Source organism: Skermanella stibiiresistens SB22 (assembly GCF_000576635.1).
Taxonomy (GTDB): Bacteria; Pseudomonadota; Alphaproteobacteria; order Azospirillales; family Azospirillaceae; genus Skermanella; species Skermanella stibiiresistens.
The window spans coordinates 111,215-168,885 of the sequence record NZ_AVFL01000013.1 but is presented as its reverse complement, the minus strand read 5'-3'; the positions used below and the strand labels follow the sequence as shown (position 1 = coordinate 168,885).

The following is a 57,671-nucleotide window of genomic DNA, read 5'->3' as shown; positions in this document are numbered from 1 at the left end:
GTTGGCGCCGGTGATCGTCAGGGTCAGTGTCGCCGTCGCCGTGCCGCCCATACCGTCGGAGACGGTGTAGCTGACGCTGTCGGTCGTCGTTTGGCCAGCGGCGAGACCCGGGAAGGCGCCGTTGGTGTCATAGACGTAACCGCCGTCGGCGGCCATCGTCAGCCGGGCGCCGGACGCCAAGGCGATGGTCCGCCCGACGCTGCTGCTCTGACCGTCGATGGCGGACACCTTGAGGCTGGCGCCGGTGTCGACGTCCGTGTCGTTGGCCAGCACGCCGGCCGAGGCCGCCACCGTCACCGTGCCGCCCTGGACGACGGCTCCGGTGTCCGCCTTGGCGACCGGCGCGTCGTTGGCGCCGATGATGGTCAGGGTGACCGTCGCGGTCGCCGTGGCGCCGGTGCCATCCCGGACGGTGGCGGTGAAGCTGTCGGTCGTGGTGGTGCCAGCCGCAAGCGCCTCGAACTTGCCGTTGGGATCGTAGCGGTAGGAACCGTTGGCGTTGACGGTCAGCAGCGCGCCGGAGGTCAGGGTGATGGTCTGCCCGACCGCTGTGGGGTCGCCGCCGACCGCCGAGACGGTCGCGGTGTCGCCCAGATCGCCGTCGGTCAGGTTGGACAGCACGCCGTCGGCGGCGCCGACGGTGACGGCGGAGTCCTCGAACACCGTGCCGGTGCCGGGTTGCGGCACGGGACCGTCGTTGAGGCCGGTGATGGTGATGACGACCGTGGCTGTGCTGGAGGCGCCGTTCAGGTCGGTCGCCGTGTAGGTGAAGCTATCGGTCGCCGACTGACCCTGGCCCAAGGCGTTGAACCGCGAGTTCGGGTCGTAGATGTAGGAGCCATCGGCTTTGAGCGTCAGCACGGCGCCGGAGCTCAGCGCGATCGGCTGCCCCACGGAGGCGGACGCCCCGTTGACCGCGGTGACGGTCAGGCTGTCGTTCTGGTCGATGTCGGTGTCGTTGGCCAGCACGCCCAGCGTCGGCACCAGCAGGACACCCTTCTCGGACACGGTGGCGCTGTCGGTCGCCGCGGTGGGCGCGTCGTTGACGCCCGTGATCGTGATGGTGGCTCGTCCCTCGGCGGTCCCGCCAAAGCCATCGGCGACCGTGTAGCCGAAGCTGTCGGTCGCGGTCTGGCCGACGGCCAGCGTGCCGAAGGCGCCGTTCGGATCGTAGACGTAGGTGCCATCCACCGCGACGGTGAGCCGCGCGCCCGACGTCAGGGTGATGGTGGCGCCGACACTGGCCGACTTGCCGTCGACGGCGGTGATCCGCCCGGCGCTGTCGCCGCTGTCGACATCGGTGTCGTTGGTCAGCAGGCCCGCGGCCCCGGTCGCGGTGATCACCTGGGTCGCCGTGGTGGCCGCCGTGTCGGATACCGCGACCGGGGCGTTGTTGACGCCGGTGATGGTCAGGGTGACCGTCGCGGTGGAGGTCGCCCCGGCGCCATCCTTGACCGTGTAGCTGAAGCTGTCGGTCGTGGATTGACCCTGGGCCAAGCCGCGGAACGCGCCGTTGGTGTCGTAGCGGTAGGATCCGTCGGCGTTCAAGAGCAGCTTGGCGCCGGACCCCAGCGTGATCGTCTGGCCGACGCTGGCCGTCTGGCCGTCGACCGCCATCACGGTCAGGGTGTCGCCGGTGTCGATGTCCGTGTCGTTCGCCAGGACGCCGATGCCCGCGACGCTGAAGACGCTGTTCTCGGCCAGCGTGACCTTGTCGGCCACCGCGACCGGCGCGTCGTTGACGCCGGTGATCGTGATGGTGACGGTCGAGGTCGCCGTGACGCCGGCACCGTCGCGGATGGTGTAGGAGAAGCTGTCGGTGGCGGTCACCCCGGCCGGCAGCTTGTCGTTCCGCCCATTGGGATCATAGCTGTACGACCCATCGGCGTTGAGCCTGAGCAGGGCGCCCGACGGCAGGGTGATCTGGCGTCCGACCGCGTCGGTGGCACCGTTGACGGCGGCGACCCGCAGGGTGTCGCCGGTGTCCGGATCGCGGTCGTTGGCCAGCACGCCGGCGGCATCGCCGGTCAGCTTGGCGTTGGCGGCGACGCCAAACGAGTCGGCGTTGGCCACCGGCGCGTCGTTGACGCCGGTTATCGTCAGCGTGACCGTCGTGGTGGCGCTGACGCCCGCTTGGTCGGTCACGGTGTAGGTGAAGCTGTCGGTCCCCGTCGTTCCCGCCGCCAACGCCACGAAGGCGCCGTTGGCGTCGTAGGAGTAGGAACCATCGGCGTTGACCCTGATCAGGGCGCCCGACGGCAGGGTGATGGTCTGGCCGACGGCGGCGGTGCTGCCGTTGACGGCGGACACGACAAGCGTGTCACCGGTATCCCGGTCGCTGTCATTGGCCAGCAGTCCGGAGCCCGCCGCCACGGTCAGGGTTCCGCCGGTGCCGACCGCGCCGGTGTCGGCCGTGCCGGTCGGCGTGTCGTTGACCGGCGTGATCGAGATCGAGGCGGTCGAGGCGGCCGAGTTCGGCGTGCCGTGGACGGTGTCGACCATGACGTAGCTGAAGGTCGCCGCCGTGTCCCGGTTGGCGTCGGGGGTGAAGCGCAGATCGAGGATGCTCCCGGTCAGCGTCAGGACGCTGCCGGCCGGTCCGAGATCGATGACGGTCCCGTCGGCCCGGGTCAGGGTGCCGCCCGATACCGACAGGATGCGGATGGCGTTGGGCGAGTTGCCATCGGTGTTGGGCAGGATGGCTGGCGCCAACCGGATGTTGGCGCCGCTCGGGGCAGAACCGTCCTCCGGCAGCGACAGCGCGGTGTTGTCGGTCGCGGTGACCGTCCTGTCGCCGCCCGCCAGCGGCGGCAGGACCGTGGACACGCCGAGCGCGATGGTCGATGACGGGTCCACCGTCCGGCTGTCGCCGTCGGAGACCGAGACCGCGAGCGACGGCGCCGTGGCCCCCACGGTCATGGTGAACTGGAGGCTCTCCAGCGTCGCGGTCACGTCGGCCGGGTTGCCGGTGACCGTCACTTCGCCGCCGGTGCCGACCACGATGGTCGCGGCACCCTTGGCCGTCATGGCGATCGTGCCGCCGGTGGGGGTGACGGTCGCGGCGACGGTCGAGCCGCTGGCTCCCGTGACCGAGAAGCCATGCAGTTCCGTCGGCACGCCGGCGATGGCGGTGCCGGTGGTCGGCATGGTTAGCTGAACCGGGGTCACGACGGTGACTGGCAGGGTCGCCGTCACATCGGGCGACACCGGATCGCTGTCACTGGCGGTCACGGTCACGCTGCCCGTGGTGGCGCCCGTGGCGGAGGTGAAGGTCAGGGCGGCCAAGGTCGCGTTGACGTCGTCCTTGGTGCCGGACACGATCAGCCGCCCATCGGCGCCGGTGGTGATGGTGGCGCTTCCGGAAGCCACGGTCGCGATGGTGCCGCCCGACGGCGTCAGCGTCACGGTGACGCTGGCGTCGTCATAGTCGGTGACGGAGATGCCGGGAATGGCGCCGCTCTGGCCCGCCGTGACGACGACCGCCGCGGCTTCGGGCAGCGTGAGGGCGGGCGGATTGACCAGGGAGATCGACAGGGTCTTGTCGATCGGGGACAGGGCCGGATCGGTGAAGTCGGCCTGGAGCCGGAGCGTCGCGGTCGCGGCGCCCTGGGTGCCGTTGAAGGTCATCGCGGCGATCGTCGCGTTGATGTCGCTGGCGTTGCCGATCAGGGTGAAGACGCCGTTGCCCAGGTCGGCGACCGAGGCGCCGCCCACCGGCGTGATGACCGCCGTGCCGTTCGTGGCGGTCAGGCGGAACGTGACCAAGTCGCCGCCGACATCGCTGAGGCTGATGCCGGGGATGGTGGTCGGTGTCCCGGCCGCGGCCACCGCCGTCGTCGGCAGGGTCAGTTCCGCCGCGGCGGAAATGGCGATCGACAGGGCCGCTGTGGCGTCGTCCGTCCTGGCGTCGCCATCGTTGACGGTGATCGCGATGGTGGCGGATCCGGCGCTTCCCGCCGTGAAGGTCAGGTTGGCTAGGGTCGCGTTGACGGTCGCGACGGCGCCGGTGATCGTCAGCGTGCCATCCGACGCCGTCGCGACGGTGGCTCCGGCGGCGGCCTGGGCCGCCACGGTGCCGCCGGCCGGCGTCAGTGTCACGGTGATGTCGCCGGGATCGGCGTCGGCCACGGTGATGCCCGAGATCGCGACGGTGGTGCCGGCCACGACCGAGGGTTGGCGCGGCAGGTCGAGGCTCGGCGGGTTGACGATGGTGAGATCGACCGTCACCGTCGGGTCCGGGGTCCGGGCGTCGAGGTCGGTGGTGAGGACCTCGATGCCACCGCTGGTGGCACCCGGCGTGCCGCTGAAGGTCAGGCCGGCCAGCGAGGCGTTGATGTCGGCGGCGGTGCCGGTCAGGCGCAGCGTGGTGGCGTTGGGATGGGTGATGACGACGGAGCCAACGGCTTCGATGCCGATCTGGCCATTGGTCGGGACCAGGGTCACCTGAAGCTCGGCCGTGTCGAAGTCGCCGACCGACAGGCCGGTGATCGCCTGGGGCTGGCCTGCCACCACCGTCTGGGCGGTAGGGCTGGCGGCTTCCGGGCTCGACAGGACATCGATGCTCAGCAGGTCGCTGTCGTCGTCGGTGGGGGCGTCGGCGTCGGCGGTGACGATCAGCAGGCTGGCGCCCAGCACGTTGCGCTCCGCCGTGAATTCCAGCGACGCCAGCACCTTGTTGACATCAGCGACGGAACCGGAGATCTGGACACGGTCACCGGAGAGCGCGGTGGACGTGGCGGTGCCGAAATCGGTCACCGCCACGGTGCCGTGGGTCGGGGTCAGCGTGACGGTCACGGTGCCGCTGTCGGTGTCGGCGACGCTGATGCCGAAAATTTCGCTGGAGACGCCGGCGACGACCGCCGGGCGGCTCGGCAGCGTGTTCTCCGGCGCGGACAGGATCGAGATCGCCAGACTGCCGGCGGCGTCGGTGGTGGTCGGATCTCCATCCGAGACGGCCACGTCGATGGCGCCTGTCGTGCTACCCGCGTTGCCGGTGTAGCGCAGCGTCGCCAGCGTCGCGTTGACGTCGGCCACGCTGCCGGAGATGGTCAAGACGCCGCCCGATGCCACGATGGTGGCGGGGCCGGTCACGGCCGCCGTGCCATTGACGGGCGTCAGCGTCACGGTGACGGTGGCGCTGTTGCCATCCGCGACCGACAGGCCGGCGATCGAGGTCGCCGTGCCGACCACGACCGCGGTGGCGCCGGGCAAGGTGATCTGGGGTGCGGCCGGATCGTCGTTCAGGATGACCCCAAACGCGGTGTCGGTGACCAGCGCCGCGGCGACGCTCGGGTTGGACAGGGTGACGCCGAATGTCTCGTCGGCTTCGATCCCTTGGTCGCCGGAGATGCTGACCGTGATGGTCTTGGTGGTCTCGCCGTCAGCGAAAGTCACCGTGCCGCTCGGCAGGGTGCCGCCGAAGTCGTCGCCATCGAGGGTGTCGGAACCGGAGACTTGCCAGTCGACCGTCAGCGCCCCGGACAACCCGCCGGACCGGGTGACCGTGAAGGTGTGGGTGGTCGAGCCGGTGTCGCCTTCCGCCTTGGCGGCGTCGGTCGCGACGATCTCCAGGCGCGACGGCACGACGATGCCGACGCTGGCCTGATCGACCTGGGTCGCGAGGTTGGTCCCCGTGAAGTTGGAGACCGCGTCGCTCAGGCCACCGCCCGCCGTGCCCGTCTGGAGGGCGGTCGCGGCGGTTCCCTGGGCGACGACTTGGGCCTGGGTCATGCGGGTCAGGTTGTCCAGCGCGTCGCTCGAACCACCTTGGTTGGCCGTGTCGACGGCGCTGTTGCTGGCGCCGATCACCTGGGCGGCGTCGGCGGCGACCGTGGCGACGCGGCTGGCGTCGATGCCGGACAGGCGGCCGGCGGCATTCCGGAGCACCGCCTCGATCGTGGTGGCGGACGCCAGATCGATCCGGCCGCCGGTCGGCAGGGCCTTGACGATGTCGGCCAACGCCGCGAGCACGGCGCGTCCGGCGTCACCCTGGCTGACCGGAGTGGTGGCGGCCCCCGCCAGGACGGAACTGCCCTGGACCAGCAGGTTGGCGATCTTCGCCGCTTCGGCCTGGGCGTTGACCGCCGCCGTGATCTCGCCGGCGCTTCGGCCCGCCGTGGTCGCCTCGACGATCGGATCGTAGCTCAGCAGGTCGATGCCGCCATCGAGCCCGAGCGCCGACTTGACGACGGTCTGGGCTTCGGCGATCTGGCCGTCGGTGGCGCTCAGCCCGGCGATGCCGGTGAGCAGGGTGGTCAGGGGGTTGATCACCTTGGCGCGCGGCGGCGCCTCGAAGATGCCGTTGAAGGCGAGGCCGGTCGAGATGTCGTGCCCGCCGATCAGGATATAGGGCCCGCTGCCGCCGAGGATCTCGAAATTGCCCGAACCGTCGGTGATCGAGGACGACTCGCCGGCGTCCAGCACGCTGTTGCGGTTGGCGTCGGCGAACACGGTGCCGCCGGTGATGTAGCCATCGACCACGACGCCCCGGAAGGTGTTGACGATGACGTTGCCGGTGCCGAGCGCCCCCAAGGTGGTCGCGGCCTTGTTGCCGGCGGCGTCCTGGATCTTGCCGCCGTTGAGATTGATCTTCTGCCCGACCGAGATGCCGTCCTTGTCGGCGTCGGCCGAGGTGACGGTATAGGAGAAGGTCAGCGTGTCGGCGGACTGGCCGGGCACCGTGATCAGTTCCGCGTAGCGGACGGTTTTGCCCAGGGTCAGCGCGAGCCTGGGCGTGCCCAACTCGGTGGTGTCGATCGCCTCGCTGAACTTGACCGTGAAGGTCAATTGATCGCCGTCGACATAGTTGCCGGCGGCCGGCGGGGTGACCGAGACGATGGTCGGCGGGGTGACGTCGCGGTCGTCGTCCAGGATGGCGCCCTGCGCCGCCTCGCGCTGGAAGACGACCTTGCCACCGGTGATGCTGGTCGCGACGCCGGTGACCGAGAAGACGAAGCTCTCGTCGGTCTCGACCACGGTGTCGCCGGCGACCTGGATGGTGACGTCGACGAAGTTGGCGCCCGCCGCCAGCGTCGCCTTGCCGAACGGCAGGCCGCCGGTGAAGTCGGCGCTGTCGGCGACATGGTTGCGGGTCGGTTCGTTGACCTGCCAATCCACCACCGTGACGGCGCTGGTGTCGCCGGTGCGCGTGATGCGGAAGGTCAGCGTGGTGGAGCCGGCGTTGCCCTCGCTCCGGACGGTGTCGGCGGCCACCACGTCGAGCCGCTGGACCGACGACACGACGATCTTGACCGCCTGCTCCGCCGAGACGCCGCCATCCGACACGCTGTAGATCAGGATGCCGGCGTCGCCATTGTAGCCGGCTGGCGGGGTGAAGGTCAGGTTGGCGAGCTGGTCGGAAGTCAGGGTGGTGCCGACCGTGACGGCGGTTCCTTCCGCCGTGGTGACCATGCCGGCGGTCGGCAGCGCCGAGATCCGGATGGTCAGCGCATCGTTCTCCGCGTCGACCGGCCGCGTGATGCTGAGACCGATGGCGCCACTGTCCTGATCGACGGTGACGGTCTTGTCGGGCTGGAGGACCGGACCGTTGTTGCGGCCCTGGACCGTGATGAACAGGGTCGCGGTCGAGGTGGCTCCCTTGCTGTCGACGATGGTGTAGCGAACCTGCTCGACCACGCTGTCGCCGGAGTTGAGCGCGCCGTAGGCGCCGTTGGGATCGAACACGACGGTGCCGTTCTGGCGGATCGTCACCTTGCCGCCACCACTGAGGGTGATCGCCCGGCCGACGCTGGACGTCAGGCCATTGACCTCGCTGACCACGCGGGTGTCGCCGGTGTCGGGGTCGGTGTCGTTGGACAGGACGCCGCGGGCGGCGGCGAGCGTGAAGGAGGTGTTCTCGTCGGTCGTGGCCCTGTCGTCGACTGCGGCCGGGGCGTCGTTGATGTTCTCGACCGTCAGGATGAAGATGTCGGAGACGCTGGCGCCCGACTTGTCGGTCGCGGTCAGGCGGACCTTGACGGTGCCGACATCGCCATTGCCCGGCGTGCCGCTGAAGGTCTTGGTCGTCGGGTCGAAGCTCAGCCAAACCGGCAGCGGGTCGCCGTTGGAGCTGGCCGCGGCGATCGTCAGCGGATCGTTGGCGTCGTCGTCGCCGAAGGCGCCCGACCCGACGGTCAGGCTGAACGGCGTGCCTTGGGTGGCGGTCGCCTTGCTGATCGTGCGGTTGGCGTAGGGCGCGTCGTTGACCGACGACACCTTGACCACGGCGTTGGCGTTGGTGACCGTCGCGGTGCCATCGTTGACGGTCAGCGTCAGCCCGACGGTGTCGGTCGTGCCGGGCGCCACGCGGTTCTCGGTCGGGGTGAACACCACTCCTCGCAGCGCGGCGGTGGCTTGGGCGGCGGTGCCGGTGAAGCTCCAGACGCCGGTGCCGGCGTCGAAGCTCCCGGTTCCACTGGAGGTGCCGCCAGCCAGCGCGCCGCTGCCCGGCAGGATGGCTACCTGGACCGTCAGATTTTGTCCCGGAAGGTCACTATCGGTCACTGTCGCGTCGGAGAACGGTTTGGCGGTGCGCCGGTCGGTGATGTCGATGGCGGTGGTCGGAACGCCCGAGATCACCGGCGGATCATTGACCGGGGTCACGGTGATGGCGAAGGTCTTGCCGGTCAGCGTGGTGGTGCCGTCGCCGACCGAGAAGCCGAAGCTGTCGGACGTCGTGTCGGATCCATCGTGGCCGTAGGTCACCAGCCCACCATCCAGGTCGCCCTGGGTGAAGGTGCCGCCGGCCGCCAGCGCGGTGCCGTTCAGCCGCAGGGTGCCGTGTCCGGCCAAGCTGGTGACGGTATAGACCAGGCCGGTCCGGGTCTGCTCGCCGTCGGTGGCCGAGAGCATGGCCGCCGTGATCGTCTGGGCGGAGGCGCCTTCGGCCACCGTCATGCCGGTGTTGGTCGGCAGGGTCGGCGTGGTGTTGAAGGCGATGGAGCGGCTGACAGCCGTCGCGTCGCGCGTGGCGCCGTCGCCACTGGTGTCGCGGACGGTGAAGGTAACCGATCGCGCGGTGGCGTCGGGGATCGCCAGGGCGTTGTCATAGGTGACGGCCCGCAGCGCCGCCTGATAGGCCGCCTTGGTCGCGGTGCCGGACAGGGTCAGGACGCCGGTCGAGCTGTCATAGCTGGTGACGGTGATGCCGGCGGTCTGGGCCGCCGTCAGGGCGGAACCGGTCAGGGCCAGCGTCTCGGACGCGCCGTTCGGACGGTTGGTCAGGGTGACGGTGGCGCCGTCCAGGTTGGCGTTGTCGATGTCGGTCAGGGTCAGCCCGCCATCGACCACGACGGCGCCCAAGCCCGGCGCGTGGGTGGGGGTGGCGCCGCCGCCCGCGGTCACCACCGGCCGGTCGTTGACCGCCGTGATGGTGATCGTCGCGGTGTCGGTCACCGTGGAATAGGCCGAGGTGCCGCCGTTGGTCGACGTGTCCGCCACGGTGCCGGCGGTGCCTGTGGACTTGTCCCAGGCGCGGAAGGTGATGGTCGCCGATCCGTTGTGGTCGGCCGTCGGGACGAAGCGGATCCTGTCCGTCGCGTCGAGCAGGCGGGCCGCCGACGCGGTCACGGTGCCCCCAAAGGCGGTCCAGTTCGCGCCGCCGTCGGTCGAGTACTGCCAGGCGCCGTTGGTGTTGTCCACCGCGGTGACCGCGATGGCGCTGGCGGCGGTGCCGTCCTGGTCCGTGATGGCGCCGGTCACCAAGCTCGACACGAGGGTGCCGGTGTTGGCGGCGTCGGCGATGTCCTCTGCGACCGTGGTCAGGGTCGGCGATGGGGTGGCGTCCAGCACGGGCGCGAAGTTCATCACGGTCAGCGTCAGGTCGTTGCCGGTCCCGCCGACATAGCTGACCCTGAAGGTGTAGATGCCGGAGGTGATGGTTTCGCCCTCCTCCACCCTGAAGCCATCCGATGTCTTGAGGGTGCCGGTGATCGCGTCGGTCCCGTCGTTGGCGATCAGGATGAAGCTGTCGCCGGACGCGGGCGCGTAGCCCAGGCTGAGGGTGAGTTTGGAGCCGGTGATGTCGACGGTGCCGGTCACGTCGATCTGGTCGTAGCCGGTGCCCGCGACGGTGCCGTTGAGCTCGGCCACCAAGGTGCCGCCCGCGGCGATGGTGAGCCCGTTGGTCAGGGTGAGCTTGCCGGGGCTGTTGCCGGCGGCGATGAAGCCGCCGTTCGCGATCGAGACGGCGCCCGCGATGGTGCCCGAGCCGGCCAGGGTGGCGCCGGTGGAAACCGTCACGGCACCGCCGCCGGTCAGCGTGCCGTTGACCGACAGGGTACCGGCGCCGACCGTCGTGGTGCCGGTGTAGGTGTTGGCGCCGGTCAGCGTCACGGTGCCGGCGCCCGACTTGGTCAGGTTGCCGGTGCCCGTGATGGCACCCGACAGGGTCAGGGCGCCCGATGTGCTCACCGTTCCGCTGGAGGCGCCCAGCGTGATCGCGTTGGTGAGGGCGACCGTGGCGCCGGTGACGTCGAGCGTGCCGCCGCTGAGCGAGAGGGTGCCGGTCAGGGCCGATGCGGTGGCGACCGCCAGCGTGCCGGTGGTGACCGACATGCCGCCGGTGGCGCCCGTCACGGTCAGGGTGCCGGCGCCGATCTTGGTCAGGGCGAAGCCGCTGGCGGCCACCGCGCCATCCAGGGTGACGGCGCTGTCGGTCTGGACCGAGGCGTCGCCGGTCAGCGTCACGGCGTTGTGGATGGTCGTCGCCGTCGTCACCCGCAGGGCGGTTCCAGCCGCCAGCGTGACGGTGCCGGAGCCCAGGTTGACGTCGGCGGTCATCGACAGGGTGCCGCCCGCTACCGTGGTGGACCAGGTGTTGCCGTTGTTGGTGGCGTTGGTCAGCTTGACCGCGCCAGCACCCGCCTTGGTCAGCGAGGTGGTGCCGGTGATGGCGCCGGACAGCGTCAGTTCGTCCGAGCCGCCGGTCAGGCCGTAGCTGATCGTGCCGCCGCCGGTGCCCAGCGTGATCGCCTTGGTCAGGCTCTGCGCGCCGGTCCCGGTGAAGGCCAGCGTGCCACCGGCCAGGGTCAGCCCGCCGGATCCCAGGTTGGCCTCGGACGAGATCCCGAGCGTGCCCGCAGACACGGTGGTGAGGCCGGTGTGGGTGTTGGCGCCGCCGAGCGTGACGGCGCCGGTTCCCAGCTTGGTCAGGGTGCCGGTGCCGCTCAGCACGCCCGAGTAGGTGCCGTCGGTGGACTGGTCGAACACGACCGCCGCGTTGTCGAGGATGTTCCCTTGCAGGCTCGTCGTGGTGCCGGTCAGCGTGCCCGCCGAAACGGTGGTGCCGCCGGAGTAGGTGTTGGCGCCGGACAGGGTCAGGGTGCCGGCGCCTAATTTGGTCAGGCTGCCGGTGCCGCTGAGGACGCCAGAGTAGGTGCCGTCGGCGGTCTGGTCGAACACGACCGCCGCGTTGTCGAGGATGTTGCCCTGGAGACTGGTGGTCGTGCCGGTCAGCGTGCCGGCCGACACCGCGGTGCCGCCGGTGTGGGTGTTGGCGCCGGACAGGGTCAGGTTGCCGGTGCCCGATTTGGTCAGGGAGCCGGTGCCGCTGAGGACACCCGAGTAGGTGCCATCGGCGGACTGGTCGAACACCACCGCCGCGTTGTCGAGGATGTTGCCCTGGAGGCTGGTCGTGGTGCCGGTCAGCGTGCCAGCCGAAACCGTGGTGCCGCCGCTATGGGTGTTGGCGCCGGACAGGGTGGCGTTGCCGGTGCCCGACTTGGTCAGGGAGCCGGTGCCGCTGAGTACGCCGGCATAGGTGCCGTCGGCGGACTGGTCGAACACGACGGCCGCGTTGTCGAGGATGTTGCCCTGGAGGCTGGTCGTGGTGCCGGTCAGCGTGCCGGCCGACACCGTGGTGCCGCCGGAGTAGGTGTTGGTACCCGACAGGACAAGGTTGCCGGCGCCGGTCTTGGTCAGCGCGTTGGAACCGCTGATGACGCCGGATACCGTCCCCGCGATCGAGGAGGCGACCTCGACCGTGCCGCCGCCGGTGCCCAGGGCGATGGCGTTGGTGTAGGTGTCGGTGCCGGTCAGGCCCAGTGTGGTTCCGGTCAGCGTCACGGTGCCGCCGACCAGCGCGTTGTTGGACGTGGCGGCCAGCGTGCCGGCCGAAACGGTGACGCCGCCGGTCAGGCCCGTTTTGTTGGTCGAGCCCGAGAGCGTCAGCGTGCCGGTGCCTGATTTGGTCAGTGCCAAGGCGCCACCCGACATCGCGCCGGACAGGGTCACGGCGGCGTCGGTCTGGATCGTGGCGGCACCGCTCAGCGCCACGGCGTTGTCGATGGTCGTGGCGCCGGTGACCTCGAACGTCGTGCCGGCGGCCAGCGTCAGCGCGCCGGCGCCCAGGTTGCCGTCGGCGGCGACGCTGAGCGTGCCGGCCGACACCGTGGTGGTGCCGTCATAGCTGGACGCTGATGTGGTCAGCGCCACGGCGCCGGCGCCGGCCTTGGTCAGGTTGAAGGTCGAGGACCCGTCGGCGATCCCGCCCGTCAGGGTCAGCGTGGCGCCCGAGGCCGTACCCACGGTCGCGTCGGCCCCCAGGGTCACGGTGCCGGAAACCGTGCCGGCGCCGGATGACGCATACAGCGCACCGACGCCGCCGTCGCCGGTTCCGCTGACCGTCACCGCCTCCGCGATGAAGATGCCAGAGCCGATCTGAAGCGTGGCGCCGCTGCTGACGGTGGTGGCGCCGGCGGTGGTGCCGAGCGCGCTGTTGTGTCCGGCCACCAGGGTTCCCGCCGACACCGTCAGGGCGCCGCCGTAGCTCGTGTTGGCACCTGTCAGGGTCAGCGTGCCGCCGCCGGTCTTGGCGAGCGCCGCCGTACCGGTGACGGCGCCTGACAGGGTGGCGCTGCCGCTCGCCACGTTCACCGAGCCGCCGCCCGAGGCGACGAAGATCTGGTTGTCGGTCGAGGCCCCGTCGCCCAGCGCCAGCACGGCCCCGCTGGTGAGGGTCACCGTGGCCGTGCCGGTGCCGAGGTTGCCGTCGGCGGCGATGCTCAGCGTGCCGTTGCTAACCGTGGTGGCGAGCTGGCTGTTGCCGGTGTTCGACAGCGCCAGCGTACCGCTCCCGCTCTTGGTCAACGAGAAGTTGCCGGAAATGGCGCCCGACAGGGTCAGCGTATGCTGCGACGTCTGTATCGTGGCATTGCCGGTCAGCACTATGGCGTTGCCCAGCGTCAGGGCGGCCGCCGTGGCACTGGGAAGCTGGAGCGTGGTGTTCGCACCCAGGGTGATCGTCCCGGTATTGGCCTGGGTGGCGAACGGCCCCGAGGAGTCGCCGATCTCCACCGCGCTGCCATTGGCGGCAACCGTGATGTTGCCGGCGAAGCTGGTGCTGTTGCCCGTGTTGCTCAGCGACAGCACGCCGCCCGAGCCGGTCTTGGTCAGCGTGACACCGGCCGCCGCGGTGACCTGCCCGCTCAGCTTGACGTTGACCGTCGTGTTGATCGTACCGCCGCCGCTGCCGATGGTGACGGCCTGGGCGAAGACCTGCTGGCCCGATCCGCCGACGCTCAGGGTGCCGCCGTTCAGCGTCAGCGCCCCGCCGCCCAGGGAGTCCTTGCCGCTGATGGCGGTGACGGTGATGTTCGGGCTCGACCCGACTTGATTCCTGCCGACGGTCAGCGTACCGGCGGACACTGTCGTGGTGCCGGTGAAACTGGTCCGGTTGCCGGCGTTCAGCAGCGTCAGCGTGCCGGCGCCCGTCTTGGTCAGGCCGCCGGTGCCGGAAAGCAGGCCGGTCAGGGTAAGGGCGTTGGCGTTGGCCACCGTGCCGCCGTCGCTTCCCAGCGCGATGGCGTTATCGATAGTGATGTCGGTGCCGGTCGCCTCCAGCGTGCCGCCGTTAAGCGTCACGGCGCCGGAGCCCAGGTTGGCGTCGGCGGCCACGCACAGCGCGCCGGCCAGGACGGTCGTCGTGCCGGTGTGGGTCTGCGTCGCGGACAGGGTCAGCGTGCCGGCGCCTGATTTGGTCAGGTCGCCGGCGCCGGAGAGCACGCCGGACAGCGTGACGGCGTTGGCGTTGGCGACCGTGCCGTGGCTGGAGCCGACCACGATGTCGTTGTCGATGGTGACGCCGGTACCGGTCACCTCCAGCGCGCCGCCGCTGAGCGTCACGGCGCCGGAGCCCAGGTTGCCGTCGGCCGCCACGCTCAGCGCGCCGGCCGAAACCGTCGTCGTGCCGATGTGGGTCTGGGTGGCCGTCAGGGTCAGCGTGCCCGCGCCCGTCTTGGTCAGGCCGCCGCTGCTGGAGATGATGCCGGACAGCGTGACGGCGTCGGCGTTGCTCACCGCGGCGTTACCGGCCAGGACCACGTCATTGTCGATGGTGGTCGCCGCGCTGATCACCAGCGTGGTGTTGGCGGACAGGGTCAGCGCGCCGGAGCCCAGGTTGACGTCGCTGGCGACGCTCAGCCGACCGGTCGACAGGGTGGTGGTGCCGGTGTGGGTACTGGTGCCCGACAGCACGACCAGATTGCCCGCCGGGCTGGTGCCGCCGATGATGGTCAGGTTGCCGGCGCCCGAGACCACGCCGCTGAAGGTGATCGTCTCGCCATTGACCGTGTCGGTCGGCTGGCCGGTGTAGAACAGGGCGTTGCCGGCCAGAACGATGTTGCTGGCGATGGAGCGGGTCGAGCCGGCGACACCCAGGTTGGTGCCGGTGGCCAGGGTGATCTGACCCGAGCCGAAGGTCGAGGTGCCGGCCGCGACGATCGAACCCGCGTTGACGGCGATGTCGCCGGTGATGGCGCTCAGGTTGTTGAAATACACCACGCTGGCGCCGGTCTTGGTCAGGTTGCCCGAACCCGTCACCGCCCCGCTCAGGGTCAGTCCGTTGTTGGCGTTGTTGTCGGTGTTGATGGTCGCGCCGTTGGCGCCGAACACGACCGCGTTGCCCAGCGTGAAGCTGTTGCCGCCGACGTCCAGCGTGCCGCCGTTCAGGGTCAGCGTGCCGCCCAGCATGTTGGCCGCGGCGCCGATCTTGGCCGTGCCGTCCGTGACCGTCAGACCGCCGGTCGCCGTCTGCGTGGCCGACAGCGTCAGCACGCCCGCCCCGTTCTTGGTCAGCGTGCCGCTGCCGGAAATGATCCCCGACAGGGTGGCGGCGGCGCTGTTGGTGATCGTCGCCGCCGAGGACACGGCGATGGCGTTGTCGATCGTCGTGGCGCCGGTGATCGAAAGGTTGCCGCCATCCAGCGTCAGCGAGCCCGACGTCAGGTTACCGTCGGCGGCGACGGCTAGGGTGCCAGCGGAAACCGTCATGGCGCCCGTGCCGGTCTGCGTGCCGGTCAGGGTCAGCGTGCCCGTGCCCGCCTTGGTCAAGGCGCCGGTGCCTGAGATGATGCCCGACAGGGTGACGGCGGCGTCGTTGCTGATGGTGCCCGCCGAGGACAGGGCGATGGCTTTGCTGATGGTCGTGGCGGCGGTGACGCTCAGATTGCCGCCGGCAAGGGTCAGCGTGCCCGACGTCAGGTTGGCGTCGGCGGCGACGGCCAGGGTGCCGGCGGAAACCGTGATCGCTCCCCCGCCCGTGCTGCTTTGCGTGCCGGTCAGGGTCAGCGTGCCGTCACCGCTCTTCGTCAGGGTGCTGGTGCCGGCGACGACATTGCTGAGGGTGGCGCTGATACCGGTGCCGACATTGATCGTGGCGTTGGCGGCCATGTCGATATAGTTGGCGAAGGTGCCCGACACGGTCAGGTCCAGGGTCGTGCCGGTGGAGAACGAGATGCCGCCGCTGCCCAGCGCGCCGACGGCGCCGGCGGCGATGGTGCCCGCCGTCAGGGTGGTACCGCCGACATAGCTGTTGGTGCCCGACAGGGTGAGGACGCCGGTGCCCATCTTGTTGATGCTGCCGCCGCCGCTGCCGGTGATGGTGCCGCTGAACTCGGTGCTGGTGTTGTTGCCGCCTGACACCAGCGTGGACGAGCCCAGGGCCACGGTGCCGGCACCGGCCAGCGAGCCGATCGTGTCGTTGGCCGATAGCGTCAGGGTGGCCCCCGACGCGACCGTGACGGCCGTGGTGTCGGACAGGGCGCCGCCGCTCTTGTTCAGCGTCAGACCGCCGGCCGAAACCGTGGTGCTGCCGGTATAGGTGTTGGCCCCCGTCAGGGTCAGGGTACCCGTGCCGATTTTGGTGATGCCGCTGCCGGTCCCGGAGATGACGCCGGAGAATGTGGTGTCGCTGGCATTGCCAACCGTGAGATTCCAACTGGTCAGGCTGACGGTGCCGGCCCCGGCCAGCGACGCGATCGTCTTCCCGCCGTTGGTCACGCTCAGCGTGGCGCCGGAATCCACCGTGACGCCACTGCTGGCGCTGATCGAAGCGCCTCCCCCAAAGTCCAGCGTGCCAGCGCTGATGGTGACCGCACCGGTATGCGTGTTGGCGCTGCCGAGGGTCAGGGTACCCGCCCCCTGCTTGGTCAAGGCCCCGCTGCCCGAGATGATCCCCGACAGGATGACGGCCGCGCTGTTTTCCAGCTTGCCACCACTGCTGCCGATGGCGATGTCCTTGGAGATGGTGGTGGCGGCAGTGACCTTCAGAATGGCGCCGGGGCCATTCAGGGTGACAGTGCCGTTCCCCAGGCTGGCGTTGCTCGCCACCGACAGGGTGTTGGTGTTGGTGGTGCCGTTGCCGCCGCTGACGGTGGTGTTGGTGTGGGTGTTGGCGCCCGACAGGATGACGGCGCCGGTTGCCGCGCTGCCGGCGATAGTCAGGCTTCCGTTGCTGATGACGCCGCTGAAGGTGAGGTCGGAACTGATCGTGTTGTCGATGGTGCGGTCGGCGTTGCCCAGATCGACGGCGCCGGAGAAAGTCATGGCGTGAGAGCCTGAAAAGGTCAGGGTCCCCCCCAGCGTCACGGCATTGCTCAACGTCACGCCTGCGCTACCGGCGCGGATTTTGCCGCCAATGATGGTCAGGCTGCCGGTGCCGACAGCCGTATTGGAGTCGGCTGTCAGGATGCCGTTGCTCAGCACCGTGCCGCCGCCATAAGTATTGTTTCCGTTGAGCGCCAGAGCTTTGCCACCATCGGTGCTGGTGACGGTCAGGCTGCCCGTGCCAGAGATCACGCCCGACAGGGTCAGGCTGCCGCCTGAGAAATCAACTGTGCCGCCTCCGGCGCCCAAAGTGATTCCCTTCGTATAGGAAGGGCTCGCCGCTGTACTGGCCAGCGTGCCGCCATTCAGCGTCAGATCGGATGTGGATGCGATGGCGCTGGCATGAGCAGCCGACAGAGTACCACCCGTCACGGCCAGGGCGCCGGTCAGGGTGTTGGAGCCCGACAAGGTCACCGTGCCCGCGCCAGTCTTCGTCAGGCCGCCGCTGCCGGCGATGACGCTGGAGATCGTGGCGGTGTCGGCCGAGCCGTTGGTCACGGTCAGCACCACGCCCGAGTTCAGGGTGACGGTGCTGCCCGCCAGCGTGAAGCCGCTGGCCGCGTCGGCGTCGAGGGTCAGGCTTTCGGTCAGGGTCAGGCCGGCGGTCAGCGTGGTGGTCTGCGCCGCCAGCGCGCTGGTCAGCACCAGCGTCTCCGCTCCCGCCGACTGCGCCGCCGCGATGGCCACCGCCTCGCGCAGGGTCACGCTGTTGCGGTCGGCGTCGCTGGTCTCGCCCGTGGCGTTGACCGTGATGGTGTTGCTGGTGACGGTGACCGTCCCGGTGGCGGCGGCGGTGCCGTCGCTCAGGCTGTAGGCCACCGCCATGTTGCCGGTGGGCGTGTCGGTGCGGAAGGTCACGCGCCGCAGCGCGTCCTGGACCAGGGCCGTGGTCGCCGTCGTCCCGCTGCTGTTGAAGGTGACGGTCAGGACGCCGTTCGCGCTGGTGAAGGTGGCGAAGATCTGGCCGCTCGCCTCGAGGTTGGCGCCGCTGACGGTGAACAGCGGGGTGTTGCCGGTGTCGAACCCAAGGATGTCCGTGGCGACCGCCGTGCCGGACCGCTGGACGGTCAGCGACCCGCCGTTCCAGTCGCCGGCGCCGCCGTTCAGCGCACCGAGTTCCGCGTCCGCGACGGTGGCGTCGAACAAGTTGTCCAGGGTCACCGTATTGCCCGTGCCGGCCCAGGCGACGCTGTTGGTGTCCAGGTTGACGGCCGTGGGCGCGTTGTTGGCCGGCGCCGTGAGGGTGAAGTCGTTCCCCGTGCCGCCGCTGGTGATATAGGAGGCGGTCAGCGCTTTGCCGCTGGCGGTCAAGGTGCCGCCCTCGGCCAGACTGGTGAAGGTGCCGGTGATCGCGTCGGAGCCATCGTTGCTGATGATCAAGTATTGGGCTTGGCTGGCGGCGGCATAGCCGTGGGTGGCGGAAATCGTCACCCCGCTGATGCCGACCGTGCCATTGACCACCACCTGGTCGTAACCGGTGCCGGCGGTGGCCCCGGCGATATCGACCGACAGCGTGGCGCCCGACACCATGGACAGATTGCCGTTGATGGTCAGCGTGCCGGCCCCGCTATTGGTGCCCGCCACACCGGGGGCCAGGGTGGCGCCGCTGCTGATCGTGACGGTGTTGCTCGAGCTGCTGGCGAAGATGCTGCCGGTGCCGCCCAGCGTCGCACCGCTGGCAACGGTGACCGAGGATGTGGCTCCCAGCGAGCCGGTGACCAGCAGCGTCCCGGCGCTGACGGTGGTGCCGCCGGAATAGGTGTTGGCGGCACTCAGGGTCAGCGTGCCGGCACTGACCTTGGTCACGTTTTGGCCGCCGCTGATCACCCCGCCGAGGGTCAGGCTGGCGCCGGAACCGGCGCCGAACTGGGTGGCGCCGGCCATGGTCACGGTGCCGCTGAGGGTGGCGGTGCCGCTATCGACCCGCACAGCTCCGGTGTTGGTAACGCCGGCGCCGGTCACGATGAGATCCTCGGCCACCGTCACGCCATTGGCCAGCGCCAGGGCGGCGCCGCTTTGCACGGTGGTCGTACCGGTGGTGTTGCCCAGCGCGTTGTTGTGGCCGGCGACCAGCGTACCGGCGCTGATCGTGACCGCACCACCCCAGGTGCCGCTGTCGCCGGTCAGGGTCAGCGTGCCGGTGCCGGCCTTGGTCAGGGTGGAGTTGCCGCTGAGGACGCCGCTGGCCGTCAGGCTACCACCGGATCCAACCGTGATACGGGTATTGCTCGTCAGCGTCAGCGTGCCGCTGACCGTGACGGTGCCGGTACCGATCAGGGCGCCGGAACTGCTGACTCCGGTTCCGGCCAAGGTCAGGTTTTCGGCCAGGGTGATGCCATCGAGCACGCTCAGCGCGGCACCGTTGCCGACCGTGGTATCGCCGGCGGTGGTGCCCAGCGCACTGTTATGCCCGACCTCCAGCGTGCCGCCGCTGACGGTGGTGGCCCCGCTGTAAGTGTTGGCGCCGGTCAGGGTTTGTGTGCCGGTGCCGGTCTTGGTCAGCGCGCCCGTGCCGGATATGATGCCGGAGAAGGTGCCGGAACCGCCGCCCGATCCCAGGGTCAGCGTGCTGGCGCCCAGCGTGATGCTGCCGGCGCCAGTCACCGCGCCGATGGTTTCACCGGCGTTCAGCGCCAGGGTAGCACCGCTGTCAACACTCACCGCCCCGGCATCGGCAATGGCGGAGCCGTTGCCGAGCGCCAGGGTGCCGGCGGAAACGGTGGTGGTGCCGGTGTAGGTGTTGGTGCCCGACAGGGTCAGTGTGCCGGCCCCGGTCTTGGTCAGTCCCAAATTGCTGCCGGCGATGACCGTCGAGATGGTGGCGGTGTCGCCGGTGCCATTGCCGATGCTCAGCGTGCCGCCGAGGGTCAGGGTGCTGCCTTGAATGGTCAGCCCATTGGCCCCATCGAGATCCAGCGTGTCGCCGGCCCCGCTGGTCACGCCGCTGCCGAGCGTGATGGCCGAATTGTCGCTCAACACCACCTTGATGGTGTCGGCCCCTGTCTGGGTCACACCCCGGGCCAGCGCCTCGCGCAGCGAGAAGCCGTCGGCGGCGTCGCCATCGGCATCGTCGCTGGTGCTATCGACATGGATCGTGCTGCTGGTCACCGTCACGTCGGCGGTGTTGCTGCCCGCGCTGTTGGCGATCGTGAAGCGCAGGGTGGCATCGCCATAGGGGGTGTTGTTGCTGTAGGTGATGCGCTGGGCCACCTGCTGCACCAGCGCCGTGGTGGCGACATTGGTGCCCGTGAAAGTGACGGTCAGCACGCCGCCGTTATTGGTGACCGTGGCGAAGGTGGTATTGCCGCTAACCGTTTTCAGACTGCCGTTGTCCAGCACGAAATCGGCGCCCGCGGTGTCGAAGGCGAACACGTCATTGGCCGTGGCATCGGCCGTCCCGGCGGTGACGCGCCGCACCGACAGGCTCGCGCCATTCCAGTCGCCGGCCCCGCCATTCAGCGCTCCCAGCGTCGCGTCCGCCACCACCGCGGCCGTGCCGGTATCCAGCCGCACCGGGGCCGATGCGTTCAGCGCCACGCTGTCGCCCGACAGGTTGGTCAGCGTCGGTATGGTGCCGAGGAAGGTCAGCACCACATCGTTGCCGTCGCCACCGGTATAGGAGATGCTGTATTTTCCAGTACCGGAAGTGAAGCTTGCCCCTTGGCCCAACCCGGTGAAGTTATTCGTGACGGGGCTGCTACCGGTATTGTCGATGATTTTGAAGGTACTGTTGACCGTCAGCGTACCCGTGATCGAGACATTCAGCGTCGCCCCCGTCAGGTCCACCGCCGTCGCGGCAACCTGGTCGTAGTCGGTGCCCGCCGTCGTACCGGGGCTGGCGATTTCGACATTGAAGGTCGAGCCGCCGCTGAGGGTGAGCCCTTGGACGGTCAGCTTGCCGGGGCTGTTGCCGGGGGCCAGGGTGCCGCCGTTGGCCACCGTCGTGGCGCCTGTCGAAACCGTGCCGCTGCCGCCCAGCGTGGCCCCGCTGCTCACGGCGAGGCTGGCCACGGAGTATGTATTGTTGACCAGCAGGGTGCCCGCCGAAACGGTGACGGCGCCCGAACTCGTCGCGGCGCCCGAAAGGGTCAGCACGCCGGCCCCGATCTTGGCCAGCGTGCCGGAGCCGGTCAGCGTGCCGCTCAGGGTGGCGGAAGCGCCCGTGCCGACCGAAATGGTGGCCGCGGTGGTCGCCAGCGCGTTGTCGATGTTGGCGGTCGTGCCCGTCAGCAGCAGGGTCGTGCCGCTTGCCAGGGTGAGCTGACCGGAGCCCAGATTGCCATCGGCGCCGATGCTGAGCGTGCCGGTGCTGACCGTGGTGGTGGTGTGGCTGTTGCCGGCGCCGCTCAGCACCACCGTGCCGGACCCGACCTTGGTGAGGGCGAAGCCGCCGGAAATCGTGCCCGAGAGGGTCAGCGTATCGCCGGCATTGTAGGCACCGATGTCGGTGGCGGCGGCGAGCGTGATGTTGCCGGTGACGGTGGCCGACCCGGTGCCCTCGTTGACCTTGAGCGCGCCAAAGCCGGCATTCACGCCGGTGCCGCTCAGCGTCAGCGCGTCGGCGATGGTGAGGCCATTTCCGACCCTGAGCGTGGTGCCGTTGGCGACCGTGGTGCCGCCGGCCGAGGTGCCCAGCGCGTTGTTGTGCGTGACGATCAGGACGCCGGAGCTGAGGGTGGTGGCGCCAGTGTAGGTGTTATTGCCGCTGAGCGTCAGCGCGCTGCTGCCGGATTTGGTGAGATTGCCAGCGCCGGAGATCACACCGGACAGGGTGGCGGCGCCAACGGCGCTCACCGTGCCGTTGTTGACCCCCAGTTCGATCAGGTTGTCGATCGTGACGGCGCCGGTCACCGTCAGCGTGCCGCCGTTCAGCGTCACGGCGGCGCTGCCCAGGTTGGAGTCGGCGGCGACGCTCAGCTCGCCGGCGAGAACGGTCGTGGTGCCGGTGTGGGTCTGGGTGCCCGTCAGGGTCAGGACGCCGGCGCCGGCCTTGGTCAGCGCGCTCGACCCGCCGATCACGCCCGACAGGGTGACCGCGTTGGCGTTGGTGATCGTGCCGGCGGCCGACACCGTGATGGCGTTGGTGTACGTGCCGGTGCCGGTGATCGTCAGGTTGCCGCCGCTCAGCGTGACGGCGCCGCCGACCAGCGTGGTGTTTGTCGCGACCGACACCGTGCCGGCGGAAACCGCCAGCGTGCTGGTGGCCGACGAGTTGCTGGTGCTGGTCAGCGTCAGCGTGCCGGCGCCTGATTTGGTCAGCGCGCCCGCCCCGGACAGCGCGCCCGACAGGGTAACGTCGTTGACGTTGGTGATCGTCGCCGCTCCGCCCAGCGCGATGGCGTTGTCGATCGTGGTGGCTCCCGTCACCGCCAGGGTGGTCGAGGCGGCCAGCGTCACGGCTCCGGAGCCCAGGTTGGCGTCATCCGCCACGCTCAGCGTGCCGGCCGATACCGTGGTGGTGCCGTCGTAGGCGTTGGTGCCCGACAGGACCAGGGTTCCAGACTGGACCTTGGTCAGATTGAACGAAGAAGGGCCATCGCCAATCACCCCGCTCAGCGTCAGCGTGCCGGAAAGGACGCCGACCGATGCGTTTCCGCGGTATCGTGTATCAAACGCCACCACGCCGGATCACCGTTGGCTCGGGTCCATGGTAGGATGGGCTTGTGTGGATGGGCGCGGAAATCGGTGGACGTGGACTTGGGGAGTTGGCAGAATCGGGGAGGTGGCACCTGCCGCTGGTTAGCTAGTCACTAACCTCTACCCGCAACGGCGTCGGGGCCTGGGCTTGGGACGTTTGTGAGCGCGGACCCACACGGTCTTTGGTCCAGGCTTCCTCCCGCTCCGTCCGCGACGGCATCCACACTTGCTCATGGTTTTCTCCTTCGGGGGCGTCATTGCCCTGCCCGGTGGCGGCGCGCCCGTCTGGAGAAGACCATGCCGAGGTGAGAACGGCAGGTGCCGGGATCAAGAGAACCCGATTCCACACCGCCGTCGAGTCATTTTTTCCTAGAACACGCTATGGATTGTGGAGGGGGACGTTGGCGGAGCTACACGTGGTATCGGCGCTTGTGGAGAAGCGGTCGGAGCTGGCCGGTCAGATCGCGGAGATGGAGAAGCGCATAGCGCGCCACCAAGCCGACCTGATCCACATAGACGCGGTGTTGCGGATGTACGGCAAGGACGATCCGGAGACGATCAAGCCAAAGGACATCGGCCGCCGCAGCGACTGGTTCCGGCCAAGGGAGTGCGCCCGGCTGATCCAGGACATCCTTCGCGATGCGCCGGGGCCGGTCCTGACACGCGATGTCGCCTTGCGGATCATGGAGGCCAAGGGCATCGACCAGGGCGACCCGCAGGTGGTCAACACGCTGAAGCGTAGCGTCCTGGGCGCGTTGAAGCGGATGCGGGATCTGGAGAAGGTGTCGATGGATGGGGCTGTGGGGTGGAGTACCAATGACCAAAGATCTTAGAGTTTTCTCGCGGATCTCACGAAAAACTCAAGACACTCATAGGTCACTTTACTCGTTTTTCATAAAATCATTACTGCGAAAGTTGTCAGACCCCAACGAGACCTTTTCGATTTAGTAGGCTTACGTACTGAAGCGCTAGATGGATAACTTCTGGATCTTCGGCACTTAACATCTCCATGAAGTTAGGATCTTGCGCTCCACCTGTCTCGGAGGAAAAAGCTGAGTTTTCTTCCGCGTACACCGCATCCGCTCGTCTCTGCTGATAAACAGCATTGTAGGCGCATGCCAACGCGACGTCCCAGCACCTATCCGCAGGAACGTTTTTTTCGACCACGAAATCGATAGAGCGCTCTTCGGAACTCATAAAAGGCTCACTGCCACGGTACCGCTCAGGGGATAATCGGCTTCTCAACAGCCGTTGTCAATAAGAGGTTCCTTAAAGGACTGGTTAATAGAATTTTAGTAATCATTGAACAATCTTTATATACGCGTCATAAGTGATATATCTCGCCATGCTCTCAGTTAAAGATTGATGAAACATCCAAGGCAGATGAGATATGGACCGAAGTTTTGTATTCCATCTTCTGTTTCCCATGAGCCATCCGGAAATCAATATTTCCAAATCATCATGGGTTATCGTGAGTTGTACGGAGTTGTTCGTTTGGTTGAGGTTGAGCAACGATTGTTGCGCATAGTGCAACATGATTCGGCACTGGGATATGTACCAAAACTCGTGCATCCTATAATGTTGAAGCAAATTCAAATAGCTTAAGTGATCTATCTCTGCTTGGCTAGGAGTGGGCATCAGCAAACATCCTCCAAGACAGTACAGCGGAAGGCACGATGATCAAAAATACGATCAGGTAAATTATTATAAACACCCACAGAGGCACGATATTGGAAGCTTGATCGACCAAAGAAGCTGTTGCATGGAATCCGACAACAGCGCAAAGAATAATGGAGACAGCTATAACATAGCACAATCGTCTCAGCGTTCTGCATATAGGGGCGCCACCTGTCGACATCATATAGCTCGAATAAACCGAATATAAGCTTCCAAAAACGGATGTTAGAATGGACTCGGCCGCTATGATGGAAGACAGCAGGAATACTGCGGCATCTTCTTCTTGCATGGACTAAGGTCCAGGTTGTTCGAGATCACTATTGATAGACCCCCCGAAAAACGTCATAGCCTGCCCCTTTTCCCCAAGAGTCCCTATTTCATCTGTTTCTTGTTAGACATTCTGATCGTCTGGAAAGTTATACGTTGATGGCGTCTGAAAACCACTATAGTCGATACGACACGTGGGCAATCTCTCATTAGGGTTAGTTAACCATCAACCTTTCTGTTTCCCCACATTCCCGCCTCTTTGCCAATAGCCGCAGAAGTCCACCGACTGCCCCATCGCACCAGCGCGCTTGGCGACCAAGCCGAACAGGGTGCCGTTGGGCTTGCGGCGGTGATCCTCGCGCCAAGCCATCTCGCCAGCGTACCGGCCCAGGTAGATGCCGCTGATATGGTGGTGCTGGCCCAACTCGGCGCGGCGAAGGCGGGAGAAGAAGCTTTCGGCTTGGTTGGTGCAAGCCTCGTCCGTGCTGTAGGCCAGCGAGTGGTTGATCACCTTGACCGGGAACTTGGCGCGGAGCTTTTCCCAACCCAAGCCCTCGTCGGTGTGGATGGTGCTACCCTTCTCGACGCGCGCCTTGATGAAGGCCACCGACGACGCCTCCGACTTGAACACGGCTGTCAGGGTGCGCCCGTCCCGCTCGCGGATGGCGACCACGACCTCACGCTTGCCGGTTTGGTTTTGGGCCAAGCGGCGGTCCCGGCGATCCTCCTTGCGGTTCTCAGGACGGACGTGGCCGCCAACATGGCAACCGTCAACCTCGACCACGGCGCCAGCGCCGCCGACCGTGGCGCCCTTCATCTCCGTGGCCATCGCCTCGCGCAGCTTGTGGCCCAGGACGAACGCCGCCTTGTACGATACGTCCAGGTCCCGGCCCAACTGCAACGCGCTGATGCCCTTCACCGCGTTCACGAAGATCACGATGGCGGCCATATAGTCCCGGATGTGGAGCTTGTGATAGGCGAACAGCGTGCCGCTGGTCGGGCTGAAGTCGCGGCGGCAAGCCTTGCAGCGATAACGCGGGGTGGCGCCGCGCTTCACGTCGTAGCAGATCGGGCATTGGCAGTGCGGGCAGACCGGGGCGCCGTCCGTCTCCGGCCAGCGCAGCTTGCGGAACATGGTCCAGGCATCCGCGTCGGACAGTCGCAGGATCGCCTTGAGGCTGATCGTCCGCGCCGCCGCCGACATGAGGAAATGCTGTGCCATGGAATGTCACCATATCCGGTATGTTGTTACCAGATATGATATGATCAGAGTTGCCTCTTGTCAACATGAATGTATCGGATATGATATTCCTGTATCGAAAATGAGAGGCTTCATGAAAACCGAGAACGAGTGGGCGAATTGGGTAAAAGGCATGCTCAAGGGTGAGTTGAAGCGTCGGAACATCACCTACGAGCAACTAGCCCAGAAGCTCCAAGAGGTAGGCGTCAACGAGACGCCAGCCGCAATCGCAAACAAGATCAGTCGTGGCCGGTTTACAGCCGTATTCTTTTTACAATGCCTAGACGCTATCGGAGTCTCAAATCTGAGGTTGCGCGATGAGTGAATCTGTTTTTCGGCATATAATTGAGTATCCAGATAATGATGGCATAACGCTTTCAGATATAGCTGCAACATTGGTGGCACATGAGCGCATGTTGCCAATAGTTGCCAGCATACTAGAGCGATCCATAGACGGACTCAAAATTGAAAAAATAGACATCACTATTGAAAAAATCCAAAAAGGGTCCTTGTCAGAAGCATTTTTTGTTGCTATATTTGCTGTGTTTCAGAAGGAGCTTGATAAAGAGGTTCCAGAAGTGATCGAGAGGATTACAGGATTTAGCATTGATGAACGTTACGATACGATCGTAACGGTGCTATTTCTTATTGTTCTGTTTTATGGCTCTCGCTTATTATTTTCCCGTCGTGGAAAATCCGAAGATGGCAGCAAGTTGACTTCTACGCCATTCAACGGTGTTCCTCCCGCTATAGAAGGAAATTATAACAATTATATTAATATTGCCGCTCAAAACCTATCTGTTTCCCCTAAGCGGATCGAAGAAGCTGTGGAGCAGGCAGTTGGGAAGAAGTCCAAGGGGAGTGTCGCTAAGGCGGCTATAGACATTTTTCGGCCAGCAAAACGCGGACTGAGCGGTAGGATAATGCCTACAGGTCTCCCTGAAATTGGGAGAGATGTTACAAGATCTTTTCCTGACGAAATAGCTTTGGCTGAATTTGATGATGATTCTGATGTTCAACACTTCCCCGAAGCTACTCTGGAAATAAGAGCGACTGATCGCGACAAGGTTGATCGCGGCTGGGCGGGAAAACTCTCGCATCATGGTATGAGCACAAAAAGACTTACTGTTCGGCTCTATCCTACAGTTGATCGTGATGTCCTTGCCGCGACAGATGCAGCTCAAGTCGAAGCCATTCTAGAATTTAAACAGGACTCGAACGGGCAATCTAAACCTGTATGCATTCATGTCTTGAAGCTACTGCATCCGTGATTCGGACTTCCATGCACCAGAAGTCCTCACTTTGACGCATTGTTAACCCATCCAGCCTATCCATATTGTGATATGTTAAGCTAATAAGGATAGAGTCATGACTCAACCCAAGTTCAGAGACGCCATAAGAGCAATCGATGACGCTGCTATTGGACTGCGATCCGAACAACAGGCCCGTAGGCTCGCCATCTTGCGTGCTCAGTTGGCGTTGCTGGCGCGGGAGATCGAGAAGGCGGGTGAACATGTCACATCCAGCGCCGCCGCGGAGTAAGTCGAGTCGCCGTCGAAATTCGGATGATGTGCGACGAGTCTTCACCGCTTCGGCACTTGGATGCCTCTTCGTTTGACGGAGAAGGTGCTTAAACACCATTGAGAACAGACCGGAAACCCGGACTATTGATTTGTTTCGGTGATTCTGTCATCCAGAAGATGACAAAGGAAAAGGCCACGGGAGCGAACCGTGGCCTTGAACCTTAACCCGCAATCCCTTGGAACCGGTGCGGGACAGTGGATTGCTGCGTCCGGAATCATGCCCGGATTATCCGCTGCGGTCAACCGGCTTCTGTACTTAGTGCTAATGGAGCACAGAATGCCTTACGAATTTACAGATCGAGAGATCAAAGACGCCCTTCAGGAACTCAGCAAAGAAGACACAAAAACTTCTGGACGAGTTTTGGGTTTAGCCGCAGTCGTCGCTCTACTCCCAGCCACAGCCGGAGTCGATCCGAGAGACGCTAAATCTTTGATATCCGAACTCCTTCGCAGTTCTCATGGTGCAGGAGAAGTCCGTCGCGAAGCTGAGCAATTTGTTGAGTACATCCTTTCTGCCGCAAGAGACGTAGCCACTCATCAAAATCATAATGCTGCACAAGGGGGTTCTCCTCAAGCTTCCGCATCGTCTCTTCCGAAAGGAAATTCCTCGGCTCAACCATAGCGATCTCCATGCAACGATCTCGTTGACTACATAGGCTGATTCTAGGCGATAACGCTCAACTCAACGAGCGTTATCTTCTGGAATGGCAAGCAAGACGGTTGTCACCATCTGTCGTTGTCGCTGATGCGCAGCCCCGCTGCTCGGGCTTCGGCGACGATCCGCCGGCACGTCGCCTCGATCTCTGCCGCCTCGCATTGGCGCGTCTTATCGCCGTCCAATCGCCGGGCGCGGGCCACAGCCTGGAATGCCCAGCTAACAAGATGGATAGAGCGCTCCACTCGGGCGCGATCCTCCTCCGACCGGCTCAGCCGCGCCAGGTCCACCAGCGCCGCCAGCTTGTCCAAACGGGCGCGCAGAGTGCCTCGATCGTCTATCATGACCCATCAACGAGCACGGTGCGGAAAAGTTTCGGCTAAGTCACGCCCGCCAAAATCTTGGAGGTATTTTGAATAGGGAGACATTTTTCATAACTACAGCGGTGAGGGGGAGCAATCTGGACCTCAGCCACTTCGCTGTGTCGCACGGGATACCGTCATGATCGTGAAGCCTGAAACGCGCACAGATCGTCTGTACAGGCTTTGCCTATGCGCCAAAAGAGATGAACCGATCTCGTTGGAAAATCGAGCACGATTGGAGTTCGCGGGGCACCCCGGAGCCGAAAGCCAGCGTCGCCCGTGACCACATGCTCAACGTGGGTCATCAGATGCTCGCCGATGCCGCCCCGTATGGACCCGATCAGAACTGAGACTGCCCGACCCTGGAAGCCCACGGACGGTGGGGTTGATCAAGGCTTTCCTGGCCTTTGGAGCGTCTGACGTGGACAGGACCCCGTCGGCGCCCAACCAACCACGGCCCGACAGACCACCCCGTAGCCGCCGCCATCTGTCGGGATCGGACCCGCGACAGACTTCCCTCGTTCTCGGGTCCTCGCCAAGATAACCCGACCCCGCCAGCCCCACGGGCGAACCATCCCCATCAGTCATCCCGTTAGACCCTATTTGGTGTGGTGGTGTTTGCGTCATAAGACCGCGTTTCCGGACAGGGTGACCGCGCCGGTGACGGCGGACGTGCCGGTGCTGAAAATGGCGCCCAAGCTGCCGAATCCGGTGCCGGTGATGGTCAGGGCCTCGGCGACGGAGACGCCGACGATCGCCACGCTTGCCCCGCTGCTGACGGTCGTGCCGCTGGTGGTCGAGCCCAGTCCGTTGGCGTGGTGGACCTCCACGCCGCCCGTGGTGATCGTGGTGGCGCCGGTGTAGGTGTTGTTTCCGCTGAGAATGACGGTGGTCCCACCGCTCTTGGTGAGAGTGCCCGACCCGCTGATGACGCCGCTCAACGTCGCCTGCGCACCGCCAGCGCCTGGAATGGCTTCGATCTCGCCCGCTCCGGCCAGATCGATGGCGTTGTCGTAGGTGCTTGCACCCTTGACCTGCAACTTGCCGCCGTTCAGCGTCACCGTGCCGCCGACCAGCGCGTCGTCCTCGGTGACCGCCAGCGTGCCTGCGGTCACCGAGGCGCCGGCGGTCAGGCCGGCCTCGTTGCCGGTGTTGGTCAGAGCCAGCGTGCCGGCGCCAGCCTTGGCCAGCGCGAACGCCCCGCCCGACAGGGCGCCGCCGATCGTCAAGGTGGTGCCTGTCGCCGTGGTGACCGTCGCGGCCCCGGTCAGCGTGACGGTGCCGCTCAGCGTGTTGTCGCCGCCGACGTTGACCAGCGCGCCGCCGCTGGAAACGCCGGTGCCGGCCAGACCGGTGATGGCTTCAGCGATCGTGATGCCGCCTTGCAGCCCGAGCGCCGCGCCGCTGGAGACCGAGGTCCCACCGGCGGTCGTGCCCAGCGCGTTGGCGTGCGCCGCGACCAGGGTGCCGGCGCTGACGGTCGTCGTCCCGCTGTAGGAATTGCCGCCGCTGAGGGTGAGCGTCGCCGTGCCGCTCTTGGTCAGGCTGCCGGTGCCGCCGATCGTGCCGGAGAAGGTGGTGTCGCCGGACTGGCTGACCGTCAGCGCATTGGCCCCCAGTGCCACCGTGCCGGCGCCGGACAGCGCGCCGATCGTCTCGGCCGCTGACGACAGCGTCAGGATGCCGGCGAGCGAGACCGCGCTGGTATCGGCCAGCGCCGTGCCGCTGGAGTTGTTCAGCGTCAGCCCGCCGGTGCCTCCGCCGGCCGAGACGGTGGTGGTGCCGGTATAGGTGTTGACCCCCGTCAGCGTCAACACGCCGGTGCCGGTCTTGGTCAGCCCGCCCGCGCCGGAGATCACGCCTGAGAATGTCGTGCTGGTGTTGTCGCCGCCGGCCGTCAACGTGTAGCCGTTGGTGGCGACGCCGCCGGTGCCGGTCAGCGAACCGACGGTCTCGTCGCTGTTGGACAGGGTGATGACGCCGTTGCCGCCGTTGTCGTTGATGGTCAAGGCGCTGGTGTCGGGGATGGCCGCTCCGCCGGTAAAGGTGATCGCGCCGTTTCTCAGCTCGGTGTAACCGCCGTAGGTGTTGGTGCCCGAGAACGTGAGCGCACCGCCACTCATTTTGATGATGTTGCCGCTGGCGCCCGAGATGTTGGCGGAGATGATGAGCGACGCGCTGACGGGGCTGATATCCAGCGTGCCGGTGCCGGCCAGCGCCAGCCCGCCGCCGCCGCTGCCCGCGATCGTCACCGTCGCGGCGCTCGTCGACAGCTGGATCTTGTCGCCCGCCCCCAGCGTCGCGGCGCTGCCGGTCAGGGTTACGGTGGTGCCTGACGTGAGGCTGTCCAGCTTGATGGTGTCCACGGTCGCCTGCGCCACGCTTCGCGCCAGCGCCTCGCGCAGCGAGAAGCCGTCGGCGGCGTCGCCGTCGCTATCGTCGGTGGTCTGGTCGACATAGATGGTAGAACTGGACACCGCCACGTCGGCGGTCCCGCTGGTAGTGCCGTCGCTCAAAGAGAAGCGGATCGTGGTATCGCCATAAGGGGTGGCGTTGGCATAGGCGATATTGCGGACCAGCGTCTGCACCCGCGCGGTGGTGGCGTTGCCATCGAACGTGATCGAGAGCAGGCCGGTGGCGCTGGTATAGCTCCAGGTCGCGAACTGCGTGCTGCTCTCGGACAAGGTGCCGTTGGAGTTCGACGACTTGGCGATGGAACCGGTGGCGGTGACGCCGCTGAGGAAGCTGAACACGTCGTTGACGCTGCCGTCCGCGACACCGCCCGACGTGACCCGCTGGACCGTCAGGCCGCCGCCGGTCCATGCCCCAGCCCCGATTTCGGTATCGGCAACCGTGGCCGCGCCCGTGACGGCAAGGCCGCTGGCGGCGCCGGCCAGCGTGACGGTGTTGCCCGTGCCGGCGGTTCCGCCGTTGAGATCGATCGTCGGCGTGGTGTTGTTGCCCGACGCCGTGATGGCGTTGCTGGTCAAGTCGGCGATGGTAACCGTCCCGTCGGCCCCGCGCGCCCAGTCCTCCGCCGCCGCAAGGTTGTAGGTGACGCTGCCGGTGGAGACGAGGCCGTCCTTGGTCAGCCGCAACGCCACCGCCGTCTTGTCGGCCGCACCCAGCGTGACCGTGAAGCTGGTGGCGCTGGTGATCTCCACGTCCGGGGTGCTGGCGGTCGTAAGCGTATAGCTGCCGACGTCGCCCAGGATGCTCAGCTTGGTGATGTCGATATCGTTGGTGGCGCCCGACTTCGACAGGAAGCCGGTTCCGGTCACCACCAGAACGCCGGATGTCACGTTGTAGGTGGCGGACGTGATCGTGGGAACGGCCACGTTGCTGACGGTCACCGGGCTGGTCGCGTCGACGTCGGTGACCGACGCATCCGCGCCCGCCGTCCAATCCTCCGCCGCCGCCAGATTATAGGTGGTGGCGCTGGTCGAGCTGGTGCCGGCCTTGTTGAGGAACAAGGCGACGGCCGCCTGATCGTTGGCGTTCAGCGTGACCGCGAAGCTGGTGCCGCTGGTGATCTCGACATTGGTCGAGGTCAGCGTGCGGGTCGCATTGTCTTCGCCTTTCAGCGTGAGCTTGGTGACGTCGATGTCGTTGGTGGCGCCGTTCAGCTTCAGGAAGCCGGTGCCGGTTACCGTCAGGATGCCGGTCGAGACGTCATAGGTGGCCGACGTGATCGCCGGAACCGCCACGTTGCTGACGGTCACGCCGTTGCCGGTGAGATCGGCGATGGTGACCGCCGCGTCGGCGCCGGCCGCCCAATCCTCCGCCGCCGCGAGGTTGTAGGTGGCGCCGCCGGTCGAGCTGGTGCCGGCCTTGTTCAGGAACAGCGCCACCGCAGCCAGGTCGGCGGCGTTCAGCGTCACCGTGAAGCTGGTGGCGCTGGTCACCTCGACGCTCGACGTGGTCAGGGTCCGGCTGTCGCCGCCCTCGCCGCTCAGCGCCAGCTTGGAAACGTCGATGTCGTTGGTGGCGCCGCTCCGCTTCGTGAAGCCGGTGCCGGTCACCACCAGCACGCCGGAGGTGGCATCGTAGGTCGCGGACGTGATCGCCGGAACCGGCACGTTGCTGACCGTCACGGGGGTGGTGCTGTCACTGGCGCTGTCGTTGATCACCGTATTCCATTCAGACCCTGCGGCGAGGTTGTAGGTCGTGTTGCCGGTCGAGCTGGTGCCGTTCTTGTTGAGCAACAGCGCCACCGCCGCCTGGTCGGCGGCGTTGAGAGTCACCGAGATGCTGGTGGCGCTGTTCACCTCGACGTTCGACGAGGTCAGAGTGCGGGTGACCGCGCCCTCGCCCCGCAGGATCAGCTTGGACACCGTGACGTCGTTGGTGGCGCCCGGCCAGGCCACGAAGCCGGTGCCGGTCAGCGTCAGCACGCCGGTCGAGACGTCATAGGCGGCCGAGGTGATGGCCGGGTCCGCGACGCCGCTGACCGTCACGCCGTTGCCGGTGAGATCGGCCACGGTGACCGCCGCGTCGGCGCCCGCCGCCCAGTCCTCCGCCGCGGCGAGGTTGTAGGGGGTGGTGGTGACCGAGACGGTGCCGTTGTAGTTGAGCAGGCCGTTGACCGCCAGCTTGTCGGCGGCGCTCAGCGTCACCGAGAACGATGTGCCGCTGGCGATCTCCACGCTCGACGTGGTCAGCGTGTAGCTGTTGTTGCCCTCGCCGGTCAGGCTGAGCTTGCTGACGTCGATGTCGTTGGTGGCGCCGCTGAGCTTGGTGAAGCCCGTGCCGGTCACCGTCAGGGTGCCGGTCGAGGCGTTGTAGGTGGCCGAGGTGATCGCAGGCACCGGCACGTTGCTGACGGTCACCGCGCTGGTCGCGTCGGCGATGCTGGCGTTGGTGATCACCGTGTTCCAGTCGTCCGCCGCCGCGAGGTTGAACGTCGTGCCGCCGGTGGAGGTGGTGCCCGCCTTGTTGAGGATCTGGTTGACCGCCGCCTTGTCGGTCGCGTCCAGTGTGATCGAGAAGGACGTGGCGTCCGTGATCTCGACATTCGCCGTCGTGGTCAGGGTATGGGTCGCCCCGCCCTCGCCGGTCAGCGTCAGGGTGTTGGCCGTGATATCGTTGGTGGCACCCGACGCCGCCACCAGCCCGGTGCCGGTCACCGCCAGCACGCCGGTCGTGGCATTGTAGGTGGCCGACGTGATGGTCGGGGCCGACACGTTGCTGACGGTCACGCCGTTGCCGGTGGCATCGACGTCGGTGACACCTGAAGCGGCGCCCGCCGCCCAGTTCTCCGCCGCCGCGAGGTTGTAGGTGGTGCCGCCGACCGCCGATGTGCCGGTCTTGTTCAGCAGCGCGTTGACGGCCCGCTTGTCCGCCGCGCTCAACGTCACCGAGAAGGATGTGCCGCTGCCGATCTCGACGCTGGACGAGGTCAGCGTATAGGTGCCGCCGCCCTGGCCGGTCAGCGTCAGCTTGGAAATGTCGATATCGTTGGTGGCGCCGGACAGCTTGAGGAACCCGGTGCCGGTAACGGCCAGTACGCCGGTGGAGGCGTCGTAGGTGGCCGACGTGATCTCCGGTACCGGCACATTGCTGACGGTCACGGCGTTGCCGGTGGTGTCGGCGTTGTTAAGGCCGTACCAGTCCGCGGCACCCGCCAGATTGTAGGTGGTGGCGCTGGTCGAGCTGGTGCCGGCCTTGTTCAGGATCTGGTTGACCGCCGCCTTGTCGGTGCCGTTCAGGGTGATGGTGAAGCCGGTGGCGCTGCTGGCGGTGATCGCGCCGGTTTCGGTCAGGGTATAGGTCGAGCCGCCCTCGCCGGTCAGCGTCAGCTTGGTCTCGTCGACGGCGTTGCCGTTGGTCAGGCCGGTGGCGGTCACCACCAGCTCACCGGTGGTGGCGTTGTACGTCGCGCTGGTGATGGTCGGGCCGGCGGCATCGTCGTTGGTGATCGTGCCGGCGGCGGTGGACGTGCCCAGCGTGGCGTTCGACGGGCTGGATAGGGTGACGGTGAAGGTCTCGTCCGATTCGACCGTCGCGTCGCCCGCGATGGTCACGGTGAAGGTCTTGCTCGTCTCGCCGGCGGTGAAGGTCACGGTGCCGCTGGTGGCGACATAATCGACGCCGGCGGAGGCGCTGCTATTGTCGGACGTGGCGTAATTGACCGACACCGCTTGGCCCGACGCGGCGCTCAGCGTGACCGTGAAGGTCATGTTGCTGGTGCCGCTGTTGCCTTCGGTCAGGCTGGAGTTGGCGATCGAGACGGCCGGGGCCGCGTCGTCGTCGGTGATCGTCACCGTGGACTGCTGGGTGCCGCTTTCGGTGGCGCCGCCGCCGCCGGTGACATTGGTGATGTCGAGGATGACGGTTTCGTTCGTCTCGTCCAGCGTGTCCTGGGCCGCCGTGACGGTGGCGGTTCCGGTGGTGTTGCCGGCGGTGATGGTGATGGTGGTGGAGGATAGGGTGTAGTCGGTGCCGCCGCCGGTCCCGGTGCCGGTCGCGGTCAGCGTCACCGTGGTATCGGATGCGGCCACCGCGCTGAGCGTCGCGGTGACAGTGGAGGTGCCGGCGGCCTCGGCGATGCTTGCGTTGTCGACGGAAAGGGTGACGGTGGGGGCGCCGCCAGTGAAGGCCAGCATGCTGCTGGCGAATGACGCGAGGGATGGATCTGTGGTGTCTTGCTGCGTGTAATTCGATATGGAAACAAAGCGGCTAAGCCAACCGCTGCGATCGGTAGCCGTCATTGTTCCTGTATAAGCAAAATTATCCTTTGATCTAGTAACCGCGTTACTCTGATAATTAAAGGATAAAGCATCAGTATTACCGGTTAGCTGGCTCGGCAGCTTGGACGCATTCGAGAGTGTCGATGATGCTGAATTAGTGAACCATCCGGTGTCGGCTCCACTGGACGATATGTTCGCCGAACTCTGTTCAGAAAAATGCATACCAAAGAGGAAGGTCGGACTAGCAAGACTTCCTGTGAGAATGAATAAATTGTCACCATGAGTGTTCGATCCGTCAGAAGTCGGCGATCTAAAAACGTTTAGAGCACCAGTTGCATTACTTACACCTTGAGAAGTCACTTGGCTACTAAGATCTGTCGAGTCCGTTAATCTGGTCAACGTGATCGATGGCGCAACATTGTTTTGGCCTACGGGTCCAATCATGACTTTAAAAATGGTCCCAGCGGTGACATTGGCTGTTGGAGTCCAAGTCATGTCGAACTCGGCGCTTGAAGTAGCAGCGAAACTGGTTGGACTGGTAAATGCCGACCCATTCCAGGCGCGATCTGTAAAAATAACCGATGTATTGGCATCAATACCGACAAGGGGAGCGAACACGAAAAAATTGTTTGTGGTTGAAACTTGAAGTATGGCGATGTCACCTGCCACCAACGTCGCCATCTTTCCGGTATAGGCCGATATCCCCAGATCGGTGATGGCAACTTGTGTTTCGATAATTCCATTGGCACGCTCAAGCTCCCAGTTTCCCCCCTCCGTGGCGGCACCGGTATCGTCGATGGATGCGGCAACATCCGCTCCTGTCGCCTGGGCAAGAGCTTTCAGGAACTCCGTGCCAGCGGCATCGCGGCCGATGTCGCAGCCGTAGAGGAGAATGTCGCCGTCGCTGGAGAGCGCCGAGCCAATGGTAGAGAGCGCGTTAGCGTATTTGCCAGTTATCGAGTCCCGTTCCAACGAGGTGGTGCCAAACAGCAGCCTTGCTTCCTGACCATGACTGATGATGTGGATGGCATCGACGCCAGCACGACCCTGAAGGTAGTCGGCCATCTGCGTGACGCCGTCTTTGGTGGAATCGATTTGCACGACTTCCATGTCGCTTCGCAAATTGTCGCGCAGGACCTTCCAATCGGTCACGCTCGTGTCGATGAAGGTGATTTCGACGCGCGTCGATGCGGCTTCCGGCGCCCCCAACTCAGTTCCCGCAGCGATTTTATCCGAGGCCGTAGGCTGGATTGTCGATGTGGCTGGCACATCCGACTTGGTTGCTTGTGCCGCGGCGTCTAGAAGCTTCTGGTCAATAGCGTGATCGGCGGTGTCCAATTGAACGACGGCAGTCGGGTCGTGCACCACCACATCGACAACCGTCGCGACTCCCGCCGCGTCGAACATGAAACGCGGTTCCAGCGCGATGACGGAAGTGGACATGTGCAGATGATCGCGCATGCCAGTCAGGCCGCCACGCTTGTCCCGCCGACCAAGACCCATCACACCCATGATATCCTCCGACACGCGCATTATCCCGTTGTGACTATACGAATAAGTTAGTCACCTGCCGTAGATTGTACCTCATTCGGGGTGTACGTGTACAGACACTCTCTAGAAGGGCGACTGCATTAATTGGAGATCAGCTTCTACAAGAAATTAAAGAAATTTTTACCCGTAAAATTTCTTGTTACTACCGCCATGAAGTCATGCCATGGCGTATGGAGACATCAATAAGCTTGTCGGGAACAACGAATTAGGCATCGACTCAAGATTGTTGGCAACTTCAGCTGCCGTGATCGTCGTACGTCGCGGATCACTGGATATTTCACTTATCGAAAGTGCGGAAAATTTCCGCCGAAGCGATTTTTCGGCAAGCGATACCCTAGGGGGTTATGAGATATCTCCGGTTTTTCGGCCTCGGTTTATCGGCTGTGGCTTCGTCAAGGTTGGCCTCAACGGAGGCGCCAGCTTCGGTGTGGCCGGGGTTTCCCGTTGCGATCGGGCTTGATCCCACAAGCGCTAACCTAGGGTCTCCCGCCTTCCTCTCCGTCATCACCAGATTTGCTACCACAAGCGCTACCTTAAGGATCCACACTCCCCTTTCCATCATGTCCGGACTTGATCCGGGTAGCTTTCAGCCGAAGTCAACATAGCATTATCAACCTTAAGCATATTCGCATCGCTGAATTTCCCGAATGCAGATACCCGGATCAAGTCCGGGTATGACGATATGGGGGATTGATGCCCTGGGTCAGGCCACAGTCATCCTAAGTCAGCGTTTATGGGATCATGTCCGGGTATGATGAAAAGGCAAGTGTATGTCCGCGATCAAATATTCAGAGATCCGTACAAGTTCGCCCAAGTCGGATTATTTTTGACGATCAACGCCACCTTCCAAGAGCGCCGCCAATGATTGATTGTCTTCTCACGTTGTATCGCGAGTAGAATGCTGTCGTGCCACTCGGCCCATATCAGCATTCTCAAACCATATCTTTTCGTGAACCCCTCTCCCACGGGCTCCCGGTGCTGAAACGCGCGGCGCGCCAGATCGGCCGTGACGCCGATGTACAGCGTGCCATCTGGTCGATTGGTCATGATGTAGACCCAGCCTCCGGACATGGCGCATATTTGGCCGAACGCGGCGGAAAACGCGATGCGACAAATCCAGGCATCTCCTCACAGGAAATTTGGCGGATGAAGCTCGGAAGTCAGGTTGAACTCACCATTGTGGCTTCAGCCGATGAATTCCCGGATCAAGCCCCATAAGCGCTAACTTAGGTGTCGCAAATGCTCTGCGGGTCTCACCCGCTCCCCCTTTCGTCATGCCCGGACTTGATCAGGGCATCTGTCGGCTGAAACCGGTGTGGTGAATTCAACCAAGCGTCTATATTCCACCACTCAATCTCCCGAAGACAGATACCCGGATCAAGTCTGGGTATGACGATGAGGGGGAAGATGCCGCTATCGCCGTGATGCCTGTGAAAAACTCTAGTTGGAAGCTATGGAGGCGCCGGACGAATGCTTAACAGCTACACATGTATCAAACCTTGCCACGTTGGCCACGAGGCTGGCCGGAACAGACACCTTTACTGTTCAACGATGCCGTGTTCATTCCGCGACTCCCATATGGGCAAGAAGCTTGTTCATTTTGCAATTCAACAAACCGACATTATCCACGACAACCGCCATGCCGGTCTTGAGCTCGGCCACGTCGGTCTTGAGCTCGGCCACGTCGGTCTTGAGCTCGGCCACGTCGGTCTTGAGCACCGCTTGGTCCTGCTCAAGGCGGGCCAATCCCTGCTCAAGGCGGGCCTGCCCCTGCTCAAGGCGGACTTGGCCTTGGGTCAGTCGAGTGTCCATCATGTCGATTTTCGTCGTGATGGTCACCAACGTGCTGACCACCACATCGCTACGCAAATGAGCGCCCATCGATTACCCCTTTCGCACATACGATGGCGTAACATATCGCCTGCGCGCGCACAACGATGGCGCCACGCCGCAGGCCGCGCGAGCGGGCGAAGCGGTTGCCGGCCGCGACTGTGGCGGGAATGTGGATAGGGCCATCAGCCATCGCCGCGTCTCCGACAAAGGTGGACCACTGATCATGATCGAATGCCGTTGGCATCGGATGTGGCGAAGCGGCGCCCGACGTTGAAGTCGCGATCGGTCGGACGCCGCTTCGCTTCACTTGACCTCAAGCGGAGACATTTCGTGCCATTCGCCTTGGGCCCCTATCGTTTGGCGATCCGGGCCGCCTGGTCACCGGAAGAAGGCGACGTAGGTCTGGATTTGGCCTCTGACCGCCTGAGGCGCCAAGTTGACCTCCTGGAATTTTCGGCCTTCCTCGCTGACCAGATCGTAGCGGCCCCGCTCCAGCCGTTCGTCATCACGGGGATTGGCGAAGGTCAGGGTGAAGGGTGTGCGGGTGCTCCGGGGGCCGCGAACCTCCTCCTTGATGCGGATCAGCCTCAACTCGACCTGCTCCATCCCAATCTGCGCCATGAAGATGTTGCCAATCTGTTTTTGAAAATAATCGATCTCCACCACCTCGCAGATCATCATGACACCCATCCTCGCATTCATGGTTCACGTCCAACCCAAGTCGACACCCCTATCTAAAGCCATATATCTTATAGGTATGGTTAATACTATCGAAAAAGATATCCGATGGAATGTTCATATCGTAAGCCGTCCCGATTCGCGCCCGAGAATCCACAAACCCGCCCGGCGCGGCCAGCCACGCGCCCGGTTGCCCTGCCGTTGGCATACCCGCATACCCATGATTGAGCTCGAACCAGGGTGAAATCCGGATCACGCGCATAGTGCGGTATCGATTCTTGTTAATGATAGTTTCAGCGATTCAATCGCGGCGAGTTTTCGAGTACGCATGATTTTGGTACTAAGCCTTTCGTATGAACGAACCGAGTTCGCGACATACGGGATCGTGCTTGGCGGGCGCAGGGGTGAGCGGCTCGGAGCCCATGAGGCGCCCGAGTCGCTTCCGGCGCCAGTCCAGGCGCGACGGTCGACGTGGGAAGGAGAGGTGGACATCCCGCGCCGATTGGCCGCCACACGGTTCGCCAAACCACCAGGAAGAAAGAGTGAAAAAATGTCCGATCCGTATATGGGTACAGTGATGCCGGTCGCCTTCCAGTTCGCTCCCCAGGACTGGCAGACCTGCCAAGGCCAGAATCTTCCGGTCAATCAGTACAGCGCGCTGTATTCGCTGCTTGGCACCACCTTCGGCGGTTCCAACGGCCAAAACTTCAATCTGCCCGACCTTCAGGGCCGGACCATCGTCGGCCAGGGCATCCTGAACCTCAACGGGTCCGTGAGCCAGTACGTCGCCGGTGCCAAGGGTGGCGCCGTCAGCGCGACGCTGAGCACCGCCAATGTTCCGCTGGCGCCGCACGTCCATCCTCTGACCGGCGGAGGCACGGGCACCGTGACCATCAACGGGACGACCGCGGCGGCGACCGATCCGGGACCGGGCAGCAACCGGGTACTGGCGACCGGCAACTATCTTGATGTCGATGGAAATGCTCAGCCTGTCAAGATGTACTCCCCGGCCGCCCCGGCCGGCGGTGGCACCGCCACGAGCATCGGCACCGGCACCGTGTCGCTCACCGGCCTGACCGTCGGCCCCAACAACGGCACCGGCGCCACGCCGTTCAGCATCCGTGAGCCCTACCTCACCATGTACTACGTCATGGCGACCAACGGCATCTACCCGACCCGTCCGTGATCCGACGCATCCGGACCGCCGCCCTACACTCGTGGGTTGGGCGGCGGTCCGGACACCGCTCAGTTGAAGGCGACGTGATAGGCCATGCCGTTCTCCTCGCGGTCCGGCGTCAGCGTCGGGGTGATGTGCATGCCGACGACACCCATCCCATCCGCCTCGATCTCGTAGAAGCCTTCCACCAGGATCGGATCGCTGGGACCGCGGAACAGCAGCGTCAGCGGCTTGCGGAACTTGGGATGCGACGCGCCCTTGCTGGGATCATAGGCCTGGGTCAAGCGCAGCTTGAAGTCGGCGGCCACGTTGGGGTGCGGGACGGAGAACTCCTTGCCGATCCAAGGCGTCCAATTCTCAAGGGTGAAGATGTCGGGAACGGCTGTCGTTTCAGTCACGGCGGGGATCTTTCCGGAAATGCAATGATGCTGGATCATAGACCTTATGTGATATGACGTCATCCGTTCGATGTACCGCTTCAATAGGTTTTTTCCATGATCCGCGACGGCGACCGCATCCTGACGACAAAGCCCGGATTGACCCTGCGCCCGGAGCGGCCGGACGACGGGGCGCTGTTGTTCCAAATCTTCAAGGCGTCCAAGGCGCTGGATTTCGATGCCATGCCGCTGCCCCAAGCCCAGAAGGATTTCCTGCTGGAACGGCAGCACATCTCGCAGCTCTACAACTGGCGGCACAGCTATCCGTTCTTGGAACAGTGGATCGCCGAATTCGACGGCGTGCCGGTCGGCCGCCTGATCTTCTCGCTGGAACCGGACCAGATCCTGGTCCACGACCTCGCCATGCTGCCCGGCAGACTTGGGGTCGGCGGCGGCAAGACCATCATCAAGGACGTGATCTTCGCGGAGGCGATCCGCACTGGCAAGATCGCGCGCGCCTCGGTGGCCCCGCTCAATCCGGTGCGCCGGCTCTATGCCAGACTGGGCATAACCGAACTGCCGTCCGAGTTCGGATCGGTGATGATCGGCCTGGAGTGGCGGCCACCCCACAATGGCGCCCGCCAGTCCGGCCCCGCGTGACCTTGCCCGTCAGTTGTGGATGACTTGGTATTCCTGCAGGGGGCCGGTGCTTTGGATCGGCGCCATCATGATCTGCCGGAACTCGCGCCCGCTCTCGCTCTTCATGTCATAGACGCCTTCGACCAGCAACGTGTCACGGGGCGTGCCGAAGATGAGCGAGAAGGGCACGCGGAAGTCCTTGAGCGTCGCCACGCCCTCCTTCAGGCGCAGCAGCTTGATCTTGACCGGCTCGGGCACGGTATCCACCGTGAATACATTGCCGACTTCGCTCCGGAAGGTCTCGATCGTCAACGATCCGAACACCACCATGACCCGCTCACTCCATCAGTTGGGCCGCATACTAGGCCGAATGGATTATACTTAACGTCATAAGTTTAGACTCGTAAAGGGTAATTCGAAGGGCGAACCGGCTCCCGTGCGGCGTCATGGCGGGAGGTCGGCGGCCAGTCGAGGCGGCTCGGAACCAACCGCCTCATGCCGCCACGGCGTAGCCCTCGGCGACGCGGTCCATCGGCATGGGCCGGATGCGGGCGGCCTGGCCGGCGCTGCCGAAGGCCACGAAGCGATCGCGGCAGAGGTCGCTGGCGGCGGTCAGAGCGGCGGCGAAGAACTTGCGCGGGTCGAACTCGTCGGGCTTTTGCGACAGCAGGCGGCGGACGGCGCCGGTCATGGCGAGGCGAATGTCGGTGTCGATGTTGATCTTGCGCACGCCATAGCGGATGCCCTTCTGGATCTCCTCGACCGGGACCCCGTAGGTCTCCTTGATCTCGCCGCCGTGCTCGCGGATGATGTCGAGCCATTCCTGCGGCACCGACGACGAGCCGTGCATCACCAGATGGGTGTTGGGCAGGCGGGCGTGGATCTGGCGGATGCGGTCGATCGCCAGGATGTCGCCGGTCGGGCGGCGCGAGAACTTGTAGGCGCCGTGGCTGGTGCCGATCGCGATGGCCAGCGCGTCCACGCCGGTCGCCGCGACGAAGTCCGCCGCCTGATCGGGGTCGGTCAGAAGCTGGTCATGGTCCAGCGTGCCCTCGGCGCCGGAGCCGTCCTCCTCGCCCGCCTGCCCCGTTTCCAGCGAGCCCAGGCAGCCCAGCTCGCCCTCGACCGAGACGCCGACGGGGTGGGCCATCTCAACCACCTGTCGGGTGACGCGGACGTTGTACTCGAACGAGGCCGGCGTCTTCATGTCCTCGCCCAGTGAGCCGTCCATCATGACACTGGTGAAGCCGGAGCGGATCGAGCGCTGGCACACCGCCGGGCTGGCGCCGTGGTCCTGGTGCAGGACCACCGGGATGTGCGGCCACGTCTCGACCGCCGCCTCGACCATGTGGCGCAGGAAGGCCTCGCCGGTGTATTTGCGGGCCCCGGCCGAGGCTTGGAGGATCACCGGGCTGTCGCAGGCGTCGGCCGCCAGCATGATCGCGCGGATCTGCTCCATGTTGTTGATGTTGAAGGCCGGCAGGCCATAGTCATGCTCGGCGGCGTGGTCGAGCAGCTGGCGCAGGGAAACGAGAGCCATGGTTTCCTCCTCGTGATTTTCTTGGTTTTTTCTCAGATCAGCGCGCGGGCGGCCTCGGCGACGCGGTCGGGCGTCAGGCCGAAGAAGGGGAACAGCGCGTCGGCGGGGGCGGACTCGCCGAAACAGTCGATGCCGATCACGCCGCCATCCAACCCGACATACTTCCACCAGCCATCGGTGCGGCCGGCCTCGATCGCCAGCCGCGGCGCGTCGGTCCCGAGCACCGCCTTGCGGTACGCCTTGTCCTGGCGGTCGAACACCGTGGTCGAGGGCATCGACACCACGCGCACCGCGACGCCCTCGGCGGTCAGCAGATCGCGCGCGGCCATCGCCAGCGGCACCTCGGACCCGGTCGCGATCAGCACCAGTTCCGGTGAGCCCTCGTCCGGTTCGGCGAGGATGTAGCCACCACGCGCCGCCGCCTTGCCCCGAGGCGCGCCGCCCGGCTGCGGCGGCAGGTTCTGGCGCGACAGCAGCAGGCTGGTCGGGCCGTCCTGGCGCTCCACGGCGGCCCGCCACGCCACGGCGGTCTCCAGCGCGTCGCAGGGACGCCAGACATCCATGTTGGGGATCAGGCGCAGGCTGGCGGCGTGCTCGATCGGCTGGTGCGTCGGGCCGTCCTCGCCCAACCCGATGCTGTCATGGGTGAAGACCTGGATCGCCCGGATGCCCATCAGCGCCGACAGCCGCAGCGCGTTCCTGGAATAGTCGGAGAACACCAGGAAGGTGCCGCCGAACGGGATGTGGCCGCCGTGCAGCGCGATGCCGTTGATGATGGCGGTCATGCCGAACTCGCGCACGCCATAATGGATGTAGTTGCCGCCGCCGGTTCCGGCGACCGTTCGGCACGCCGGCCAGTTGGTCAGGTTCGAGCCGGTCAGGTCGGCGGAACCGCCCAGCAGTTCCGGTAGCAGGGGTGCCAGCGCGGCGATGGCCTGCTGCGACGACTTGCGGGTCGCCGCCGTGGTGTTGGCCAGCGCCGTGGCGGTGACGAAGGCGGCGGCCCGCTCGGCGAAATCGTCGGGCAGCCGGCCGGCGATCCGCCGGGTGAACTCGGCGGCGAGGTCGGGATGCTCGGTGGCGTAGGCGTCGAACCGGGCTTGCCAGTCCCGCTGGAGAGCGGCGCCGCGTGCGCGGGCGTCCCAGGCGTCGTGGATTTCCGCCGGGATCTCGAAGGCGGCGTGGGGCCAGTCGAGCGCCGCGCGGGTGGCCTGCGTCTCGTCACCCCCCAGGGGCGCGCCGTGGACGTCATGGGTGCCAGCCTTCTTGGGCGACCCCCAGCCGATCACCGTCTTGCAGCAGACCAGCACGGGCTTGCCAGTGGGGCTCAGCGCGTCGGCCATGGCCGCGTCCAGCGCCGCCGCGTCGTGGCCGTCGACATCGCGGATCACCCGCCAGCCATAGGCCTCGAACCGCGCCGGGGTGTCGTCGGTGAACCAGCCCTGGACGTGGCCGTCAATCGAGATGCCGTTGTCGTCGTAGAAGACGACCAGCTTCTCCAACCCCAGCGTCCCGGCCAGCGAACAGGCCTCGTGGGAGATGCCCTCCATCAGGCAGCCGTCGCCGACGAAGACGAAGGTGCGGTGGTCGACGAGGACGTGGCCCGGCCGGTTGAACTCGTCGGCCAGCAGGCGTTCGGCCAGCGCCATGCCGACCGCGTTGCAGATGCCCTGCCCCAACGGACCGGTGGTGGTCTCGACGCCGGGGGTGACGCCCCATTCCGGATGGCCGGGCGTCTTGGAATGGAGCTGGCGGAAGTTGCGCAGCTCCTCGATCGGCAGATCGTAGCCGGTCAGGTGCAGCAGCCCATACAGCAGCATGGAGCCGTGGCCGTTGGACAGCACGAAGCGGTCGCGGTCGGGCCAGCGCGGGTCGGCGGGGTTGTGCCGCAGGTGGCGGTTCCACAAGGCCTCGGCGATGTCGGCCATGCCCATCGGCATGCCGGGGTGGCCGGACTTGGCCTTCTCGACCGCGTCGACCGCCAGCATGCGCAGCGCGTTGGCGAGGGTCCGGCGGTCCGGAGTGGTGGTGGCCTGGGCCTCGGCGGTCAGTGTCTCGGTCATCGCTGTCATCTCCCCCTCAATGCGCCTTCTTCTTGCGGTCCATCAGCTGCCAGATCAGCGGCGTGATGATGAGCTGCATGGCGAGCGCCATCTTGCCGCCGGGGCAGCAGATCGTGTTGGGCCGGGACATGAAGCTGTCCTTCAGCATCGACAGCAGGTACGGAAAGTCGATGCCGCGCGGGTTGCGGAAGCGGATCACCAGCATGCTCTCGTCGGCGCTGGGGATGTCGCGGGCGATGAACGGGTTGGAGGTGTCCACCGTCGGCACCCGCTGGAAGTTGATGTCGGTCAGCGAGAACTGCGGGCAGATGAAGTTGACGTAGTCGGGCATCCGCCGGAGGATGGTGTCGACGATCGCCTCCTGGCTGTGGCCGCGCGAGATCTTGTCCCGGTGCAGCTTCTGGATCCATTCCAGGTTGATGATCGGCACGACGCCGATCAGCAGGTCGGCGTGGCGGGCGGCGTCCACCGTCTCGGTCTTGACCGCGCCGTGCAGCCCTTCATAGAACAGGATGTCGGTCGGTTCGGGCAGGGGCTCCCACGGCGTGAAGGTGCCCGGCTCCTGGCCATAGGGCGCCGCCTCCTCCGGGCTGTGCAGGTATTTGCGGGTGGTGCCGGTTCCGGTCTCGCCATAGCGCTGGAACAGGGTCTCGATCTCCTCGAACAGGTTGGCGTCCGGCCCGAAATGGCTGAAACTCGCCACTCCCTGGCGCTGCGCCTCGGCCAAGCGCTGGCGCATCTCCATGCGGTCGTAGCGGTGATAGGCGTCGCCCTCGATCACGGCGGCGGAGATCTGCTCGCGCCGGAAGATCTGCTGGAAGGTGTGGCGGACCGTGGTGGTGCCGGCGCCGGACGATCCGGTGATGGCGATGATCGGATGCTTGGCGGACATGGCGTCAGACTCCCCCGACAGCGCCGGCCGGCGCCCGGAACAGCGAGCGTTTGTTGAACAGGGGGGAGTCGAACACCGCGTCCTCGCCCCGGTCATGGGTCTGGTGGTAGTGGACGACGCGCTCGACCTCGGCCTTCGATCCCAGGATCAGCGGCACGCGCTGGTGCAGCGCCACCGGTGCTATCTCCAGGATGCGCTGGCGGCCGGTCGACGCCGCCCCACCCGCCTGCTCCAGGATCATCGCCATGGGATTGGCCTCGTACAGCAGCCGCAGGCGTCCCGGTTTCGAGGTGTCGCGGGTGTCCCAGGGGTACATGAACAGCCCACCCCGGATCAGGATGCGGTAGACCTCGGCCACCAGCGAGGCGATCCAGCGCATGTTGAAGTCCTTGCCGCGTGGGCCAGAGCCGCCCTGGACGCATTCCTCGACATAGCGCTGGACGGGAGGCTCCCAGAAGCGCGAGTTCGACATGTTGATGGCGAACTCGCGGGTCTCCTCCGGCACCCTCATGTCGGGGTGGGTCAGGTTGAAGTTGCCGATCTCGCGGTCGAGCGTGAAGCCATGGACCCCGGCACCCAGCGTCACCACGATCATGGTGGTCGGGCCGTAGAGAGCGAAGCCGGCCGCGACCTGCTCGGTGCCCGGCCGCAGGAAGTCCTCCTCGGTCGGCTCCCCAGGGGGTTCGTCAACGCCCTCGGGCGCCCTGAGGATCGAGAAGATGGTGCCGACCGTCACGTTGACGTCGATGTTGGACGAGCCGTCGAGCGGATCGAACAGCAGCAGGTGGCGCCCCCGGCGGTGCGGCGCCGGCACCACGTAGGGCTCTTCCATCTCCTCGGAAGCCATGCCGCGGACCTGGCCGCCCCAGGAGCAGGTATCCAGCATGATCTCGTTGGCGGTCAGGTCGAGCGGCTTCTGCTCCTCGTCGTGGACATTGGTGCCGGTGACGGCTTGATGGACGTGGAGCGGCCCGCGCGACACCGTGACGGCGATCAGCTTGCAGGCGGTCTGGACATCGTTCAGCAGCGCGGTCAGCTCGGTGTCGGCACCGCCGCGGCGGCGCTGGTCCTCGATGATGAACTTCGCGAACGTCATGCTGCGATGCGGCATCGATCTTCTCCCCAGGGGAACGTTGTTGTTATTGTTTGTTCGTTTTCACTTTTGACGCCATGTTTTTCATTGGGAAGCTTGTTTCGCCGGAAAGCGGGCTATTGGGCGAAGACGCGGCTTGCGCGGATGTCGGCCTCCTCGATGGTTTGAAGCGCGTCGGCGTCCAGGATGCCGCCCTTGGCGAACAGCCGGTTGGCTTGGCGCAGTCGGGCGCGGTCCAGCGCGTTGCGGATCGAGCGGGCGTTGGCGAAGCGCGGCTGATCCATCCGGCGCTCGATGTAATCCCGCATCGCCGCAGTGGCGCCGTCCGACAGCCGGTAGTGCCACGCGGCGACCATGGTCCCGGCGATGTCCAGCAGCTCGTCCGAGCGGAAATCGGGGAAATCGACGTGATGGGCGATGCGCGACCCCATGCCGGGATTGCTGGAGAAGAACGTCTCCAGGCGGTCCTTGTAGCCGGCCAGGATCACCACCAGGTCGGCGCGGTGGTCCTCCATCACCTGGAGCAGGATCTCGATCGCCTCCTGGCCATAGTCGCGCTCGTTCTCCGGGCGGTACAGGTAGTAGGCCTCGTCGATGAACAGCACGCCGCCCATCGCCTTCTTCAACGCCTCCTTGGTCTTGGGCGCGGTGTGGCCGATATACTGACCGACCAGATCGTCGCGGGTGACCGACACCACGTGGTCGCGGCGGATATAGCCCAGCCGGTGCAGGATGCCCGCCATCCGCCGCGCCACCGTCGTCTTGCCGGTGCCGGGATTGCCGGTGAAGCTCATGTGCAGGGACGGCGGGTCGGTGGCGAGGCCAAGCTGGCGCCGGGCCTGGTCGATCAAGAGCAGCGCCGCGATCTCGCGGATGCGGCTCTTGACCGGGACCAGGCCGACCAATTCGCGGTCCAGCTGGTCCAGGATCTCGCCGATGTTCGACGCGGCGTAGAGCGCGTCGAGATCGACCGTCGTTCTGGTTTCCGGGCTGGCCTCCTGGGCGATATCCGGGGCGGCCGTCATGCCGCCCTCCGGGCCGCCGGCTCCAGCGCGTTCCGGAAATCCGCCAGAACCTCGTGATAGGAACGATCGGCCCCCCTCGCCCCGAAGATCGCGGAGCCGGCCACGAAGGTGTCGGCGCCCGCCTCGGCGATCAGCCCGATGTTGGATGGCTTGACGCCGCCATCGACCTCCAGCCAGATCGGCTGGCCACCATTGGCCGCGTGGCAATCGATCCGGCGGCGGATTTGGGCGATCTTGACCAGGGCCTCGGGGATGAAGCCTTGGCCGCCGAAGCCTGGATTGACCGACATCACCAGGATCAGGTCGATCCTGTCCATCACATGGTCCAGGTGGTGCAGCGGCGTCGCCGGATTGAAGGCCAGCCCGGCCTTGCAGCCGTTCTCGCGGATCAGCGCCAGGGTGCGGTCGACATGCTCCGACGCCTCGGGGTGGAACGAGATGATGTCGGCCCCTGCCTTCGCGAACATCGGCACCAGGGCGTCCACCGGCTTGACCATCAGGTGGACGTCGATCGGCGCCTTGGTGCGCGGCCGGATCGCCTCGCAGACCAGCGGGCCGATCGTCAGGTTGGGGACGTAGTGGTTGTCCATCACGTCGAAATGCACGATGTCGGCGCCAGCCGCGATGACGTTCTCGACCTCCTCGCCGAGCCGGGCGAAGTCAGCCGACAGGATGCTGGGGGCGATCCGGAATGGGCCGTTGGCCATCATTGCTCCACTCCGCCCTCAGTACCGCGCGCCGGCGGGCTTCTCGGTCGCGTAGCTGCGGATCGTGTAATCCACCTTGCGGCCGGGGCCCTCGGACCGGATCAACTCGAAGCCCTTCTCCTCGGCTGGGCGGTCGATGATGAAGGACATGCGCACACTCTCGAAACCCTTCTGGCTATCGAAGGCCAGCACCTTGATATATTTGCCCTTGTTGGCCTTGCGGCAGGCGTTGATCTCCATCATCACGCCGGCGGCGTCGGCGATGTCGAACATCGGCGTGCCCCACATGTCCCAATAGATGTTGCGGGGGTGCGGATCGTCGGTCGATTCGACCGCGACGGCCCAGCCCTGGTTGAGCGCGTAGGTGATCTGTTGCTTGATCTCGTCGTCCGTCAGGTCGGGAAGGAACGAGAACTGACCCTGGGTCAGGCGCATGGGATGTTTCCTTCTTTTTTCTTGATGAAGGGGCCTCCCCCTCGTCCCGACGGTGCCTGGAGGACAAGGGAGGAACAACCGGGGACCGTCCGCCTCCCGGGGGGAACACGAGGAGGGGAACGAGGGAGAGGCGTCTCGGGTGAGCCGAAGCTCAGAATGCCGGGGTCGGGGTCGGGACGTAGTCGACGCTGTCTGTCGAGGCGTAGTCGAACGTGACATCCTTCCAGGTGTCCAGCGCCGCGCGCAGCGGCCCGCACCACTTGGCGGCCTTGGCCAGGATCTCCGGACCCTCGTTCCAGATGTCCATCCCCTCGTTGCGCGCCTTGACCATGGTTTCCAGCGCCACACGGTTGGCGACGGCCCCGGCCTGGATGCCCTGCGGGTGGCCGATCGTTCCGCCGCCGAACTGAAGCACCACGTCGTCGCCGAGATAGGTCAGGAGCTGGTGCATCTGGCCGGCGTGGATGCCGCCCGACGCCACCGGCATCAGCTTCTTCAGGCTGGCCCAGGGCTGATCGAACAGCACACCGTGTTCCAGCCGCTTGGGAACATAAGTCTCGCGGCAGGTGTCGTAGATGCCGCGGATGACGTTGGGATCACCCTCCAGCTTGCCGACGACCGTGCCGGCGTGGATATGGTCGACGCCCGCCATCCGCATCCACTTGGCGATCACCCGGAACGAGACGCCGTGCGACTTCTGCCGCGTGTAGGTGGAGTGCCCGGCGCGGTGCAGGTGAAGGATCATGTCGTTCTTGCGCGCCCACTTCGCCATCGACTGGATGGCGGTGTAGCCGATCACGAGGTCGATCATGATGATGACGCTGCCCAGCTCCTTGGCGAACTCCGCCCGCTCGTACATGTCCTCCATGGTCGCGGCGGTGACGTTGAGATAGGTCCCCTTGATCTCGCCGGTCTCGGCGGTCGCCTTGTTGACGCCCTCCATGCAATAGAGGAAGCGGTCGCGCCAGTGCATGAAGGGCTGCGAATTGATGTTCTCGTCGTCCTTGGTGAAGTCCAACCCGCCCTTCAGCGCCTCGTAGACGACGCGGCCATAGTTGCGGCCGGACAATCCAAGCTTGGGCTTCATGGTGGCGCCCAGCAGGGGACGGCCGTAATTGTTCAGCCGCTCGCGTTCGACGATGATGCCGGTGGCCGGCCCTTGGAAGGTCTTGAGGTAGGCGGTCGGGATCCGCATATCCTCCAAGCGCAGGCCCTTGAGCGGCTTGAAGCCGAAAACATTGCCGATGATCGAGGCGGTCAGGTTGGCGATCGAGCCCTCCTCGAACAGGTCGAGGTCATAGGCGATGTAGGCCATGAACTGGTCGGGCGCCCCGGGGATCGGATCGACCCGGTAGGCCTTGGCGCGGTAGCCGTCACAGTCGGTCAGCCGGTCGGTCCAGACCACGGTCCAGGTCGCGGTCGACGACTCGCCGGCGACGGCGGCGGCCGCTTCCTCGGGATCGACGCCATCCTGCGGCGTGATACGGAACGCGGCCAGGATATCGGTTTCCTTGACTTCGTAGTCCGGGTCCCAATAGCCCATCTGCTTGTATTTGAGGACGCCGGATTTGTAGCGAAGCTTCTTGTCGGTGATCACGCCATCGCTGGCGACTTCCGTTACCGAGCGAACCGCCACGTCTTGCATGGTTTGTTTCCTCCAGCGTGTTTGCTGACCGCGTTCTTTTCCGGATCGTTCCGGGCGCCACGTTTGACTTGGCCTTGACGGTACCAGCGGATGAGGTTAAGTAAAATTCAAATGTTCTGACGGTTTACCCAAGGGATCCCTTGTCGATGGCGAGCCATCCATGACACTGCGGCATTCGACGATCCGGCAGCTCCAGGTCTTCGTGGAGGCCGCCCACACCCTGTCCTTCGCCCGCGTCGCCGAGCGGCTGGGGCTGACACCGGCGGCGGTGTCGTTCCAGATCAAGCAGATCGAGGGGCTGGCCGGCTTCGCCCTGTTCGAGCGGGTCGGCCGCCGCGTCGTGCTGACCGAGGCCGGGGCGTCCCTGCTGGAATACGCCTCGGTCGTGCTGAAGGCGCTGACCGACGCGGACGAGCGGATGCGGGAGTTGAAGGGACTGAGCGGCGGCCACGCCCGCATCGGCTTGGTCAGCACCGCCAAATACATCATGCCCCGCATGCTGGCGCGCTTTCAGACGGAATATCCCCGCATCACCATCCACCTGCGGGAGGGCAACCGGCGCGACATCATCGCGGCGCTGCTGTCGGGCGATGTCGATATCGCGGTCATGGGCAAGCCGCCGGAGGACGCCGAGGTGACGGCCGATCCGTTCGCCCCCCATCCCTCGGTGATCGTGGCGCCGCCCGGACATCCGCTGGCGGGCCAGGCCAAGGTTCCGCTGAACGCCTTGGCGGAGGAACGTTTCATCGTGCGCGAGGAGGGTTCCGGCACCCGCGCGCTGATGGAGAATTTCTTCCGTGGCGCCAGCTTCACGCCGCACATCGCCCTGACCTCCAGCAGCAACGAGACGATCAAGCAGGCCGTGATGGCGGGCATGGGCGTCGCCCTGATCTCCCGCCACACCATCGTGCTGGAACTGCGCATGGGCTTGGTGACCGTTCTGCCGGTCGAGGGATCGCCGCTGATGCGCTCGTGGTTCGTGGCGTCGCGGCGCAACATGCCGCTGCTGCCGGTGCATATCCAACTCCGCCGATTCCTGCTGGCCGAAGGCAAGTCGCTGATCGATGGCATCGAAAGCGCCTATCACGCTTCGGAGTGACGGCTATGCCTAAAAACCCAGTTCGACTATATACAAAAGCAACGGTTGGCAGAACATTAGCTTAAACATGGAATTTGATTTCAGTTAACGGTTAGTTATTATTGCCGACATAGAGTAGGGCTGAATTCATTTGAATTCTCGTGCATTCTCGGTAATATTAGGGAGTGGCTTTCAACATGCTTACCATGGTTGGAAGTTGCGGTTCCCGGAGTTAGTGAATGTCGTTGCGTTCTAGGATTCTCTCGGTGATGGCCTTCATCGCGGTGTTGATGATCGCCATCACCTGGATCTTGCTCAAGTCCCTGGTCACCCCTGGGTTCGAGAACCTCGAGGCGGCGGAAGCCAAGCGGAACCTTCTCCGGGTTGAACAGGCGCTCGCGGCGGAAACCGAGGCGATTGGGCGCAACGCGAACGACTGGTCGAAATGGGACGAGATGGCGGCATTCGCCACTGGCGGGATGGCGGGTTTCCCGACCCGCAACATCTCCGCCGCCGTCCTGCGTGACATGGGTGTCGACGTCGTGTTCGTCCTGGCGGCGAACGGCGATCCAATCTATGGCGCCATGCTCGATGAGAATGGTCTGACGGTGGGCGTACCGCCGAGCGTCACGCGCGAGATCCTGCCGTGGAGGTCATGGAACGGCGCGGGGTTCGAAGGAGCCGGCGGCGACGGGATCGTCATGAGCGACAACGGACCAATCATGCTGGCGGCGCGCTCCATCCAACCAACCAACCGCGAAGGGCCCGTGTTGGGAACGCTGTTGTTCGGCCGACTGATCGACGAGGCGGCAGTGGCGGCCATCCGGCGGCGGTTGCAACTGGATGTGGAGTTCCGCTTCGACCTTCCGACCGCCGAACACTCCTTTGATACCGCGCGCCAAGTGGTCAGACCGCCAGTGTTCGAAAGACGCGAGGACACGCTGACCGTGATCGGCGACATCCAGGACATCCATGGCCACCACGCCCTGACCGCCCGCGTGGCGATGCCGCGCGACGCGGCGTTGGCGGCGGGACACGCCGTCAGCTTGGCCATGCTCCTGATGGTGGCCGCCTGCGGCTGCGCCCTGGTGATCCTATGGCTGATGCTCAACCGCATGATCATCGCGCCGGTGCGGGGTTTGACCCGGCACATCCTCTCCATCCGCACGGCGGGGGACCTGGGCCGGACGGGGCTGGCCGACCGTGGCGACGAGATCGGAGCCCTGGCGCGGGAGTTCGACGCGCTGCTGCGCCGGGTCGATGACCTGATCCAGGAGAGCGAGACCGCGCGGCGCGCGGCCGAACAGGCCAGCCGGACCAAGACCCAGTTCCTCGCCTCCATGAGCCACGAGCTGCGGACGCCGCTGAACGCTATCATCGGATTCTCGGAGATCATCCGCGACGCCATGTTCGGCGCCAGCAGCGCCCGGTACCAGGACTACGCCGAGGACATCCACAGCAGTGGCCAGCATCTGTTGGCCCTGATCAACGATATCCTCGATTACTCCAAGGCGGAGGCCGAGCGGATCGAACTCCACGAGGAGGCGGTCGACCTGCCGCGCGTCATCGCCGCCTGTCGGCATCTGGTCGAACCGCTGGCGCGGACCGGCGAGATCGACATCGTCACCCAGTTCGTCGACCGCTCGGTCCGGCTGGTTTGGGCCGATGAGTTGCGGCTCCGCCAAATCATCCTCAATCTCGTGACCAACGCCATCAAGTTCACCGCACCCGGCGGCGAGGTCCGCATGCGGGTTGGCCGCCGCGCCGATGGTGGACCCGAGATCCAGGTGGTCGACACGGGTATCGGCATGTCGCCGGAGGGCATCGCCAAGGCGCTCGAACCCTTCGGCCAGATCGAAAGCGCGTTGAGCCGGCGCCACAGCGGCACTGGCCTCGGACTGCCGCTGGCGGCCCATCTCGTCCAAGCCCATGGCGGCGAACTGATCATCGAAAGCGCGCTCGGCTGGGGCACGACGATCAAGGTCGGATTGCCGCCGGCGCGCCTGCTGGAGCAGCGCCTATCGGCTTGACCGCCGCCCGCCAAGTCCCGACGGCCGGCTCATCCATCGGCGCGTCCGCCCGACCATCCGCCGCTCCCCCAACCATCCCCTCGACCAGGGGATCATCGACCGGAGCGCCCCGGAACAACAGCCACGCCCGGCCGAGGTCATCGAGCCGATCCGGGTCGGCGGCCAGCCGCTCGACCGCGACCCAGCGGTTCCAATCCGGCGCCACGCTCCACCCCGGCACACCGACATGGGCCTGCGGCACCCGGTAATGGAAGACTGGCCGGGCCGCGATCTTCTCCCGCGGCAGGATGGCGCGCACCCGATCCGCGTCGATGTGGAGAAGCAAGGGCAGCAGGTCCAGCCCTCGGTCGCGAGTCGGATTCGCGGCGAGATAATCGTCGATGAACCCGTCCATGTCGGGCGCGTAACCGGGCTGAAGGACGAAGCGGACATAGTCCTCGGGAAACCTCGGCGGCACAGCCGACGGCACGCCCCCGCCCCCAGGCTCGGCCTTGGGCATCCTCAGCCACTTGTCGAGCAGCAGGAACGCCCGCAGCCGCGCCAGGATGGTCTCGACATCCAGTCCGGGCACGTCGATGTTGAAGTGCAGTCCGAGCGAGCCGAATTGCGGCGAACCGAACCCCGGCGAGCCGAACCGGATCGCCCCGTCGCCGGTGGCGCCCGCCAGACGCAGCACGGCGATGGCCTCGTCCACCTCGCTAAGCCGGTCCGGCTCCAGCGGGGCCATGATCAGTTCGCGCGGCACGAGACCACCGGCCAGACGTCCCAGCCAGGCGGCCCCGGCCGGACGCAGCCTGAAGGGAAGTGCATGGACATGCCGTTGCGGATGGACATGCCGCAGGTCGAGTTCGATCGCGATGTCGCCCAGCCTGGAGCCGCGCACGGCGAAGGCGTGGGGATCCTCCTCCACCGGAACGCCACCCAGGGCGTCCGCCAGGGCCCGGGCGGCCCCGGCGACATCGAGGCTCATGAACTCGACCTCCACGCCAACCCGCCGCGGTGCTCCCGCGGCCGTCGGGACGACGGGCAGCGGGTCGAACGCGGATGGGGGCGGCCGTTCGGGGAGCCGCTGTTCGGGGCTTAGTCCGTCGCGGCGCACTGGCGGTTCGCCTCCGTGTGACAGGCCACCAACTGACTGTTCAACTCGGCCTCGGACGCGGGGCATCCGGCGGCGGCGAAATCGGCGCGCAGCTTCCGCAGCACGTCCTCGTGGCCCGGTTCGTCCCGGTCGGACACGACGACGGCGCGGGCGTAGCCTTCAAGCTCGGCGCCGGAGAGGTTCATCCGCCGTCCGGCCCACAGACCCAACAGCAGGTTGCGGCGCGCCACGACGTAGCCCTCGGTCGCTTCGAAGGGACACGGGGCTTCGGGTGCGGGGATGGCGCTCTTGTCATGAATGGCGGGCATGGGTCGTCTCCTCACGAGAAATGTCAAACGGTCCTTACGGCCGACGATCCTCACGATCGTCTTTCCCGCGACACGCCGATCCCAAGAGGAAGCCGGTCCTGGATACCAAGTCCTGATCCCTCCAGATGCACGGGCGTGCAGGTGGAGGGGTCCGACATCGCGGCGCTTCTTCAAGCGTCCGCCAGAGGGGCCCGGACCCCGATGCCAAATACGTGGGGATGCCGCGACGGCGTTTCAATCCGGAGCCGCCATCGCGCGCCGTGACAATCCGCGAGTCCTGGGATCGCGCGATATCACCCACTTGGCACAAGGGTACCGCGTACCCGGCCCCGCATATCTGGCGATGTACTTCGGCGCCTGGAGTAAACGGCCCGGCTCAAACGTTTGTCGGATGGCCGTCCGTCGCCGGTCGTCACAGTCGCGATCCGTTGAAACTATCGAGGATAATCGGGGAATGCCTGTCCTAACCGTGGTGCAGTGGGTCTTGTATCTGCTGCTTTCCCTGTCCCTCGTCCTGCTGTTCGCCTTGAGCTGCAACCTGCTGAGCCTCTCCGCCGCGTTCCTGCGGGGGCACAGGGCGACACCCGAACGGCGTGGCCCGATGAGGCCCCTGACCGATTACCCGAGGGTGCTTGTGCAGCTTCCCGCGTTCAACGAAGGCACGCTGATCGAGCGCGCCATCCGCGCCGCCGTGATGGATTGGCCTCGCGACCGGCTCTCCATCCAAGTGCTGGACGACAGCACCGATGGGTCGGAGGAGATCTCGCGACGCTTCGCCGACGAGTTGCGCGCCACTGGCGTCGACATCACGGTGATCCACCGCCGCGACCGCACCGGCTTCAAGGCCGGGGCGCTCGCCAACGGCCTCGGCCAGAACGACAGCCCCTATGTCGCGATCTTCGACGCCGATTTCGTGCCGCCGGCCGACTTCCTCAAGCGAACCATCCCGATCCTGATGGCCGATCGCGGCCTAGCCTTCGCGCAGGCCCGGTGGGAACACCTGAACGCCCGTCAGAACCTGCTGACGCGCGCCCAGGCGGTCATGCTCGACGCCCATTTCGGAGTCGAGCAGTCCGTGCGGTCGGTGACCGGGCTGGTGCTGCCGTTCAACGGGACCTGCGGCGTCTGGCGGCGCGACGCGATCGACGACGCCGGCGGCTGGACGGCGGATACCTTGACCGAGGACCTGGACTTGTCGGTGCGGGCCCATCTGGCCGGCTGGCGCGCCGCCTACGCGCCCGACATCACGGCGCCGGGAGAGTTGCCGACGACCTTGGCGGCATGGCGGACCCAGCAGCATCGCTGGAACAAGGGCTTCGCGCAGGTCGCCCGCAAGCTGCTCCCGTCGGTCTGGCGATCCGGCCTGCCGGTGTTGTCCAAGCTGGCGCTGACGCTGGAGGTCGGCCAGTCGCTGTTCTGCCCCCTGGCGGCCTTGTGCCTGACCTCGTCGCTGTCGCTTCTGTGGCTGAACGCCGGACAGCAACCCTTGGCGATCTCGGTGCTGGGCCTCGTCGCCACCGCGATGGGCGTCTTCGCCGCGACCACCTTCGTGACGCTGGGACAGGTGGCCTTGGGCCGCCACCCCTATGGCGCCATCCCGCTGAGCGTGCTGGCCGCCATGACGCTGACCTCGGGACTGATCCTCTCCAACTCGCGCGCCGTGTTCGAAGCCGCGATCGGCAAGCAGTCGCCTTTCGTCCGCACGCCCAAGATCGGCAACATCGGCGGCCCGCCCATCCGCCGCGCCGGACCGACCGGAATCCCGGAGATCGCGCTGGGCTTGTGCCTGTTCTTCACCATGGTGCTGCGCGAGGGTTGGTATTCCCCCCTGCTGGGCACCACCATCATCGGCCTCGCCGTGGTCGGCGGCGCGCTGCTCAAGGAACGCTGGCAAATCCTGCGGACGGTGGCGCCGGCGGCCGGGTGATCCGCTGGACAACCCCCTGATGTTCGCTTAATGTTCCCCTTGGGACACGACTCCGGGGGAGGCACGCCGATGAAACTCTACTGGTCACCACGCACGAGGTCGACACGGGCTCTCTGGATGCTGGAGGAGGCGGGATGCGGATACGAGCGCGTCCTGATCGACATCCATACCGGCGCGCAATCGACGCCCGAGTATCTCCGGATCAACCCGATGGGAAAGGTCCCGGCCTTGGTCGATGGAGACGCGGTGGTCGCTGAGTCGGGCGCCATCTGCGCCTATGTCGCGGACCGCTGTCCGGAAGCCGGTCTGGCGCCGCCGATCGGCGATCCGGCGCGGGGCGCTTACCTGCGCTGGCTGTTCTTCTCGCCCGGCTGTTTCGAGCCCGCCGTCATGCAGAAGATGATGGACTGGCAGGTCGATGGGGTGGCGGCTGCCTGGGGCGACCTCGACCGCGTGCTGTCGGTGCTGGATCAGGCGCTGGCACCGGGCGGCTGGCTGCTCGGCGATCGCTTCTCCGCCGCCGACGTGCTGGTCGGCACCGACCTGCATTACTGCGTCAACGTGATGCGGGCCTTGCCGCCGA

The 57,671-nt window shown here is 65.6% G+C and carries 32 protein-coding genes and 1 pseudogene (2 of these 33 running past the window's edge); 12 read left to right on the top strand and 21 right to left on the bottom strand.

Annotated features, from left to right (window positions below; all coding sequences use genetic code 11):
• On the bottom strand, nucleotides 1-22,503 hold the 5' portion of the coding sequence (locus N825_RS18495) for an Ig-like domain-containing protein (RefSeq protein WP_037455151.1). Its footprint begins 1,836 nt before the window's first position; the window shows 22,503 of its 24,339 coding nt (coding positions 1-22,503); the start codon lies at nucleotides 22,501-22,503; its stop codon lies off the left edge, out of view.
• A 431-nt stretch (nucleotides 22,504-22,934) separates the two neighbouring features.
• Between N825_RS18495 and N825_RS18490 the strand changes: the two genes are divergently transcribed.
• A complete protein-coding gene (locus tag N825_RS18490; RefSeq protein ID WP_037455148.1) occupies nucleotides 22,935-23,351 on the top strand; it encodes a hypothetical protein in 417 nt (138 codons plus the stop codon).
• A gap of 85 nt (nucleotides 23,352-23,436) precedes the next feature.
• On the opposite strand, the gene N825_RS40125 is transcribed toward N825_RS18490, so the two are convergent.
• Together N825_RS40125 and N825_RS18485 are read right to left on the bottom strand one after the other, a co-directional pair.
• Nucleotides 23,437-23,715, bottom strand: a complete 279-nt coding sequence (locus N825_RS40125) for a hypothetical protein (protein WP_211098403.1) — start codon at nucleotides 23,713-23,715, stop codon at nucleotides 23,437-23,439.
• 973 nt (nucleotides 23,716-24,688) lie between these two features.
• Complete coding sequence (locus N825_RS18485; protein ID WP_037455145.1) at nucleotides 24,689-25,684, bottom strand: IS1595 family transposase; 996 nt, start codon at nucleotides 25,682-25,684, stop codon at nucleotides 24,689-24,691.
• Between the two features lie 112 nt (nucleotides 25,685-25,796).
• On the opposite strand from N825_RS18485, the gene N825_RS18480 reads away from it, so the two are divergent.
• The 3 genes from N825_RS18480 (at nucleotide 25,797) to N825_RS39005 (ending at nucleotide 27,907) form a co-directional block, all read left to right on the top strand.
• On the top strand, nucleotides 25,797-26,027 hold the full coding sequence (locus N825_RS18480; protein ID WP_037455312.1) for a DUF6471 domain-containing protein: 231 nt from the start codon (nucleotides 25,797-25,799) through the stop codon (nucleotides 26,025-26,027).
• On the top strand, nucleotides 26,020-26,973 hold the full coding sequence (locus N825_RS39010; RefSeq protein ID WP_157619376.1) for a hypothetical protein: 954 nt from the start codon (nucleotides 26,020-26,022) through the stop codon (nucleotides 26,971-26,973). The genes N825_RS18480 and N825_RS39010 overlap by 8 nt, the downstream gene beginning before the upstream one ends.
• Nucleotides 26,974-27,433: 460 nt before the next feature.
• On the top strand, nucleotides 27,434-27,907 hold the full coding sequence (locus tag N825_RS39005) for a hypothetical protein (protein WP_157619374.1): 474 nt from the start codon (nucleotides 27,434-27,436) through the stop codon (nucleotides 27,905-27,907).
• A 101-nt stretch (nucleotides 27,908-28,008) separates the two neighbouring features.
• On the opposite strand, the gene N825_RS18470 is transcribed toward N825_RS39005, so the two are convergent.
• From N825_RS18470 to N825_RS41020, 3 genes and pseudogenes are all read right to left on the bottom strand, one after another.
• A complete protein-coding gene (locus N825_RS18470) occupies nucleotides 28,009-28,284 on the bottom strand; it encodes a hypothetical protein (protein ID WP_037455139.1) in 276 nt (91 codons plus the stop codon).
• 641 nt (nucleotides 28,285-28,925) lie between these two features.
• Nucleotides 28,926-34,907, bottom strand: a complete 5,982-nt coding sequence (locus tag N825_RS36650) for a Calx-beta domain-containing protein (RefSeq protein WP_051512549.1) — start codon at nucleotides 34,905-34,907, stop codon at nucleotides 28,926-28,928.
• Between the two features lie 828 nt (nucleotides 34,908-35,735).
• Nucleotides 35,736-36,398: pseudogene (locus N825_RS41020) on the bottom strand (DUF4347 domain-containing protein); the annotation flags it as partial.
• Nucleotides 36,399-36,705: 307 nt separating this feature from the next.
• Here N825_RS41020 and N825_RS39000 point away from each other — a divergent pair.
• Nucleotides 36,706-37,002 (top strand): hypothetical protein, encoded by a 297-nt coding sequence (locus tag N825_RS39000; protein WP_157619372.1) that lies wholly within the window; start codon nucleotides 36,706-36,708, stop codon nucleotides 37,000-37,002.
• A gap of 320 nt (nucleotides 37,003-37,322) precedes the next feature.
• Here N825_RS39000 and N825_RS18460 read toward each other — a convergent pair whose 3' ends face one another.
• Nucleotides 37,323-37,589: a GIY-YIG nuclease family protein gene (locus N825_RS18460; protein WP_245613159.1), complete on the bottom strand. Its 267-nt coding sequence runs from the start codon at nucleotides 37,587-37,589 to the stop codon at nucleotides 37,323-37,325.
• Here N825_RS18460 and N825_RS39800 point away from each other — a divergent pair.
• The gene (locus N825_RS39800) at nucleotides 37,518-37,760 is read left to right on the top strand and encodes a hypothetical protein (RefSeq protein WP_198038547.1); all 243 of its coding nucleotides are present in this window, start codon (nucleotides 37,518-37,520) and stop codon (nucleotides 37,758-37,760) included. The two genes, N825_RS18460 and N825_RS39800, sit on opposite strands and share 72 nt — an antisense overlap.
• A 342-nt stretch (nucleotides 37,761-38,102) precedes the next feature.
• Here the strand turns inward: N825_RS39800 and N825_RS18455 are convergent, their stop codons facing one another.
• Both N825_RS18455 and N825_RS18450 read right to left on the bottom strand, forming a co-directional pair.
• The gene (locus N825_RS18455) at nucleotides 38,103-38,423 is read right to left on the bottom strand and encodes a hypothetical protein (protein ID WP_037455133.1); all 321 of its coding nucleotides are present in this window, start codon (nucleotides 38,421-38,423) and stop codon (nucleotides 38,103-38,105) included.
• Nucleotides 38,424-38,753: 330 nt separating this feature from the next.
• Complete coding sequence (locus N825_RS18450; RefSeq protein ID WP_157619370.1) at nucleotides 38,754-39,056, bottom strand: DUF6916 family protein; 303 nt, start codon at nucleotides 39,054-39,056, stop codon at nucleotides 38,754-38,756.
• A 547-nt stretch (nucleotides 39,057-39,603) separates the two neighbouring features.
• On the opposite strand from N825_RS18450, the gene N825_RS18445 reads away from it, so the two are divergent.
• Nucleotides 39,604-40,239, top strand: a complete 636-nt coding sequence (locus tag N825_RS18445) for a phage tail protein (RefSeq protein WP_198038389.1) — start codon at nucleotides 39,604-39,606, stop codon at nucleotides 40,237-40,239.
• Between the two features lie 59 nt (nucleotides 40,240-40,298).
• Here N825_RS18445 and N825_RS18440 read toward each other — a convergent pair whose 3' ends face one another.
• Nucleotides 40,299-40,628, bottom strand: a complete 330-nt coding sequence (locus N825_RS18440) for a DUF6916 family protein (RefSeq protein WP_157619368.1) — start codon at nucleotides 40,626-40,628, stop codon at nucleotides 40,299-40,301.
• A 96-nt stretch (nucleotides 40,629-40,724) separates the two neighbouring features.
• Here N825_RS18440 and N825_RS36645 point away from each other — a divergent pair, with 96 nt between their 5' ends.
• Nucleotides 40,725-41,267, top strand: a complete 543-nt coding sequence (locus N825_RS36645) for a GNAT family N-acetyltransferase (RefSeq protein ID WP_051512548.1) — start codon at nucleotides 40,725-40,727, stop codon at nucleotides 41,265-41,267.
• A 9-nt stretch (nucleotides 41,268-41,276) separates the two neighbouring features.
• Here the strand turns inward: N825_RS36645 and N825_RS18430 are convergent, their stop codons facing one another.
• The 9 genes from N825_RS18430 to N825_RS18390 form a co-directional block, all read right to left on the bottom strand.
• On the bottom strand, nucleotides 41,277-41,576 hold the full coding sequence (locus tag N825_RS18430; RefSeq protein ID WP_037455122.1) for a DUF6916 family protein: 300 nt from the start codon (nucleotides 41,574-41,576) through the stop codon (nucleotides 41,277-41,279).
• 163 nt (nucleotides 41,577-41,739) lie between these two features.
• A complete protein-coding gene (gene fba, locus N825_RS18425) occupies nucleotides 41,740-42,786 on the bottom strand; it encodes a class II fructose-bisphosphate aldolase (protein WP_037455119.1) in 1,047 nt (348 codons plus the stop codon).
• A 32-nt stretch (nucleotides 42,787-42,818) separates the two neighbouring features.
• Nucleotides 42,819-44,858, bottom strand: a complete 2,040-nt coding sequence (gene tkt, locus N825_RS18420; RefSeq protein ID WP_084164854.1) for a transketolase — start codon at nucleotides 44,856-44,858, stop codon at nucleotides 42,819-42,821.
• A gap of 7 nt (nucleotides 44,859-44,865) precedes the next feature.
• A complete protein-coding gene (locus tag N825_RS18415; RefSeq protein ID WP_037455117.1) occupies nucleotides 44,866-45,741 on the bottom strand; it encodes a phosphoribulokinase in 876 nt (291 codons plus the stop codon).
• Nucleotides 45,742-45,745: 4 nt separating this feature from the next.
• On the bottom strand, nucleotides 45,746-46,852 hold the full coding sequence (locus N825_RS18410) for a class 1 fructose-bisphosphatase (RefSeq protein ID WP_037455115.1): 1,107 nt from the start codon (nucleotides 46,850-46,852) through the stop codon (nucleotides 45,746-45,748).
• Nucleotides 46,853-46,950: 98 nt separating this feature from the next.
• Nucleotides 46,951-47,859: a CbbX protein gene (gene cbbX / locus N825_RS18405; protein ID WP_051512547.1), complete on the bottom strand. Its 909-nt coding sequence runs from the start codon at nucleotides 47,857-47,859 to the stop codon at nucleotides 46,951-46,953.
• Nucleotides 47,856-48,569, bottom strand: a complete 714-nt coding sequence (rpe, locus tag N825_RS18400) for a ribulose-phosphate 3-epimerase (RefSeq protein ID WP_425423739.1) — start codon at nucleotides 48,567-48,569, stop codon at nucleotides 47,856-47,858. The genes cbbX and rpe overlap by 4 nt, the downstream gene beginning before the upstream one ends.
• A gap of 15 nt (nucleotides 48,570-48,584) precedes the next feature.
• Nucleotides 48,585-49,001, bottom strand: coding sequence for a ribulose bisphosphate carboxylase small subunit (locus N825_RS18395; protein ID WP_037455112.1), 417 nt, complete (start codon nucleotides 48,999-49,001; stop codon nucleotides 48,585-48,587).
• Between the two features lie 151 nt (nucleotides 49,002-49,152).
• Complete coding sequence (locus N825_RS18390) at nucleotides 49,153-50,646, bottom strand: form I ribulose bisphosphate carboxylase large subunit (protein ID WP_051512546.1); 1,494 nt, start codon at nucleotides 50,644-50,646, stop codon at nucleotides 49,153-49,155.
• A gap of 160 nt (nucleotides 50,647-50,806) precedes the next feature.
• Between N825_RS18390 and N825_RS18385 the strand changes: the two genes are divergently transcribed.
• Together N825_RS18385 and N825_RS36640 are read left to right on the top strand one after the other, a co-directional pair.
• Entirely contained in the window at nucleotides 50,807-51,745 is a 939-nt protein-coding gene (locus N825_RS18385; RefSeq protein ID WP_037455106.1) for a LysR family transcriptional regulator, read from the top strand.
• A gap of 218 nt (nucleotides 51,746-51,963) precedes the next feature.
• On the top strand, nucleotides 51,964-53,754 hold the full coding sequence (locus tag N825_RS36640; protein ID WP_084164853.1) for a sensor histidine kinase: 1,791 nt from the start codon (nucleotides 51,964-51,966) through the stop codon (nucleotides 53,752-53,754).
• On the opposite strand, the gene N825_RS18375 is transcribed toward N825_RS36640, so the two are convergent.
• Together N825_RS18375 and N825_RS18370 are read right to left on the bottom strand one after the other, a co-directional pair.
• Entirely contained in the window at nucleotides 53,702-54,919 is a 1,218-nt protein-coding gene (locus tag N825_RS18375) for an amidoligase family protein (RefSeq protein WP_084164852.1), read from the bottom strand. The two genes, N825_RS36640 and N825_RS18375, sit on opposite strands and share 53 nt — an antisense overlap.
• Nucleotides 54,835-55,161, bottom strand: coding sequence for a DUF1476 domain-containing protein (locus tag N825_RS18370; RefSeq protein WP_037455103.1), 327 nt, complete (start codon nucleotides 55,159-55,161; stop codon nucleotides 54,835-54,837). Before N825_RS18370 ends, N825_RS18375 begins: the two co-directional genes overlap by 85 nt.
• Before the next feature lie 454 nt (nucleotides 55,162-55,615).
• Between N825_RS18370 and N825_RS18365 the strand changes: the two genes are divergently transcribed.
• Nucleotides 55,616-57,088 (top strand): glycosyltransferase, encoded by a 1,473-nt coding sequence (locus N825_RS18365; RefSeq protein WP_037455100.1) that lies wholly within the window; start codon nucleotides 55,616-55,618, stop codon nucleotides 57,086-57,088.
• A 69-nt stretch (nucleotides 57,089-57,157) separates the two neighbouring features.
• Nucleotides 57,158-57,671, top strand: partial view of a glutathione S-transferase family protein gene (locus N825_RS18360; protein WP_037455097.1) — the 5' portion only. Its footprint extends 86 nt past the window's final position; only the first 514 of its 600 coding nucleotides appear in the window; it begins with the start codon at nucleotides 57,158-57,160; the stop codon falls past the right edge of the window.

Excerpts from the sequence above, each read along its gene's own strand:
- N825_RS40125 (WP_211098403.1), bottom strand. The coding sequence starts at position 23,715 with ATGAGTTCCGAAGAGCGCTCTATCGATTTCGTGGTCGAAAAAAACGTT.
- N825_RS18485 (WP_037455145.1), bottom strand. The coding sequence starts at position 25,684 with ATGGCACAGCATTTCCTCATGTCGGCGGCGGCGCGGACGATCAGCCTC.
- N825_RS18480 (WP_037455312.1), top strand. The coding sequence starts at position 25,797 with ATGAAAACCGAGAACGAGTGGGCGAATTGGGTAAAAGGCATGCTCAAG.
- N825_RS39010 (WP_157619376.1), top strand. The coding sequence starts at position 26,020 with ATGAGTGAATCTGTTTTTCGGCATATAATTGAGTATCCAGATAATGAT.
- N825_RS18470 (WP_037455139.1), bottom strand. The coding sequence starts at position 28,284 with ATGATAGACGATCGAGGCACTCTGCGCGCCCGTTTGGACAAGCTGGCG.
- N825_RS36650 (WP_051512549.1), bottom strand. The coding sequence starts at position 34,907 with ATGCTGGCCTTCACTGGCGGCGCCCCCACCGTCACCCTTTCCGTCGAC.
- N825_RS39000 (WP_157619372.1), top strand. The coding sequence starts at position 36,706 with ATGGCGTATGGAGACATCAATAAGCTTGTCGGGAACAACGAATTAGGC.
- N825_RS18460 (WP_245613159.1), bottom strand. The coding sequence starts at position 37,589 with ATGACCAATCGACCAGATGGCACGCTGTACATCGGCGTCACGGCCGAT.
- N825_RS18455 (WP_037455133.1), bottom strand. The coding sequence starts at position 38,423 with ATGGGCGCTCATTTGCGTAGCGATGTGGTGGTCAGCACGTTGGTGACC.
- N825_RS18450 (WP_157619370.1), bottom strand. The coding sequence starts at position 39,056 with ATGATGATCTGCGAGGTGGTGGAGATCGATTATTTTCAAAAACAGATT.
- N825_RS18445 (WP_198038389.1), top strand. The coding sequence starts at position 39,604 with ATGTCCGATCCGTATATGGGTACAGTGATGCCGGTCGCCTTCCAGTTC.
- N825_RS36645 (WP_051512548.1), top strand. The coding sequence starts at position 40,725 with ATGATCCGCGACGGCGACCGCATCCTGACGACAAAGCCCGGATTGACC.
- N825_RS18430 (WP_037455122.1), bottom strand. The coding sequence starts at position 41,576 with ATGGTGGTGTTCGGATCGTTGACGATCGAGACCTTCCGGAGCGAAGTC.
- fba (WP_037455119.1), bottom strand. The coding sequence starts at position 42,786 with ATGGCTCTCGTTTCCCTGCGCCAGCTGCTCGACCACGCCGCCGAGCAT.
- tkt (WP_084164854.1), bottom strand. The coding sequence starts at position 44,858 with ATGACAGCGATGACCGAGACACTGACCGCCGAGGCCCAGGCCACCACC.
- N825_RS18415 (WP_037455117.1), bottom strand. The coding sequence starts at position 45,741 with ATGTCCGCCAAGCATCCGATCATCGCCATCACCGGATCGTCCGGCGCC.
- N825_RS18410 (WP_037455115.1), bottom strand. The coding sequence starts at position 46,852 with ATGCCGCATCGCAGCATGACGTTCGCGAAGTTCATCATCGAGGACCAG.
- cbbX (WP_051512547.1), bottom strand. The coding sequence starts at position 47,859 with ATGACGGCCGCCCCGGATATCGCCCAGGAGGCCAGCCCGGAAACCAGA.
- rpe (WP_425423739.1), bottom strand. The coding sequence starts at position 48,569 with ATGATGGCCAACGGCCCATTCCGGATCGCCCCCAGCATCCTGTCGGCT.
- N825_RS18395 (WP_037455112.1), bottom strand. The coding sequence starts at position 49,001 with ATGCGCCTGACCCAGGGTCAGTTCTCGTTCCTTCCCGACCTGACGGAC.
- N825_RS18390 (WP_051512546.1), bottom strand. The coding sequence starts at position 50,646 with ATGCAAGACGTGGCGGTTCGCTCGGTAACGGAAGTCGCCAGCGATGGC.
- N825_RS18385 (WP_037455106.1), top strand. The coding sequence starts at position 50,807 with ATGACACTGCGGCATTCGACGATCCGGCAGCTCCAGGTCTTCGTGGAG.
- N825_RS36640 (WP_084164853.1), top strand. The coding sequence starts at position 51,964 with ATGTCGTTGCGTTCTAGGATTCTCTCGGTGATGGCCTTCATCGCGGTG.
- N825_RS18375 (WP_084164852.1), bottom strand. The coding sequence starts at position 54,919 with ATGCCCCGCGTCCGAGGCCGAGTTGAACAGTCAGTTGGTGGCCTGTCA.
- N825_RS18370 (WP_037455103.1), bottom strand. The coding sequence starts at position 55,161 with ATGCCCGCCATTCATGACAAGAGCGCCATCCCCGCACCCGAAGCCCCG.
- N825_RS18365 (WP_037455100.1), top strand. The coding sequence starts at position 55,616 with ATGCCTGTCCTAACCGTGGTGCAGTGGGTCTTGTATCTGCTGCTTTCC.